This is a genomic window from Clostridium ihumii AP5, from assembly GCF_000612845.1.
Taxonomy (GTDB): Bacteria; Bacillota; Clostridia; order Clostridiales; family Clostridiaceae; genus Clostridium_J; species Clostridium_J ihumii.
Window position 1 is genome coordinate 57,672 of sequence record NZ_CCAT010000007.1, and the last position, 52,431, is coordinate 110,102.

At 28.1% G+C, this 52,431-nt stretch carries 49 protein-coding genes and 2 pseudogenes (1 of these 51 cut by a window edge); 1 reads left to right on the plus strand and 50 read right to left on the minus strand.

Annotated elements, in window-relative coordinates; all coding sequences use genetic code 11:
* The 42 genes and pseudogenes from BN346_RS01605 to BN346_RS01810 all read right to left on the minus strand — a co-directional run.
* Window positions 1-31, minus strand: the 5' end (the start) of a protein-coding gene (locus BN346_RS01605; RefSeq protein WP_051539855.1) for a C40 family peptidase. It extends 569 nt beyond the left edge of the window; only the first 31 of its 600 coding nucleotides appear in the window; it begins with the start codon at window positions 29-31; its stop codon lies off the left edge, out of view.
* Between the two features lie 208 nt (window positions 32-239).
* On the minus strand, window positions 240-617 hold the full coding sequence (locus BN346_RS01610) for a hypothetical protein (RefSeq protein ID WP_034438643.1): 378 nt from the start codon (window positions 615-617) through the stop codon (window positions 240-242).
* 111 nt (window positions 618-728) lie between these two features.
* The gene (locus tag BN346_RS01615) at window positions 729-1,709 is read right to left on the minus strand and encodes a tyrosine-type recombinase/integrase (RefSeq protein WP_034438645.1); all 981 of its coding nucleotides are present in this window, start codon (window positions 1,707-1,709) and stop codon (window positions 729-731) included.
* Between the two features lie 168 nt (window positions 1,710-1,877).
* Window positions 1,878-2,135: an HPr family phosphocarrier protein gene (locus BN346_RS01620; RefSeq protein WP_034438648.1), complete on the minus strand. Its 258-nt coding sequence runs from the start codon at window positions 2,133-2,135 to the stop codon at window positions 1,878-1,880.
* 16 nt (window positions 2,136-2,151) lie between these two features.
* Window positions 2,152-3,345: a pyridoxal phosphate-dependent aminotransferase gene (locus BN346_RS01625; protein WP_034438650.1), complete on the minus strand. Its 1,194-nt coding sequence runs from the start codon at window positions 3,343-3,345 to the stop codon at window positions 2,152-2,154.
* Between the two features lie 385 nt (window positions 3,346-3,730).
* A complete protein-coding gene (locus tag BN346_RS01630; RefSeq protein ID WP_034438652.1) occupies window positions 3,731-3,991 on the minus strand; it encodes a stage V sporulation protein S in 261 nt (86 codons plus the stop codon).
* Window positions 3,992-4,122: 131 nt separating this feature from the next.
* Window positions 4,123-5,673, minus strand: coding sequence for a ribonuclease Y (gene rny, locus BN346_RS01635; RefSeq protein WP_034438653.1), 1,551 nt, complete (start codon window positions 5,671-5,673; stop codon window positions 4,123-4,125).
* Between the two features lie 379 nt (window positions 5,674-6,052).
* A complete protein-coding gene (gene recA / locus BN346_RS01640) occupies window positions 6,053-7,093 on the minus strand; it encodes a recombinase RecA (RefSeq protein ID WP_034438655.1) in 1,041 nt (346 codons plus the stop codon).
* 277 nt (window positions 7,094-7,370) lie between these two features.
* Window positions 7,371-7,913 carry a CDP-diacylglycerol--glycerol-3-phosphate 3-phosphatidyltransferase gene (gene pgsA / locus BN346_RS01645; RefSeq protein WP_034438657.1) on the minus strand — a complete coding sequence of 181 codons (543 nt, stop codon included), beginning with the start codon at window positions 7,911-7,913 and terminating at the stop codon, window positions 7,371-7,373.
* Between the two features lie 149 nt (window positions 7,914-8,062).
* The gene (rimO, locus tag BN346_RS01650) at window positions 8,063-9,388 is read right to left on the minus strand and encodes a 30S ribosomal protein S12 methylthiotransferase RimO (RefSeq protein WP_034438660.1); all 1,326 of its coding nucleotides are present in this window, start codon (window positions 9,386-9,388) and stop codon (window positions 8,063-8,065) included.
* Window positions 9,389-9,492: 104 nt separating this feature from the next.
* Window positions 9,493-11,832 carry an FtsK/SpoIIIE family DNA translocase gene (locus tag BN346_RS01655; protein ID WP_034438663.1) on the minus strand — a complete coding sequence of 780 codons (2,340 nt, stop codon included), beginning with the start codon at window positions 11,830-11,832 and terminating at the stop codon, window positions 9,493-9,495.
* A 99-nt stretch (window positions 11,833-11,931) separates the two neighbouring features.
* Entirely contained in the window at window positions 11,932-12,678 is a 747-nt protein-coding gene (locus BN346_RS01660; protein ID WP_051539857.1) for a ClpP family protease, read from the minus strand.
* Window positions 12,679-12,772: 94 nt separating this feature from the next.
* Window positions 12,773-13,966, minus strand: coding sequence for an aspartate kinase (gene dapG / locus BN346_RS01665; protein ID WP_034438665.1), 1,194 nt, complete (start codon window positions 13,964-13,966; stop codon window positions 12,773-12,775).
* A 170-nt stretch (window positions 13,967-14,136) separates the two neighbouring features.
* The gene (locus BN346_RS01670) at window positions 14,137-14,412 is read right to left on the minus strand and encodes a YlmC/YmxH family sporulation protein (RefSeq protein WP_034438667.1); all 276 of its coding nucleotides are present in this window, start codon (window positions 14,410-14,412) and stop codon (window positions 14,137-14,139) included.
* A 96-nt stretch (window positions 14,413-14,508) separates the two neighbouring features.
* Window positions 14,509-15,780: a M16 family metallopeptidase gene (locus BN346_RS01675; protein WP_034438669.1), complete on the minus strand. Its 1,272-nt coding sequence runs from the start codon at window positions 15,778-15,780 to the stop codon at window positions 14,509-14,511.
* Between the two features lie 199 nt (window positions 15,781-15,979).
* A complete protein-coding gene (locus tag BN346_RS01680) occupies window positions 15,980-18,100 on the minus strand; it encodes a polyribonucleotide nucleotidyltransferase (RefSeq protein ID WP_034438671.1) in 2,121 nt (706 codons plus the stop codon).
* Between the two features lie 150 nt (window positions 18,101-18,250).
* Window positions 18,251-18,514, minus strand: a complete 264-nt coding sequence (rpsO, locus tag BN346_RS01685; protein WP_034438675.1) for a 30S ribosomal protein S15 — start codon at window positions 18,512-18,514, stop codon at window positions 18,251-18,253.
* Between the two features lie 124 nt (window positions 18,515-18,638).
* Window positions 18,639-19,586 (minus strand): bifunctional riboflavin kinase/FAD synthetase, encoded by a 948-nt coding sequence (locus tag BN346_RS01690; protein ID WP_034438678.1) that lies wholly within the window; start codon window positions 19,584-19,586, stop codon window positions 18,639-18,641.
* A gap of 12 nt (window positions 19,587-19,598) precedes the next feature.
* On the minus strand, window positions 19,599-20,486 hold the full coding sequence (gene truB, locus BN346_RS01695) for a tRNA pseudouridine(55) synthase TruB (RefSeq protein ID WP_034438680.1): 888 nt from the start codon (window positions 20,484-20,486) through the stop codon (window positions 19,599-19,601).
* 1 nt (window position 20,487) lies between these two features.
* Complete coding sequence (locus tag BN346_RS01700) at window positions 20,488-21,447, minus strand: DHH family phosphoesterase (RefSeq protein WP_034438682.1); 960 nt, start codon at window positions 21,445-21,447, stop codon at window positions 20,488-20,490.
* Window positions 21,448-21,453: 6 nt separating this feature from the next.
* Window positions 21,454-21,798 carry a 30S ribosome-binding factor RbfA gene (rbfA, locus tag BN346_RS01705; RefSeq protein ID WP_034438684.1) on the minus strand — a complete coding sequence of 115 codons (345 nt, stop codon included), beginning with the start codon at window positions 21,796-21,798 and terminating at the stop codon, window positions 21,454-21,456.
* Between the two features lie 17 nt (window positions 21,799-21,815).
* Window positions 21,816-23,582, minus strand: a pseudogene (gene infB, locus BN346_RS01710) (translation initiation factor IF-2); the annotation flags it as partial.
* Between the two features lie 104 nt (window positions 23,583-23,686).
* Window positions 23,687-23,885: pseudogene (locus BN346_RS22300) on the minus strand (translation initiation factor IF-2 N-terminal domain-containing protein); the annotation flags it as partial.
* A gap of 17 nt (window positions 23,886-23,902) precedes the next feature.
* Window positions 23,903-24,217, minus strand: coding sequence for a ribosomal L7Ae/L30e/S12e/Gadd45 family protein (locus BN346_RS01715; RefSeq protein ID WP_034438690.1), 315 nt, complete (start codon window positions 24,215-24,217; stop codon window positions 23,903-23,905).
* Entirely contained in the window at window positions 24,207-24,476 is a 270-nt protein-coding gene (rnpM, locus tag BN346_RS01720; RefSeq protein ID WP_034438692.1) for an RNase P modulator RnpM, read from the minus strand. Before rnpM ends, BN346_RS01715 begins: the two co-directional genes overlap by 11 nt.
* Window positions 24,477-24,486: 10 nt before the next feature.
* Window positions 24,487-25,599 carry a transcription termination factor NusA gene (gene nusA / locus BN346_RS01725; protein ID WP_034438694.1) on the minus strand — a complete coding sequence of 371 codons (1,113 nt, stop codon included), beginning with the start codon at window positions 25,597-25,599 and terminating at the stop codon, window positions 24,487-24,489.
* 14 nt (window positions 25,600-25,613) lie between these two features.
* Window positions 25,614-26,075, minus strand: coding sequence for a ribosome maturation factor RimP (gene rimP / locus BN346_RS01730; RefSeq protein ID WP_034438698.1), 462 nt, complete (start codon window positions 26,073-26,075; stop codon window positions 25,614-25,616).
* Between the two features lie 290 nt (window positions 26,076-26,365).
* The gene (locus BN346_RS01735) at window positions 26,366-30,712 is read right to left on the minus strand and encodes a PolC-type DNA polymerase III (protein WP_034438701.1); all 4,347 of its coding nucleotides are present in this window, start codon (window positions 30,710-30,712) and stop codon (window positions 26,366-26,368) included.
* An 18-nt stretch (window positions 30,713-30,730) separates the two neighbouring features.
* On the minus strand, window positions 30,731-31,780 hold the full coding sequence (ispG, locus tag BN346_RS01740) for a flavodoxin-dependent (E)-4-hydroxy-3-methylbut-2-enyl-diphosphate synthase (RefSeq protein ID WP_034438703.1): 1,050 nt from the start codon (window positions 31,778-31,780) through the stop codon (window positions 30,731-30,733).
* 12 nt (window positions 31,781-31,792) lie between these two features.
* A complete protein-coding gene (gene rseP, locus BN346_RS01745) occupies window positions 31,793-32,830 on the minus strand; it encodes an RIP metalloprotease RseP (RefSeq protein WP_034438706.1) in 1,038 nt (345 codons plus the stop codon).
* 14 nt (window positions 32,831-32,844) lie between these two features.
* Window positions 32,845-34,002: a 1-deoxy-D-xylulose-5-phosphate reductoisomerase gene (locus BN346_RS01750; protein ID WP_034438709.1), complete on the minus strand. Its 1,158-nt coding sequence runs from the start codon at window positions 34,000-34,002 to the stop codon at window positions 32,845-32,847.
* Window positions 34,003-34,181: 179 nt separating this feature from the next.
* Entirely contained in the window at window positions 34,182-35,198 is a 1,017-nt protein-coding gene (locus BN346_RS01755; protein ID WP_051539860.1) for an AI-2E family transporter, read from the minus strand.
* A gap of 2 nt (window positions 35,199-35,200) precedes the next feature.
* Window positions 35,201-35,971, minus strand: coding sequence for a phosphatidate cytidylyltransferase (locus BN346_RS01760; RefSeq protein WP_034438779.1), 771 nt, complete (start codon window positions 35,969-35,971; stop codon window positions 35,201-35,203).
* A 44-nt stretch (window positions 35,972-36,015) separates the two neighbouring features.
* Window positions 36,016-36,783 carry an isoprenyl transferase gene (locus BN346_RS01765; protein ID WP_034438711.1) on the minus strand — a complete coding sequence of 256 codons (768 nt, stop codon included), beginning with the start codon at window positions 36,781-36,783 and terminating at the stop codon, window positions 36,016-36,018.
* A gap of 208 nt (window positions 36,784-36,991) precedes the next feature.
* Window positions 36,992-37,549, minus strand: coding sequence for a ribosome recycling factor (gene frr, locus BN346_RS01770; RefSeq protein ID WP_034438713.1), 558 nt, complete (start codon window positions 37,547-37,549; stop codon window positions 36,992-36,994).
* Between the two features lie 17 nt (window positions 37,550-37,566).
* The gene (gene pyrH, locus BN346_RS01775) at window positions 37,567-38,292 is read right to left on the minus strand and encodes a UMP kinase (RefSeq protein WP_034438715.1); all 726 of its coding nucleotides are present in this window, start codon (window positions 38,290-38,292) and stop codon (window positions 37,567-37,569) included.
* Between the two features lie 97 nt (window positions 38,293-38,389).
* Window positions 38,390-39,307 (minus strand): translation elongation factor Ts, encoded by a 918-nt coding sequence (tsf, locus tag BN346_RS01780; protein ID WP_034438717.1) that lies wholly within the window; start codon window positions 39,305-39,307, stop codon window positions 38,390-38,392.
* A gap of 123 nt (window positions 39,308-39,430) precedes the next feature.
* Window positions 39,431-40,132, minus strand: a complete 702-nt coding sequence (gene rpsB, locus BN346_RS01785) for a 30S ribosomal protein S2 (protein ID WP_034438719.1) — start codon at window positions 40,130-40,132, stop codon at window positions 39,431-39,433.
* A gap of 284 nt (window positions 40,133-40,416) precedes the next feature.
* The gene (gene codY / locus BN346_RS01795) at window positions 40,417-41,190 is read right to left on the minus strand and encodes a GTP-sensing pleiotropic transcriptional regulator CodY (protein ID WP_034438723.1); all 774 of its coding nucleotides are present in this window, start codon (window positions 41,188-41,190) and stop codon (window positions 40,417-40,419) included.
* A 490-nt stretch (window positions 41,191-41,680) separates the two neighbouring features.
* On the minus strand, window positions 41,681-43,768 hold the full coding sequence (gene topA, locus BN346_RS01800; protein ID WP_034438725.1) for a type I DNA topoisomerase: 2,088 nt from the start codon (window positions 43,766-43,768) through the stop codon (window positions 41,681-41,683).
* Window positions 43,769-43,965: 197 nt separating this feature from the next.
* The gene (dprA, locus tag BN346_RS01805; RefSeq protein WP_034438728.1) at window positions 43,966-45,048 is read right to left on the minus strand and encodes a DNA-processing protein DprA; all 1,083 of its coding nucleotides are present in this window, start codon (window positions 45,046-45,048) and stop codon (window positions 43,966-43,968) included.
* Window positions 45,049-45,058: 10 nt separating this feature from the next.
* The gene (locus BN346_RS01810; RefSeq protein WP_034438729.1) at window positions 45,059-46,585 is read right to left on the minus strand and encodes a YifB family Mg chelatase-like AAA ATPase; all 1,527 of its coding nucleotides are present in this window, start codon (window positions 46,583-46,585) and stop codon (window positions 45,059-45,061) included.
* 137 nt (window positions 46,586-46,722) lie between these two features.
* On the opposite strand from BN346_RS01810, the gene BN346_RS01815 reads away from it, so the two are divergent.
* Entirely contained in the window at window positions 46,723-47,097 is a 375-nt protein-coding gene (locus BN346_RS01815; protein WP_034438731.1) for a YraN family protein, read from the plus strand.
* 50 nt (window positions 47,098-47,147) lie between these two features.
* On the opposite strand, the gene BN346_RS01820 is transcribed toward BN346_RS01815, so the two are convergent.
* The 8 genes from BN346_RS01820 to BN346_RS01855 all read right to left on the minus strand — a co-directional run.
* Complete coding sequence (locus tag BN346_RS01820; protein WP_034438733.1) at window positions 47,148-47,972, minus strand: ribonuclease HII; 825 nt, start codon at window positions 47,970-47,972, stop codon at window positions 47,148-47,150.
* 9 nt (window positions 47,973-47,981) lie between these two features.
* The gene (ylqF, locus tag BN346_RS01825) at window positions 47,982-48,854 is read right to left on the minus strand and encodes a ribosome biogenesis GTPase YlqF (protein WP_034438735.1); all 873 of its coding nucleotides are present in this window, start codon (window positions 48,852-48,854) and stop codon (window positions 47,982-47,984) included.
* A 131-nt stretch (window positions 48,855-48,985) separates the two neighbouring features.
* Window positions 48,986-49,330, minus strand: a complete 345-nt coding sequence (rplS, locus tag BN346_RS01830; protein ID WP_034438737.1) for a 50S ribosomal protein L19 — start codon at window positions 49,328-49,330, stop codon at window positions 48,986-48,988.
* A 107-nt stretch (window positions 49,331-49,437) separates the two neighbouring features.
* On the minus strand, window positions 49,438-50,169 hold the full coding sequence (gene trmD, locus BN346_RS01835) for a tRNA (guanosine(37)-N1)-methyltransferase TrmD (RefSeq protein ID WP_034438739.1): 732 nt from the start codon (window positions 50,167-50,169) through the stop codon (window positions 49,438-49,440).
* Window positions 50,169-50,663, minus strand: a complete 495-nt coding sequence (rimM, locus tag BN346_RS01840; RefSeq protein WP_034438742.1) for a ribosome maturation factor RimM — start codon at window positions 50,661-50,663, stop codon at window positions 50,169-50,171. The genes trmD and rimM overlap by 1 nt, the downstream gene beginning before the upstream one ends.
* A gap of 196 nt (window positions 50,664-50,859) precedes the next feature.
* On the minus strand, window positions 50,860-51,093 hold the full coding sequence (locus BN346_RS01845) for a KH domain-containing protein (protein ID WP_034438743.1): 234 nt from the start codon (window positions 51,091-51,093) through the stop codon (window positions 50,860-50,862).
* 30 nt (window positions 51,094-51,123) lie between these two features.
* Window positions 51,124-51,366 carry a 30S ribosomal protein S16 gene (rpsP, locus tag BN346_RS01850; RefSeq protein ID WP_034438745.1) on the minus strand — a complete coding sequence of 81 codons (243 nt, stop codon included), beginning with the start codon at window positions 51,364-51,366 and terminating at the stop codon, window positions 51,124-51,126.
* Between the two features lie 39 nt (window positions 51,367-51,405).
* The coding region (locus BN346_RS01855) for a signal recognition particle protein (protein ID WP_034438780.1) at window positions 51,406-52,431 on the minus strand (1,026 nt) is incomplete at its 5' end.

Genomic DNA, 52,431 nt, shown 5'->3' on the forward strand with positions numbered 1-52,431 from the left:
AATATCTTTCCATACTTTTCCTCAACTTCATATTTTACCTCCTAATATAAAATAAAACCATTTTATATTTCTAATTTAAAAACATTATAATTTATAAATAAAATCTAGTCAAATTCTATTTATTACTTTTTTTTTAATTTTTTCCGCAAAATACTAATTTGCAAATTTTTTTCCCTACTTAACTGCTACATTACTAAGCATCCAACATGAACTTGATTTATATATTTTTTCACAAAAATTTAACTATAAATTATACTTAGCCTTATAATTTTTTTTACTACTTCCCTAGATTTAAGATAATTTATACCACTACACTCTAAAAATGAAAATATTTCAGGATTATTCTTACTTATTCTATATTGAATTTTATCAACTTTTGAGAAATTCAAATTATCATCATAGTAATCATCAGAACTTTTAAATTCATTTTCAATAACTCCAGTTGATATTAACTTTGGTGCTCTTATATCATTTATAACAAAATTATTTATATCTATTTTTACAAGTCCATTAATATAATATAGTAACCATATATTTTCCATTTGATCTAATAATTTTCTCTTATCATTTATATAATATGGTACAAATTCTATTTGATTAAAATTATCTAATTTCATAACATATCCTCCATATTTAACATTTTAAACTTTATTTTCATATTTTAATGTTATGATTATAAAATTAAATTTATGATAATATGAAGTATTATTATTTAATCATTTCTCTTATTAAAATATATCTATTGAATCTCCTGCATTATCCTTTATTTTATCTATAGAGTGAATATATCTATTAGTTGTAGCTATATTCTTATGGCCTGCAAATTCTCTAACTTTTTCTATAGTTACTCCATTAGTTATAGCAATTGTTATAGCTGTATGCCTAGTTGAGTGAACTTTTAGCTTTTTATTTATTTTAGCATTAGAACATATTTTTTTTATTATATAATTAAAGCTACTTGGATCTAATGGATTATCTTCATTGCTATTTTTAGAATGCCCTAAAAATAAATATTTTTCTCCATCATTTTCAAAACTTCTATTTGTTTTTCCAATATATTCATTTATATATTGATATACTTCTGGCTGAATTTTCACTAAATCTTTTTTATTTCCTTTTCTTGTTATGTGAATTACATCATATTCCCCATATTTATCTATATCTTTTATTTTTATATTTGTTATTTCTGATTTTCTTAATGCAGTAGTAAGTGCTAATGCAATCATTGCTCTATTCCTTAAACCTATTATATTATCCACTTCTATACTACTAATTAATATCCTGCATTCTTCTTTTGTTAAAAATTCTGTTTCTTTATTGTTTACAACTGGTTTTTCTTCCTTTAATGATGCAAATGGATTATATTTTATAATTTCAGTATTAGTATAATTATCTTTAAACTTTAAAAGCCATTTATATAATGAACTAAGAGATGATATTTTTCTATTGATGGTAGCAGAGGACATACCTATATTAGATAGATATACTATATATTTTTCAGCATCAAATATGTTTACTCTACGTATATCTTCTAAAGATATATCTTCAATATAACTAACATTAAAAAAATCCTTAATATCTCTTTCATAACTAATAGACGTATTCTTACTTCTATTAGCTTTTATTTCTAGAAAAGCTCTTATAAAATGTTTATTATCTAAACCTCTATTTGGTAAATTGGGATTTTTATACAAGTCTATTTTATTCATTTTATCAACCTTTCTAATATAAATTTACAATTTAATCCTTGAAATTGTAAATTCTATATAAAATTCTAAATTTGCATTATATTTAATTCTTCTAATTCAAAATTAGTATAACATTTATATTTATTTTTTTAAATAAAAAAGCTGCTAATAAAATTAGCAGCTTTTTTATTATTCCAAGCTTTGTAATAACTCGCAAATTTCTTCTAATGCTTTATTTTCATCACTACCATTAGCTGTAATAATAACTTTTGAGTCCCTATTTACTCCTAATGATAATATTCCTATTAAACTTTTAGCATTAGCAGCTTTCCCATTATGTTCAATATCTACGTATGATTTAAATGACGAAGCTGTTCTAACTAACAATGTAGCTGGTCTGGCATGTAATCCTTGAGAGTTTTTTATGTCTATCTCTCTTGATACCACAAGCGTCACCTCTTAACTATTTTAAATTTTTAACAAAATTCTCTATTCTATCTAATCCTGCTTTTATATTTTCCATTGATGTAGCATAAGATAATCTTATAAAGTCATCTACACCAAAAGCAATTCCTGGTACAACTGCTACTTTTTCTGAAGATAATAATGCTTCTGAGAATGCTAGAGAATCTTTTATATTATTTCCTTCGAAAGTTTTTCCTAAAACTTTAGTTATATTTACCATTACATAAAAAGCACCTTCTGGTTTAACGCAAGATAAATTTTCAATAGAGTTAATTCTTTCTACCATGAAGTCTCTTCTATTTTTAAATTCTTTTATCATAGCTTCTACATCTGATTGATCTCCATTTAAAGCTTCCACTGCAGCATATTGAGTGATTGAGCATGGATTTGATGTAGTATGACTTTGTATATTAGACATAAGTTTTGCTATTGGTTCTGGTGCTGCAACATAACCAAGTCTCCAGCCTGTCATTGCATATGCTTTAGATACTCCATTTATAACTATTGTTCTATTATAAGCATCTTCTGAAAGACTAGCTATAGAGATATGTCCTTCTACTCCATATAATAGTTTTTCATATATTTCATCTGATATTATTAATAAATCATGTTCTTTTGCAAAACTTGCTATTTCTTCTAATTCATTTTTTGTATAAGCTGTTCCAGTTGGATTATTAGGACTATTTAATATTATTGCCTTAGTTTTTTCTGAAACTGCCTTTTTTAATGCTTCTAAAGTTAATTTAAAAGAATTAGACTCTTCTGTATCTACAAAAACTGGTTTTCCATCAGCTAATTGTACAAGTTCAGGATAACTTACCCAATATGGAGCTCCTATTAATACTTCATCTCCTGGATTTAATATTGCTTGGAAAGCATTTGCTAAACATTGTTTAGCTCCAGTAGAAATAACAATTTGAGATGTTTTATAAGTTAAATTATTATCATTTTTAAACTTATTAACTACAGCTTCTTTTAATTCTATTATTCCTGATGCTGCTGTATATCTTGTTAAACCTTTTTGAATAGCTGCAATTGCTGCATCTTGTATATTTTTTGGAGTATTAAAATCTGGCTCACCAGCTCCAAATCCTATTACATCTATACCTTCTGCTTTCATTTGTTTAGCTTTAGCAGTTATAGCTAAAGTTAATGATGGTGAAATTTGTAATGCTTTATTTGATAATTTCATAATTACAACCCCCGCTATTATATTTTATGTATAAAAAAATGAATTGTTTATTTCATTTTTTTTATTTTTGAAAGATAAACTTCATTCTTTTATAATATAACATTTATTGTAGTAAGTGTAAACAAGTTTTGCAGTCAATTAAGTTCATTTATATCCCAATATTCTTAATATCTTATATATTCCTGAAAAATATAGGAAATCGCTTACATTATCTATATTTTTGCTTAAGTTTAATGTATATATATTTTAAGCATTTATATTATATTAATACTATTTAATTTTTTCCATATAATTATAAAAGAATTTTACTTTTTTGTTTATATTTTTTTATTTTAATAAAATTAAAAAAAGGCATTTTATATGCCTTTTATCATAACAAGAAATATTATCTAGGCTGAACAATTAATCTTATAGCTGTTCTTTCTTCTCCGTCTATTTCTATATCTGTGAAAGCTGGAATACAAACTAAATCTATTCCACTTGGTGCCACAAATCCTCTTGCTATTGCAACCGATTTCACAGCTTGGTTAAGAGCCCCAGCACCTATTGCTTGAATTTCTGCTGCGCCTCTTTCTCTTAAGACTCCTGCTAAAGCCCCTGCTACTGAATTTGGATTTGATTTTGCTGAAACTTTTAATACTTCCATGATAAACCTCCTAGTAAATATATTATTCTGTATCTCTTTTATAATAATTCCACATAAATTAAAAAAATCCTCCTAAATTTTGAAAAAAAATTTAATTTTTCCAAAATTTAAGAAGATTATTTTTATCAAATTTATTTTGCATACTCAATTGCACGAGTTTCTCTGATTACATTTACTTTAATTTGACCTGGATATTCAAGTTCATCTTCTATTTTTTTCACTATATCCCTTGCCACTTCAATAGCTCCTGCATCATCAATTTCTTCTGGTTTAATCATAATTCTAACTTCTCTACCAGCCTGAATAGCATATGACTTTTCTACACCTTCATATGAATTTGCAATTTCTTCAAGCTTTTCTAGTCGTTTAATATAAGCTTCTAATGTTTCTCTTCTAGCACCTGGTCTTGCTGCTGAAATTGCATCAGCTGCTTGAACTAGTATAGCTTCTAATGATTGATATTCAACATCACCATGATGAGCCGCTATAGCATTTACTACTATTGGAGATTCGTGATACTTTTTAGCAAGTTCAGCTCCTATTAACGCATGTGGACCTTCTACTTCATGATCTACAGCTTTACCTATGTCATGTAACAATCCTGCTCTTTTAGCAATAGTTGGATCAATGCCTAATTCTGATGCCATTAAACCTGCTAAATATGCTACTTCAATGGAATGTTTTAAAACATTTTGACCATAGCTTGTTCTGTACTTCAGTCTTCCTAGTAATTTTAACACTTCTATATGTAGACCGTGTATTCCTGTTTCAAAGGTTGCTTGTTCTCCTTCTTCTCTAATATCATTTTCTACATCCTTTTTGGCCTTTTCAACCATTTCTTCTATTCTAGCCGGATGTATTCTTCCATCAACAATAAGCTTTTCTAAGGCTATTCTAGCAACTTCTCTTCTAATTGGATCAAATCCTGAAAGAATTACTGCCTCTGGAGTATCATCTATTATTAAATCAACACCAGTTAACGTTTCAAGGGCTCTTATATTTCTACCCTCTCTACCTATTATTCTTCCCTTCATTTCATCGTTTGGAAGGGAAACTACATGAACTGTAGATTCAGCAACATGATCTGCTGCACATCTTTGAATAGCATAAGTTATGATTTCTCTCGCCTTCTTATCAGCTTCCTCTTTTGCCTTTTGCTCAACTTCTTTAATCATTATAGCAGTTTCATGTCTTATTTCCTTTTTCACTTCATCCAATAACACTTGTTTAGCTTCTTCAGATGTAAGATTTGATAATCTTTCTAATTCTTGTCTTTCTTGTGTATACAACTCTTGTATGCTTTGTTCTAAGCTTTCAACTTCTTGTTGTTTTTTATTAATACCGTCTTCTTTTTTTTCTAATATAGAACTCTTTTTATCCAAAGATTCCTCTCTTTGAATTATTCTTCTTTCTAGTCTTTGAACTTCATTTCTTCTTTCCCTAGATTCCTTCTCAAAATCTGTTCTTAATCTATGAACTTCTTCTTTAGCTTCTAATATAGATTCCTTTTTTGTGGATTCGGCCTCTCTTTTAGCTTCTTCTACAATCCTTTTAGCCTCTTCCTCTGACTTAGAAATATTAGCTTGAGATATATTTTTTCTAGTATAAATAATAACAAAAGCTCCAATGAACATAGCAATTACTAATATTCCTATTCCTATTAGCAAACCTCCACTAATCATTGTATATAAACACCTCCTTATTCATTCTTTAGTATCTATTTACTTGAAAATGAAAGCTAGAAAAGGTGTCACATTTTATTCAATTGGTTGCAATTAATTTGGTTGCAATTAAATTATGCTAAACCAGTATTTGTATTTATTTTATATTACTTTCTATCCAATGTCAAGATATGTAGTATGTACTAAAACACCTGCATAGTTGAGATTTTCTTTTATTTTATATACAAATATTATTTATATGTATATAAAATTTTTTATTTTGCATTTTTTATTATTATTTTAATTATATCCATTTTTTAAAGTTGATATACTTTATTTTATATTTTAAAATATTTTAATTTATTATTTTATTAAAATAAAAAAATAGCAAGTAAACTTGCTATTTTTTATCTTTAATTTCTTTTTTTTCTATATTCTTAGTTTCTTTATATAATGGGAGATTATGCTTTTCTCTGATTTTATTTTCTATTTCTAATCTTATTTCTGGATTTTCTTTAAAATATGCTTTCGCATTTTCTCTTCCTTGTCCTAATCTTACATCACCATAAGAGAACCATGCTCCACTTTTTTGAACAATCTCTTCTTTAACTGCAATATCTAATACATCACCTTCTCTAGATATACCTTGACCATACATTATATCGAATTCCGCTTGTTTAAATGGTGGTGCTACTTTATTTTTAGTGATTTTAACTCTTGTTCTAGATCCTAAGAATTCATCACCTTGTTTTATAGTATCTACTTTTCTTACATCCATTCTTACTGATGAATAGAATTTAAGAGCTCTTCCGCCTGGAGTTGTTTCTGGATTTCCAAACATAATTCCAACTTTTTCTCTTAATTGATTGATAAAAATTGCAACACATTGAGATTTATTTATTGAACCTGTTAATTTTCTTAACGCTTGGGACATAAGTCTAGCTTGAAGACCAACATGTGAGTCTCCCATTTCACCTTCTATCTCTGCTTTTGGTACTAATGCTGCTACAGAGTCAACTACTACAATATCTACAGCACCTGATCTTACTAATGCTTCAACAATTTCTAACCCTTGTTCTCCTGTATCTGGTTGTGATACTAACAAATTATCTATGTCTACTCCTAATGCTTTTGCATAAACTGGATCTAATGCATGTTCAGCATCTACGAATGCAGCTACTCCACCAGCTTTTTGAGCTTCTGCTACAATATGTAATGCTACAGTTGTCTTACCAGAAGATTCTGGTCCAAATATTTCAATTACTCTACCTCTTGGAACCCCACCTATTCCAAGTCCTATATCTAATCCTAGACATCCTGTAGATATTGCATCTAAATTTAAACCACTATTTTCTCCCAATTTCATTATAGAACCCTTACCAAATTGTTTTTCAATTTGTGACATGGCAGATTCTAATGCTTTTAACTTTTCGCTATCCATACTTTTCATCCTTTCTACTATTAATTATTATATAAACAATTAATAAATTTATGACAGATTAATATTATTCCCAATATAAAATGAATGTATTAAATATTTTTTAGAGTCTTTTCATATAAAACTAAGAATTGAATGCTTATTTTTATATACTCTTTTTATTTACTATTTATATATTCATTATATAGATTATACTATATTTAAGATTTGAAACAACATTGAAATTTAATTTAAATAAAAACATTTTAAATTAAATTTTTTTATAATAAATACTAAGGCTTTATTTATTAGTATTTATTACACTTTTATTTTTCACAAAATAATCTATTCCAGATACTATAGTTATAACAACTGCTAAAATCATAAATATATCAGTCACTGTATTTAATATTGATACATTGACATTTAAAGTAATTAATCCAGCTATTATAGCAACCATTTGAACTACTGTTTTAGCTTTACCCCAATTACTTGCTGCTATAACAATCCCTTCTGAAGCCGCTATTGTTCTTAATCCCGAAACTGCAAATTCTCTTGCTATTATAACCATAGCCACCCATGAAGGTATCATTCCAAATTCAACCATTACAATTAATGCTGATGTAACTAAAAGTTTATCTGCTAAAGGATCCATAAATTTCCCAAAATTAGTTACTTGATTTCTGCTTCTTGCTATATAACCATCTAGTTTATCCGTGATTGATGCAACTATAAATATAATTGTTGCAATAAATATTCCCATTTTAGTACCTATTGCCATACACAACAAGAAAAATGGTACTAAAATCATTCTTATAACTGTAAGCTTATTTGCTAAATTCATACAACACAACTCCCATTTACTATTTTTAATAGTAAGGTATACTTACTTTTATTTAAATATATTTTATAGAATTTCTTAATCCTAACTTTATCTAGGTTTCAAAAGTCTATTTCAACCTTTTATATTTGTTTATAAAAAAAACATAAAATTTAATACAATACTTCACCTATTAAATCATATTCAAGCGCCTTTATAATTTTAACATTTACAAATTGACCTATTTTTAAGTCTTTACTTCCTTCTACAAATACTTCTCCATCTATTTCTGGAGCCATTTCATAGTTTCTTCCAATGTATACTTCTCCATCTTTATTCTCTATCAACACTTTATATGTTCTTCCAACTTTACTTCTATTCACACCTTTAGACACTTTTTGTTGAAGTTCCATAAGCTCATGATATCTAAGTTCCTTTACTTCTTCTTCTATTTGATTTGGCATATCAGCTGCAACTGTACCTTCTTCTTGTGAGTATGTGAATACTCCTAATTTATCAAATTTTATTTCCTCTATAAATTCTTTTAACTCCTCAAAATCTTCTTCTGTCTCACCTGGAAAACCAACTATAATAGCTGTTCTTAATACCACATTAGGAATATTTTCTCTTAGCTTTAATATGTTTTCTTTTATTATCCTTTTTCTTCCTTTTCTTCTCATAGATTTTAAAACATTGTCACTTATATGTTGTATTGGAATATCTATATATTTACATACTTTTTCATTTTCTTTAAATTCTTTTATTATGTCATCTGTAAGCTCTTCTGCATAACAATATAAAACTCTTATCCATTCAATACTTTTTATTTTTGATAGTTCTCTTAAAAGTATGTGCAATGTTTTCTCTTTATATAAATCAATTCCATAGCTAGTTGTATCTTGTGCAACTAATATTATTTCTTTATATCCATTAATTGCAAGTTCTTTAGCTTCCATTATTATATCTTCCATTTTTCTACTTCTGTATCTACCTCTTATTTTAGGTATAGCACAATAAGCACAAGCATTGTTACATCCTTCTGAAATTCTTAAATATGCTGTTTTATTTCCAGTTGTTACAACTCTTTTTCCTGTGTTTATATTAGAATCACTATAATTTGTATATGCTATTTTTTTATTTGTCTTTAAAACTTCTTCTATGCTTTCTGTAAGTTTATCATAATCATTAACACCTAAAATAATATCTAACTCAGGAATAAGTTCTAAAAGCTCACTACCATATCTCTGAGTTAAACATCCTGTTGCTATTAATACCTTACAATTATTTTCATCTTTGTATTTAGCCATACTAAGTATTGTATCTATTGATTCTTGCTTTGAACTTTCAATAAAGCCACATGTGTTTATAATTATAACATCTGCATTTTCAGGCTCATTAATTAATTCAAATTTCTCCTTTACTGTTGCAACTATAATTTCAGAATCTATTCTATTTTTATCACAACCTAAGTTTATTACTCCTATTTTTAATTTTTCCATTCGTTACCTCCTATTTAGAATGTAATATATTTATATTCCATCCTAATGATAATCTTATCCTATTATTGAAATTCTAATCTACTTTATGATATATATTTTAATCTTTAACTATTAAACTCCTCTTTGCTTATTAAGACTTGTCTAGGTTTGCTTCCATTTTTTCCAGATATTATTCCTCTCTCCTCCATTTCATCTATAATTCTTGCCGCTCTATTATATCCTATTTTTAATCTTCTCTGCAATAATGATGTAGATGCAGCATCTTCATCTATTACTATTCTTATAGCTTCATTTAATAATTCATCACATTCATTATCTCCATTAGAAGGTTTTGCACCTTCCTCGATTTCTTCTATTATTTCTTCTGAATATATATGTTCTTCGATTTGAGATTTTATAAACCCAACAACTCTTTCAACTTCTTCTTCAGATACAAATGCTCCTTGTATTCTTATTGGTTTTGATTCTCCTACTGGATAAAATAGCATGTCTCCCTTTCCTAAAAGTTTTTCAGCTCCTGAGGAATCTAATATAGTTCTAGAATCTATCTGACTTGAAACAGCAAAAGATATTCTTGATGGTATATTCGCTTTTATAACTCCAGTTATTACATCTACAGATGGCCTTTGAGTTGCTATAACAAGATGCATACCTGCCGCTCTCGCCATTTGTGCTAGTCTTCCAATATAATCTTCTATGTCATTTGGACATACCATCATTAAATCAGCAAGCTCATCTATTATTATAACAATCCATGGAAGTTTTTCTTCTACTATACCTTTAGTAGCCAGTTCATTATATCCTTCAATATTTCTAACATTATTATCTGCAAATATTTTATATCTTCTAGTCATTTCATTTACTGCCCAATTTAAAGCACCTGCAGCTTTTTTAGGTTCAGTTACAACTGGTATTAAAAGATGAGGTATCCCATTATATATATTTAATTCTACAACCTTTGGATCTATCAGTAATAATTTAACCTCATCAGGAGAATATTTATAAAGTAAACTCATAAGTAAAGTGTTAATACACACACTTTTTCCTGAACCGGTAGCCCCTGCTACAAGTAAGTGTGGCATTTTAGTAAGATCTGATACTATTGAATGTCCACCTATATCTTTGCCTAAACAAAAAGCTAAATTTTTATTAAAATTCATAAATTCATCTGACTCAATAACTTCCCTTAAGTATACTGCTGTAAGTTCTCTATTAGGAACCTCTATACCTACAGCTGCTTTTCCTGGAATAGGAGCTTCAATTCTAACTCCTGACGCGGCCAAGTTTAATGCTATGTCATCAGCTAAATTAACTATTTTACTTACTTTAACACCTGCACTTGGTTGCAATTCAAATCTTGTTACTGATGGACCTTTTGTAACTTGTGTAACTTTTGCTTCTACTCCAAAACTAGCAAGAGTTTCTTGAAGCTTACTTGCACTGTTTAATAATTCTTTTTTATCACCTTTTTTTAATTGGCTATTTTCATTTTTAGAAAGCAATTCCATGTTAGGCTTATCATAATTTATTATAGTATTTCTATTTACAATACCAATGTTTACTTCTGAAGCATCATCATCTTCTTTTTCAATTTTGTAACTACGTTTTTTTATGGCACTTAAATCACTTTGAACTGTATCTCCAAAAATAAAATCTGTATCTGTACTTTCTTTATTTTTATCATCTTTTAGAAATTCAACAATTTTAATTTTACTATCATCTTCTTTATTGCTAAGATCAAAAAATGGATTATCTAATGAAACTTCTTCTGTAACAGCAATACTTTCATTTACATTCATTGGTTCATCTATTTTTATTTCTTTACCTTCTTTATTTTTAGAATTACTTTTTAGGTCTTGTCCTTTTTTCTTGATGCTGTCTACAATATCTTTAAGTGTAATATCTTTTATCATTACAATAGATATTATATATAAAGATATAAATATTACATAGCTTCCTATGCTACCAAATAATTTATAAACCGGTAATATTATTAAATAACCTATTACCCCGCTATGTATAATATTTGATGAATTATAAATATTGCTCATACTTAATAAAATATCACCTTCAATATGGTAGTTAAATAATACTATCATTTGTATAAGTAATAATGTATTTGTTATAAATAACATTATTCCATAAAATTTTTTAGTAAACTTTATTTTTCCATTTCTATATATATAGTTAAATCCTATAAATATAAATAACAGTGGTAACACATATGCACCTAAGCCTAATATTCCAATTAATATATTATATATAAATATTCCCATGACACCTGTTAACGATGTTTTTTCAGAAATAACACTTGCTATAAGACTAAATAATGTTATGATTCCTAAAATAATTAATATAACACCTTTAAGCTCTGGTCTGATTTCTGTATTTTTTTTATCTTTTGTTGTTTTCTTTTTTACTTTAGTGTTTTTCTTTGCCACCATCTCACCTCCACATATTATTTCTATAAAAAACTCTTAGAACCTTCTTTAATATCTGTATATAAATAATTTTGTTTTATATTAAGCAATATAAAAATAGGTCTATATAGACCTATTTTTATCAATAAGTTCATTTAACTTATTAAGCGCTTGAGATATTCCTCCAACTTCATCTATAAGACCACATTGAACAGCTTGTTTTCCTATCAATATAGTCCCCATATCATTTAACAATTCATCAGTTCTAGCCATCATTTTGTTTAATTCATCTATAGATATCTTAGATGTTCTTACTATAAATTCTGTTATTCTCTCTTGCATCTTTCTAAAATATTCAAATGTTTGAGGTACTCCTATAATAAGTCCATTCATTCTAATAGGATGAATTATCATTGTTGCACTAGGTGATATATATGAATAATCTGATGATGTAGCTAATGGAACTCCTATTGAATGACCTCCACCTATAACTAATGATACAGTAGGTTTAGTTAAACTTCTTATCATTTCAGCTATAGCTAGACCAGCTTCTACATCTCCACCTACAGTATTAAGTACAACTAATATACCTTCAACATTTTTATCCCTTTCCATTGCTATAAGTTGTGGTATAACATGTTCATATTTAGTAGTTTTAGTTTGTGGCGCACCAATATTATGACCTTCTATCTGTCCAATTATAGGTAAAATTTGTATGCTAGAATCTCCGTCTTTAGCTACTTTTGACACACCTAATTCTTTAATATTTTGAACTTTTTCTGTTTGATTTGGATTGTTACTTTCAGGTTCTTTATTAGGTTCATTATTTACATTACCATCTAGTATATTGCCATTTTCATTATATATCATCTTTTTCCTCCTTAAGCAAACAAATTATATAAAATAATAATTATTTTATAATCTTATCTTTTAATAGTCTGTTCATTTAAAGATTCACTTATACTTAATGAGCTAAATTAAATTCTCCATGAAGTACATTTATAGCTATATCTGTATCTTTTTCTTCAACAAGACACCATATAGTCATATGAGAGTCTGCTGTTTGTAATACTTCTATATTCTGTTTTGTAAGAGCTTTTAAAATTCTTGCCATAACTCCAGGCACACCTTTCATTTTTGTTCCTATTATGGCTATTTTACTACAATTTTCAATATATGAGTAAGATAAATTTAATTTGCTAACTATATCTTTAAATTTTTCTAAATCATTATCTGCAATTGTAAATATTTTTTGTTTTGGAAATACACTTATAAGATCTATACTTATATTGTTTTGTGCTAATATATCTAATAAATTAACATATTCATCTGTTCCATTGTAATTTGCAGTTATTTGAACTCTACCTTTAACATGAGTTATTCCTGTTATAATTTTATTTGATTCTCCACACGTATCATTAGATATTATAGTTCCTATACAATCATTTAATGTATTTTTTATAACTAACGGTATATTGTATTTTTTAGATATTTCTACTGCTAATGGATGAATAACTTTAGCTCCTTGATCTGCAAATTGGAATACTTCTTCATATCCAATTTGTTTTATAAGCATTGCATCTGAAACTATTCGTGGATCAGCTGTCATTATACCATCAACATCAGTATATATATGCACTTCTTCTGCCTTTAATGCTGCTCCTAGTATTGCACCTGTTACATCACTACCGCCTCTTCCAAACGTAGTTAAAAAGCCATTATTTTCAACACCTTGAAAACCAGCTACAACTGGTACTTTTCCATCTTTAATTAAATCTAATATTCTATTAGTTTCTACATCTAATATTGATGCAGATCCATAATTACTATCAGTTTTTATACCTGCTAACCCTCCAGTTAATGGAATAGAATCTATTTCTTCTTTATAAAGCTCATTACACATAACAACTGTGCTTATTATTTCTCCGCATCCTAATAATACATCTGTAGCTAATAAATTAGATTTTTTAAAATCGTCACTTACTAACTGAAGTAATGTATCTGTTGCATAGTTATCACCTTTTCTTCCCATTGCTGATACAACAACAACAGGTGAATATCCTTCACTAATTGCATTCTTTACTTTTTTTACTACTAATTTTCTATTCTTTTCAGTTGAAACAGACGTTCCTCCAAATTTTTGAACTAGTATTTTCATTAATTACTCCCCCAAACTTAGTCATTTTATTATGTTCTAGGTTTCCAAACTTATATTACATATTGTTTTTTAAATTTGGATATATTTTAAAAACTAGTATGTGCTCACTTTTTTTAATTTAATAATCTTTTTAATAAAATTTAACTAAACGAGCTTATTTTTGAATTAGTTTATACACGATTAACTCTCAATGTTTCATCATCTATATCTATTATAATAGTTTTAGATCCTATTTTTTTCACATATTCCCAAGGTACTTCCATGAATCCATTACTTTTAAATAGGCTAAAACTTGATTTATTATCATTTAATAAAAGTAATTTTAATACTCCATTTTCATCTATTACTATATCATTGTTAGCTAATAAATTGTATTTATCACCATCATTTATATTTATAATTTCGTATTTTCCCATTTCACTTAGATATTTAATATTATCTTCCATAAAAACTCACCTCATATTATATTTCTTTATATAGAACAATTACACAGTAAATATTTTTTACCTATATAAAGAATAGTTATGAGTCACACTATATTTTTATGATAATAAAACATCTTTTATATTATAATCATTTTTTAACACATCTACATTCTTACCTACAAATGCAGAGTTTATAATTCCCTTTTTAAAAGTATTTTCCATTACTCTATCTATACTTTCCATATCTATTTTATCTATTTTCTTTATAACATCTTGAGGTGTATTAATTTTATTTAAAAACAGTACAGCCTTTCCATTACTAAACATTCTACTGCTAGTGCTTTCTAAACCTAATATATAATTTCCTTTTAGTTGCTCTTTAGTTTTATACAATTTTTCTTTACTTATTTTATATTTAACAAAATTTTTAGTCTCATTTTCTATAGCTTCTATAGCTTCTTTTGCATACTGTGGGTTTATCCCTGCATATATATTTATTAATCCATTATTTACATGTGATGACATATACATATATATTGAATAACATACAGCTAACTCTTCCCTTATTTTTTGAAATAGTATGGAAGAAGCTCCACCACCTAGTATGTTAGATAATAATATAGATGTATACAAATCATCATGTCCAAGAGCCATACCTTGGATTCCTAAATTTATATGTAATTGCTCTATATCTTTTTTTACAAAATAATTATTAGTTGTTATTTTAGGTGTAGAATATACTGTTATATTTTTATTTTCAGTTTTCCATTTTCCAAAATATTTCTCTAATAATTTTTCTATATTTTTCATATTAATATTTCCACATATAGATAAAACACAATTTTCTGGTATGTAATTCATTTTTAAATAATTTATTAATAAATTTCTATCAAAAGACTTAACAGTGTTTTCTGTACCTAGTATTGGAAGTGATAGTCCATCATTTTCCCATGCAGCTTTAGCATGTACATCCATCAATACATCTTCTGGATTATCTTTACTCATATTTATTTCTTCTATTACTACACCTTTTTCTTTTTCTATGTCTTCTTCACTAAATAAACTATTAAATAACATATCTGATAGTATTTCTAGACTTAATTCTAAATGTGTATCTAATGTTTTTATGTAATAACATGTTGATTCTTTTCCTGTGAAGGCATTTATTTGTCCTCCTACATCTTCAATTTGTTCTACTATTTCTTTTGATGTTCTATTGGAAGTTCCCTTAAATAGCATATGTTCTATGAAATGCGATACTCCATTATTATAAAAATTTTCTTTTCTTGAACCATTTTCAACCCATAATCCAATTGACACAGAATTGAAATGTTCTATGTTTTCAACTACAACTTTTAAACCATTATTTAAAGTAAATAAATTATACATCTCGATTCTCCTCATTGAAGATATATTATTAAAAATTTATTTCTAATATAATCTATATTGTTATAAAAATCAATAAAAAATTCTTTATAAATTTAAGTATTAACTAATTCTTATATTATATTACTACTTATTATAAATTTTAATTTTACAACTTAATAAATTATAAAAAAATAAAAAGGCATTATGCCCTTCTATTTGTTTACTTCTCAACGTTGTTGTCAGTTTCTTTATTATCTGTATCTTTTATTGCATCTTTTCTTGAAAGATTTATTCTTCCTTGTTGATCTATTTCAGTAACTTTTACTAAAATTTCGTCTCCAACTGATACTATATCTTCTACTTTGTTTACTCTTTCAACATCTAATTTAGATATGTGAACTAATCCTTCTTTTTTAGGCATTATTTCAACAAATGCTCCAAATGTAGTTATTTTAGTAACCTTACCTAAATAAATTTCTCCAACTTCTACTTCTTTAGTTATTTCTTTTATTATTCTTAAAGCTTCATTTGCGCTAACACTATCATTAGACATTATTACTACTTTACCATCATCACTAGTATCTATTTTAACACCAGTATCTGCTATGATTTGTTTTATTACTTTACCACCTGGTCCTATAATATCTCTAATTTTATCTGGTTTTACAGTCATAGTATACATTCTAGGTGCATAAGGTGACAATTCTTCTCTAGCTTCAGGTATACATGCTTTTATTTTGTATAATATAAACATTCTTGCATCTCTAGCTTTTTCTATAGATTGTCTTATGCAGTTTTCTGAAAGACCTTTTATTTTAGTATCAACTTGAATTGATGTAATTCCTTTTTCTGTACCTGCAACTTTAAAGTCCATGTCACCAAAGAAATCTTCTATTCCTTGTATATCTGTTAATACTTCTTCTTCACTTAAATCTTCACTTGTTATTAATCCCATTGCAATTCCTGCTGCTGGTCTCTTTATTGGAACACCTGCATCTAATAAGGCAAGAGTACTTCCACATACACTAGCTTGTGATGTAGATCCATTAGAACTTAATACCTCTGATACTAGTCTAATAGTATATGGGAATTCTTCTATTGATGGTATAAGTGGCTCTAAAGCTCTTTCTGCTAAAGCTCCATGACCAATTTCTCTTCTTCCTGGTCCTCTTAATGGTCTAACTTCTCCTACACTGTATGCTGGGAAATTATAGTGGTGCATATATCTTTTAGATTCTTCTTCACCTAATCCATCAATAATTTGAACATCACCTAAAGCTCCTAAAGTTGCAACAGTCATAACTTGAGTTAATCCTCTTGTGAAAAGTCCTGTTCCATGAGTTCTAGGAAGTATAGATGTTTCACAACCTATAGGTCTTATTTGATCAAATGCTCTTCCATCTGGTCTTCTTTGTTCTTTTAATAGCATATATCTTACTATTTCTTTTTGAATTCCATAGATAACTTCAGCTACATCAGCCATATTATCTTCATATTTTTCTCCAAAAGCTTCATTTATTTTTTCTTTAACTTCAGAAACTTTTGCATTTCGTTCATCCTTATCTGTTATATACATAGCTTCTTTTAACATATCAAAAGAAAATTCTCTAATTTCCTTTTCTAACTCTGCATCAACTTTATGAAGTTCTGGAGTTATTTTTTCTTTTCCAAATTTAGCCATAGCTTCTTCTTGGAATTTAACTATTTTTTGACATTCATTAAATCCAAATGATATTGCTTGAATCATAGTTTCTTCTGGTATTTCATCACCACCAGCTTCTATCATCATAACTCTATCTTTTGTTGCACAAACTGTTAACGATAATGAACTCTCTTCTCTTTCCTTAACTGTTGGATTTAATATAAATTCTCCATTTATAAGACCAACTGAAACTGTTCCTACTGGATCTACAAATGGTATACTTGATAAAGATAATGCCATTGATGCAGCATTCATTGCTAATATATCTGGAACATTATCTTGTTCTACAGAAACCACTGTACAAACAACCTGCACATCATTTCTATACCCCTTAGGAAATAATGGTCTAATTGGTCTGTCTATAGCTCTTCCATTTAGTATAGCTTTTTCTGAAGGTTTCCCTTCTCTTTTTATAAATCCTCCTGGGATTTTTCCTACTGCGTATAATCTCTCTTCATACTCAACACTTAGAGGGAAAAAGTCTATACCTTCTCTAGGTGATTCTGATGCATTTACATTAACAAGTACTACTGTTTCTCCATAACTCATGAATAAAGCACAGTTAGATAACATTCCTACTTTGCCGTTTTCAACTTTCATTTCTCTACCGGCTATAGTGGTTTTTAATGTATTAATCATATATTTTCCTCCTTTCAATCACTATTATTTGTATTTTTGTAAAATTTAATAACTTTATAATTAAATTTTACTTACAAATAAATTTGTATTTAAACACACAATTTAAATATTGTAATGCCTAAAATAATAGAGCGGCATAGCCGCTCTTAATTATTTTCTTATTCCTAACTCAGCTATTAGAGCACGGTATCTTTCGATATCTTGCTTCTTTAAGTAGTTTAAAAGACCTTTTCTTTGTCCAACCATCATTAGAAGACCTCTTCTTGAGTGGTGATCTTTTTTGTGAACTTTTAAGTGCTCAGTTAACTCTTTTATTCTGAAAGTTAATAAAGCAACTTGAACTTCTGGTGATCCTGTATCTCCTTCAGTTCTTGCAAATTTTTCCATTATTTCTTGTTTTCTAGCCTTATCCATGTGTAAAACACCTCCGATTGTAATATCCCCTTATTCCAAGTACGCCGTCGGCAATTCGATTAACTTAGCATAAGGTTCAAGAAGAATTATATCAAATAAACTCCTCTTTGTAAATTATTTATTTTTAGTTTATTGCTATTTCTATATTTTGATTTTTGACAAAATTTCTATCTTTATTCAATTGTTTCATTAAATTTTCTATATTTGAGAATTTTTGTTCTTCCCTTATCTTGTTAATAAAGTAAATTTCAACAAACTCTCCATAAATAGTATCATCAAAATCTAATATATTAGTTTCTACACTAAGTTTTTCTCCATTAACAGTAGGATTCATTCCTATATTAGTCATAGATTTATATATATCATTTTTATATTTAACTAAAGTATAATATACCCCTCTTTTAGGTAATATAAACTCCTTATTATATTCTAAGTTTATTGTTGGAAAACCCATAGTCCTACCTAACTGTCTGCCTTTAACTATAGTTCCTGACATTGTATATAAACTTCCTAACATATTATTAGCTCTTACTATATTACCTTCTGATATATATTTTCTAATTTTACTACTACTTATTATTTCGTTATCCATTTTTATTGGGGGAACTACATATAATTTGAAACCTAACTTATCACTATATTGTTGTAGTAATTTTATATCTCCCAAGTTTTTATAACCAAATCTAAAATTAAATCCTACTACTATTCCTTTTACATTATAACAATTGACTAACTTTTCAATAAATTCTTTAGGACTTATTTCCATAAAGTCCTTGTTAAAAGTCATAAAGTTTACTATATCTATACCCATTCTATTTAACACTTCAACTTTTTTATCATTATCCATTATAAGTTTAGGTGCTATCTCATTATTTATAACCGTTAGTGGATGATTATAAAAAGTACACACCATTGATTTACTTTCTAATCCTTGATTTGAAAATTTCTTAGATATTTCTATAGTTTTTTCTATTAAGCTTTGATGACCCTTATGTATTCCGTCAAAACTCCCTAATGCCACAACTGTATTTTCCCTTAATTTTTCTGAAAAATTATCCCTCATTATTTTCATACCTAAATACCTCTAAATTAAAATTTTAATTAATTTAAAGCCTACATCAGTTTTCTCACCTATAGCTATGAAGTTGTCTAACTCATCATAAACCCTATATAACTTAAACTTTTCTATATTTCCAGAAAAGTTTCTATCCATAACTACAACTCCATTTAGTAATAATTTCTTAAATTTATCATTTGCTATAACTTTAGGACATTCTAAGAAAGCCTGTTCCACAGGTATTACATTTTCTTCTATATTTTCCTTTGTTAAATCTTTTATATTTATAGAATTTTCTTTATTAAATTTTCCTGTAGATAATCTTTCCAAGCTTGTCATCATAGCTCCACAACCTAATTTTTCACCTATATCATAACATAAACTTCTAATATAAGTTCCTTTTGAGCAATTAACTTTAATTTTAACATAAGGTATATCTATTTCTAGAATATCTATATTATATATTTTTATCGGTCTTGCTTCTCTTTCAATTTCTATACCTTGTCTTGCTAATTCATAAAGTTTTTTACCATTAACTTTTAATGCAGAATACATTGGTGGAACTTGATTTATATTCCCTATAAATGAATTTACAACACCTTTAATTTCGACTTCGTTTACATTGACTTCTGAAGTTCTTATAGTCTTACCTTCTATATCATAAGTATCAGTAACCTCACCTAGCTTTAAAACTGCAACATATTCCTTTTCATCATCCATTATATAATCTATGATTTTAGTTGCTTTTCCTATACATACCGGCAAAACTCCACATGCTTCTGGGTCTAAAGTTCCACAATGTCCTACTTTTTTCTCACCAGCAATTTTTCTTACTTCTCTAACCACATCAAATGAAGTCATTTTTGTTGGTTTGTAAATATTTAATATACCAAAATTTACATTACTTGATTTCATATTATATCAACTCTTTTTCTAACATATCTATTAACTGTTTTTTACATTCCATAGAATTTTTCTCTATAAAACATCCTGCCGCTCTTATATGTCCACCACCATCGAACTTTTCTGCAACTTTTCTAACGTCCACTTTTTCTTTAGATCTAAGACTAACTTTTACTCCGCCTTCTGCTTCTTTTATTAAAACAGTAACATCTGCACTTGCAACTTTAGTTCCAAACATTAAAAGATCTGACGTATCTGTATTTTCCAAGTTTAGCTCTTCCAACATAGATTGCTCCAATATCATAAAAACAGCCTTGCTATTACATTCTAAAGTCATAGTTTCTATAACTTTTCCATAAAGCTTTATTCTATTAAATTCTTTATTATCAAATATTTTTCTATGTATTTCACTAAAATTAATGCCAGTATCTATTATTTTTCCTGCCACTTCATGAGTACTTTTAGTAGTATTGCTATGTCTAAAAGATCCAGTATCTGTAAGTAACGAAGTATATACACCTTCTGCCATATCATTGTCTATTAATATATTAAGTTTTTCAATAACTTTATATATAATTTCTCCTACAGCAGCAGCTTTTGTATCAACATAATTTAAATCTCCATACATCTCATTTGACATATGATGGTCTATATTTATTACTTCATAATTTCTATTTTGTAAATTTATATTTGCATTAATTCTTTTAACATCTCCACAATCCAAAACTATTAGTAATTCAGTTTCATTTGGAATTTCAAAATTTTCACCATTAACTTCATCAAATATTTTTATATAAGAAAATGTATTGGATAATTTTTCCTTGCTTAATATATTGCATTTTTTTCCCAATTTTCTTAATGCTAAAGTTAAAGCTGTAGCACTACCAATAGAATCTCCATCTGGTGATGAATGAAAAGTAATAGCAATGCTATTACTTTTCATAATTTTATTTATTACTTTATCTAAATCCATAATCATTTACTCCTTTATTTTATTAAATAATGATTGTAAATGCATAGCTTTATCTAAAGTTTCATCAAGTTGTATTATAACTTCCGGTACATGTCTTAATTTTACATTTTTACCTATTTCTCTTCTTATAAATCCAACTGAATTTTTTAGTATTAAAAGTGCATCAGATTTTTCTTTTTCACTTCCAAATATACTTACATAAATTTTGGCATAGCTTAAATCTCTACTTACATCTACATCAGTTACGCTAACCATAGCAGTTAATCTAGGATCTTTGATTTTATTTTGTATAGTATTACTTACATCCTTTTTTATTTCTTCATTTATTCTACCGCCTCTATAATTTGCCACGTAACTCACTCCTTAAACTATATTTGTTTTGGCTTAATTTCTTCCATAGTATAAGCTTCAATAATATCGCCTTCTTTTATGTCATTGAATTTTTCTATACTTATACCGCATTCAAAACCTGTTGCTGCTTCTTTAACATCATCTTTAAATCTCTTTAATGAAGCTAAAGCAGATTCAAATACAACAACACCATTTCTTATAACTCTAACACTTGCATTTCTTACTATTTTTCCTGTTAATACATAACAACCTGCAATTGTTCCTACATTTGATATTTTATATACCTGTCTAGCTTCTGCTGTTCCTAATACAACTTCTTTATATTCAGGATCAAGCATTCCAAGCATTGCAGATTTAATATCTTCAATAGCATCATAAATTATTCTATAAGTTTTTATTTCAACATTTTCTTTTTCACCAACTGCTACAGCATTATTATCTGGTCTTACATTAAATCCTATTATAATAGCATTTGATGCTGATGCTAAAGTAACATCTGTTTCTGTTATAGCACCAACTCCACCATGTATTACTCTTACTTTTACATTATCTGTAGATAATTTTTCTAAAGATTGTTTTACAGCTTCTGTTGAACCTTGAACGTCAGCTTTTACTATAACACTAAGTTCTTTAACTTTTCCTTCTTGGATTTGGCTATATAAGTTTTCCATAGAAACTTTATTTGAAGCTGTAAAGCTTTCTTCTCTTATTTTGCTTTTTCTACTTTCTGCCATGTTTCTAGCAGTTTTTTCATCTTTTACTACATTAAATCTATCTCCAGCTGCTGGAACTTCTGATAAACCTAATATTTCAACTGGTATAGATGGACCTGCTGATTTAATTTTCTTTCCTTTATCATCATTCATTGCTCTTATTCTTCCATAAGTAGTTCCAACTATGATTGAATCTCCTACATTTAAAGTTCCATTTTGAACAAGTAATGATGCAACTGGTCCTCTTCCTTTATCAAGCTTAGCTTCTATTACTGTACCTTTTGCTCTTCTATCTGGATTTGCTTCTAATTCTAACATTTCAGAAGTTATTACTATCATTTCTAATAATGTATCTAATCCTTCTTTAGTATGAGCTGATACAGGTACACATATAGTGTCTCCGCCCCAATCTTCTGCTATTAATCCATATTCAGTTAATTCTTGTTTAACTTTATCTGGGTTAGCTGCTGGTCTATCCATTTTATTTATAGCAACTATCATTGGAACTTCTGCTGCTTTACAGTGGTTTATTGCTTCTATAGTTTGTGGCATTATACCATCATCTGCTGCAACTACTAATACAACTAAATCTGTAATTTTAGCACCTCTAGCTCTCATTGCAGTAAAGGCTTCGTGTCCTGGAGTATCTAAAAATGTTATTTTTTCTCCATTTACATTTACTGTGTAAGCTCCTATATGTTGAGTTATTCCACCTGCTTCTGTAGCTGTTACTTTAGAATGCTTTATAGCATCTAGTACTGAAGTTTTACCATGGTCAACGTGACCCATTATTGTAACAACTGGTGGTCTTTTAACTTTATTATCATCTTCTGATTCGAAGCTTTCCATTTCAACTTCTTCACCTAGTTTGCCTTCTTCTTCTTCTTTTAAAACAGCAATTGTTCCGAATTTTTCTGCTACCTTTTCAGCTATATTAAAATCTATTTCTTGGTTCATGTTTGCCATTACACCAATGAACATTAATTGTTTGATTACTTCAACTGAAGATTTCTTTAATTTTTCAGCTAGATCCTTAACAATTATAGTTTTTTCCATTTCTATAACTTCTTCACTTGATTGTTCTACTGGATCATTCTTACCTTCTACAGTTCTATCTCTTCTATTTTTTGCTTTTTTCTTGACAACTACCTTATTAGCATTTTCATTTTCTATTTCTTCATAGTGTTTTACTATTTCTGAGCCATTAGATTTTTGATCTGCAAAAAGTTCTTTAATTAAATCTGCATCCTCTTCATCTATAACGCTCATGTGATTTTTAGCATCTACGCCAAACTCTTCGAAAAGAACTGTTATTAGTTCTTTACTTGAAACTTCTAATTCTTTAGCTAATTCATATATTCTTACTTTTGCCAAAGTATTCACCTCCAAATTTATATAACTTCACATTCATTCCATAAATTCAAAAGTCTATCACTCATATTTCTATCTTTTACACATAGTACATTAATCTCATTTCTTCCTAAAGCTTTTCCTAATTCCTCCTTAGGAATATCATCTATTATTTTAATGGATTTATCATCGCAATATTTAATAAATTTCTTTTTAGTATTATGTGCACATTCTTTAGATAATAAAAGCAGATAAACATTTTGTCTTTTTATTGTTTCTTCACATTTGTTGTATCCTTCAATAAGGTTACCTGATCTTTTTACAAGTCCTAAAAATTGATAAAATTTATTGTGCATTCTTTATTTCTTCCTTTAACTTCTCAATAATTTCTTCATCAATTTTCCCTTCAAGATTTCTCTCTAGTCTTCTTGCTTTAATTGATTTTTCTAAGCATTCGATACTCTTGCAAATATATGCACCTCTACCAGCTTTTTTACCTGTTAAGTCTATAGAAACTTCGCCTTCTTTACTTCTTACGACTCTTATAAGATCTTTCTTATTTTTCATTTCCATACAGCCAGTGCACATTCTTTGAGGTATTTTTTTTGCCTTCATTAAATATCACCTACTCTTGAACTTCATTAATATCTAAATTTCCAGAATTCACATCTTCTAAATTTAATTCATTAGCTTGTTCTGCTTGTGATTTACTTTTTATATCTATTTTCCATCCAGTTAATCTTGCCGCTAATCTTACATTTTGTCCCTCTTTACCAATTGCAAGTGATAATTGATTATCATCTACTACAACTTTTGCGCTCTTATTTTCTTCATCAACTTTAACATCTAGTATTTTTGCTGGACTTAATGCATTTGCTATATATTCAGCTGGTTCTTTGCTATATTTTATTATATCAATTTTTTCATTTTTAAGCTCATTTACTATATTTTGAACTCTTGTTCCTTTTGGTCCAACACAAGCACCCATAGCTTCTACATTCTCATCATTTGAGTACACAGCTATTTTTGTTCTTGATCCGGCTTCTCTTGCTATACTTTTTATTTCTACTATACCATTGTATATCTCTGGAACTTCTCTTTCAAATAATCTTTTTACTAAACCTGGATGAGTTCTTGAAACTATTATTTGTGGTCCTTTTGTACCATTTTTTACTTCAACTATATATAAGCTTAATTTTTCATTAAATTTATATATTTCACCTGGCATTTGTTCATTAGGTCCAAGTACTGTTTCTATTTTTCCTAAGTTTATGAATATATTATTTCTATCTCTTCTTATAACTGTAGCATTAATTATGTCGAATTCTTTTTCTTTGAACTCATCATATATTATACTTCTTTCAGCTTCTTTAATTCTTTGAATAACTACTTGCTTTGCTGATTGTGCTGCTATTCTACCAAAAGATCTTGGTGTTACTTCAATTTCAGCCATATCTCCTACAGCATATCTTGGGTTTATTTCTTTTGCTTCTTCTAAAGATATTTCACAAGCCTCATCATAAACTTCATCAACAACTTCTTTTTGAGCAAAAACATGAGTTTCCCCTGTTTCTCTGTTCATAGTAACTTTTACATTTTGGCTATTTACTGAAGAATTTGCATAGTTCTTTTTATATGCAGCTACTAGTGCGTCTTCTATTGTCGTAAATAATAAATCTTCACTTATTCCTTTTTCCTTCACAATTTCTCTAAGTGCATCTATAAACTCTTCATTCATTTTTAATTATCCTCCTACAACGCAGGGTTCAAAGTAACTTCTGATACTTTTTCTCTAGGAATAGAGATTTCCACATTTTCACTTTCTATAGTTATGTTTAAAGTATCAAAGCTTTTTAAAACACCCTCAATTTTCTTTTTTCCATTTAATAAGCTTTTTAAATTTACTTTTACATCATATCCTATATATTTCTTAAGATGTTTATCGTTAAATAATGTTCTGAATACACCTGGTGATTGTACCTCTAGTATGTATTCCTCACTTATTGGGTCTTCTACATCCAATAAATCACTTAACTCTCTGCTAACTTTTTCACAGTCTGACAGTGCTATTCCATTGTCATTATCTATATAAACTCTAAATATATATTCACCAGATTCTTTAATATATTCTAAATGATATAATTCACAATTGTTTTTTGTTACAATTGGTTCTGTTAATGTTTGAAGTTTATCAATTAAAACTTTATTCTCCATTTACTAACCTCCTTATTTAGTTTTTAGTTTATTGTAAAGTATACAATAAAACGCAACTAGTGAACGTTGCGTCTTTAACAAATAGAGAGTAGGCATAACCTACTCTCCCAAAACTTAATTCGTCATAATTTACTAAACTATAACTTAGTATATCATAGAACTAATATTTATTCAAGGGAATTTGCTTTACATATATGAATGAACTAAAGTTATATTTAACATTTAAATTTATCCCTTTATAGTTTTCCAAATTTACATTTAAAATTATACATACTTTTATTTTTTATAGCTTAAAATAAACTTAATTGATTTGTTTCTGGTAAATCCCCTAATGCTCCATGATTACTTAATGCTTCTATTACGGTTTTAGAAACCGAACTTCTATCTTTCATATCTTGCTTAGATATAAATTCTCCATTTTTTCTAGCTTCCATAATACTTTTAGCAGCATTTACTCCAACACCTTGCAATCCACTTAAAGGAATCCTTATAGATTCTCCTTCTATTAAAAATTTAGTTGCGTGAGACTTATATAAGTCTACTGGCAAAAATTTTATTCCCCTTTTGTACATCTCATAAGAAAGTTCTAGTATAGTAAGTAATCCTTTTTCTTTTGGTCCAACTTTATTACCAAGTTCACTTATTTCATCCATTTTTACCTTAATTGCATCTTCACCTTTTATAACAATATCTCCATCAAAGTCATCTGCTCTTACCGTAAAATACGTTGCATAATAAGCTTTAGGATAATATACTTTGTAATATGCTATTCTTACAGCCATCATTACATAAGCTGCAGCGTGTCCTTTAGGGAACATATATTTTATCTTTTTACAAGATCCTATATACCAATCCGGAACATTATTTTCCCTCATTATCTTTTCATGCTCTTCTGATAATCCCTTTCCTTTTCTAACTTTTTCCATTATATTGAAGGCAATTTTAGGTGGTAGCCCTTTATATATTAAATAAACCATTATATCGTCTCTTGTGGCGATACAATCTTTAAGTGTTGTATAACCTTCTTTTATATAATACTGAGCATTATTAAGCCAAACATCAGTACCATGAGATAATCCAGATATTCTAACTAAATCTGAAAAAGTTTTAGGTTTAGTATCTAAAAGCATTTGTCTTACAAATTTCGTCCCAAACTCTGGTATACCATAGCTTCCTACTTCACACCCTAATTCTTCTACTGTAACGCCTAATGCCTCTGGTGATGTAAATATGCTAAGTACTTTAGGATCTGAAAGTGGAATATCATGAGGATCTAATCCCGTTATATCTTGAAGCATTCTTAATACAGTGGGATCGTCATGACCTAATATATCTAGTTTTAAAAGTCTACCACTTATTGAGTGATAATCAAAGTGAGTAGTTATAATATCAGAATTAGGGTCATCTGCAGGATGCTGTATTGGACAAAAATTGTATATTTCATTATCATTTGGTACAACCATTATTCCTCCTGGATGTTGCCCTGTTGTTCTTTTTACTCCTGTACAACCTATTGTAAGTCTATCTATTTCTGCTGATGGAACATTTACTCCTCGTTCATCTAAATACTTCTTTACAAATCCATAAGCTGTTTTTTCTGCTATTGTTCCTATAGTTCCAGCTTTAAATGTATGACCCTCTCCAAATAAAACTTCTGTATATTTGTGTATATCACCTTGGTTATCTCCTGAGAAGTTAAGGTCAATATCTGGTTCTTTATCACCTTCAAACCCTAAGAATGTTTCAAATGGTATATCATGACCATCTCTTATATATGGTGTTCCACATTTTTCACAATTTTTTTCTGGTAAATCTACCCCAGACGCAACAGAACCATCCATAAAAAATTCACTATGTTTGCATTTTGGACACACATAATGAGGTGGAAGTCCATTAACTTCTGTAATATCAGTCATTGTTGCAACAAAAGAAGAACCAACTGATCCCCTTGATCCAACTAAATAACCATCTGATATTGATTTTGCAACAAGTTTGTGCGCTATAAGATATAAAACCGCATATCCATTATTTATTATAGAATTTAATTCTTTATCTAATCTCTGTTGTATAACTTCTGGCAATTTTTCTCCATATATTCTATGAACTTTTTCCATAGTCATATTTCTTATATCATCATCCGCACCCTCTATTTTAGGTGGAAATGTCTCATCGGGTATAGGCTTTACAAATTCCACTTCATCTGCTATTTTGTTTGGATTTACAATCACTACTTCTCTAGCCTTCTCTTCTCCTAAATAAGAAAATTCCTTTAACATTTCTGTTGTAGTTTTAAAATATAATGGAGGTTGATTATCTGCATCCGAAAACCCTTGACCAGCCATTAATATTCTTCTAAAAACCTCATCTTTTGGATCCAAAAAATGTACATCACCTGTAGCAACAACAGGTTTTCCATATTTATTAGCCAAATCACATATTTTCTTATTTATCTCTCTTAATTCATCTTCATCCTTTACATTACCTTTTTCGATTAGAAATTTATTGTTCCCTATAGGTTGTATTTCTAAATAATCATAAAAATTAACCAAATTCTCAAGTTCTTCAAAACTTTTCCCTTGTAAAACTTCTTTAAATACCTGACCTGCTTCACATGCAGACCCTATTATTAATCCTTCTCTATATTCCTGTATAAGACTTTTAGGCAATCTTGGTCGTCTATGAAAGTATTCAAGATTAGATTTGGATATAATTTTGTATAGATTCTTTATTCCTGCTTGATTTTTTGCTAACACTATAACATGGTATGTCATAGCTTTTTTTATATCAAAATTTCTTATATACTCAGCATTCAAAGTATTTACATCTTCTATGTTATATTCTTTTTTTAATTTTTCAAAACAGTGTAATGCTATTTCCGCCGTAGCTCTAGCATCATCTACAGCTCTATGATGATTTTCTAATGATATACCTATATGATTACAAATTGTATTTAACTTATACCTTTTTAAATCGGGAAATAAAAATTTAGATAATGGTATAGTATCCATTATAGCGCTTGTAAAGTTTAACCCCATTCTTTTACAATTTGCTTTTATAAAAGAAGTATCAAAAGGTGCATTATGAGCTGCTACCATAGAATCTCCAATAAAATTCATAAACTTTGGTAAAATTTCCTTTATTGTTTCTGCATTTCTTACCATTTCATTTGTTATACTAGTCAATTCTGTTATTTTATATGGTATATTCCTTTCAGGATTTACAAATTCATTAAAACTCTCAATCACTTCGCCATTTCTAATTTTAACTGCTCCAATTTCTATAATACTATCATTTTCACTAGAAAAACCTGTTGTTTCTAAGTCAAATACGACAATATCATCATTTAACCTTCTATCTTTACCACCAATTACAATAGGTTCTCCATCATCAACTAAGTAGCCTTCCATTCCATATATAATTTTTATGTCTTTTCCCTTTGATGCATTCATAGCTTCTGGAAATGCTTGTGCAACACCATGATCAGTTATAGCTATTGCTTTATGCCCCCATTTTGCAGCCATATTTATAAGACTAGTAGCTGATGACATTCCGTCCATAGAACTCATAGTAGTATGAGCATGAAGTTCTACTCTTTTTTCTTCATTACTATCATTTCTCTCAGTTTTAGGGATTTTATACATATGTTTTCCCATTATTACTATTTCCCTTGCATATGTATCATATATAACTTCACCACTTATTTTACAATGTAAACCAACCTTTAAGTTTTCCTGCATTTTTTCAATTTCTTGATTTTTAAGGAAACACTTAACTGTTATAGAGCTTGTATAATCTGTTATGCAAAAAGTTGGTATTATTCTTCCTGTTTTAGTTTCTATTATTTCAACTTTAAATACATCCCCCATAACAGAAACAAATCCCGATGTCTGATCTAATTCAATTATAGGTGTTATATCTCCTGTTATATGTCTACCTATAATTAGATTTTCATCATTTGCATCTTTAGTATTGTCATATTTTGTTTTCTTATATCCACCATTACTTCCACTATTATAGTTATTATTATTTGATTTTGGCTTAGGTGATGACTCTTTTGGAGTTGTCTGCACTGGCTTATTTTTCATAACTTCTTGAATTATATTTAAATTTTCTTTTTCTTTTTCTTCAAAATAATCCTGTTTAGTATTTTCATCATATTCTATATTAAAATTTGTTGTTAATCCATATACTCTTTTTAAAGTATTTTTCATAACTTGATCCATTTTTTTATTTTTTAAAACATCTAGTATAAATTTATTGTTTACATCTATTTTAATTTCATCATTTACAATTGATTTCCCACAATTTAAAAGTGCAGTTTTCACTGTAGGAGTCTTCATTGTTACATCATGCACAAAATCTACCCAATACATAGTTAATACTTCTTCTATGTTTGCATTTTTAATATCCACATACCATATAAATTCAATATCTTTAAACACATCCAAGATATTGAATAAAGTCTTTTCTACTTTATCTTTTATATCTTCATTTAATCTACTTTCACCTTTTAAATAAATTATCAATTTTTCGCTTTTTTTAAGGTACTGAATTCTCAGTACCTTAATATCATAGTCACAAATATCTTTATTCTCATCTAAATGACCTTTTAATAATTCAACTAGGCTTTTATTCATCTGTAATCCCTCCTAGTCTTATAATTTGTCTATCTCTTTCATAAGTTCAGATACAAGTTCTTCTTCTTTTACTTTTTTTATTATCTGACCTTTTTTAAATATTATTCCACAACCTTTTCCCCCAGCAATTCCAATATCCGCCTCTTTAGCTTCACCGGGTCCATTAACAACACATCCCATAACCGCTACTTTTATGTTTTTATTCACACTTGAAAGTTTTTCTTCTACCTCATTAGCTATATCTATTAAATTTATTTCAGTTCTTCCACAAGTTGGACAAGATACAAATTTAATACCATCATCTATATAACCTAAAGACTTTAAAATTTCCCTTCCAACTTTAACCTCTTCTTCAACATCACCAGTTATAGACACTCTTAAAGTATCACCTATTCCTTCTGAAAGAACACTTCCTATTCCTACACTTGATTTAACTGTGGCTTGAAATATTGTTCCTGCTTCAGTTACACCTAAATGTAGAGGATAGTCTACTTTACTTGACATAAGCCTGTAACTTTCTATCATTTCATTTACGTTTGAAGATTTTATCGAAATAACTATATCATGAAAATCTAAGCTTTCTAAAATTTTAACATGTTCTAGTGCACTTTCAACCAAAGCTTCTGGACAAGGTCTACCATACTTTTCTAATATTCCTTTTTCTAAAGAACCTGCATTCACACCAATTCTTATAGGAATGTTTTTTTCTTTTGCTATTTCAACTACTTTTTCAACTCTATCTCTACTTCCTATGTTGCCTGGATTGATTCTTAGTTTAGATATACCATTTTCCATAGCTTTTATTGCTAATCTATAATCAAAATGTATATCAGCAACAACAGGTATATTTACTCTTTTTACAATTTCTTTTATAGCTTCTGCTGCTTCCATATCTGGAACAGCGCACCTTACTATGTCACACCCTGCTTTCTCAAGTCTTAATATTTGATTAACAGTAGCTTCTATATCTCTTGTATCTGTATTTGTCATTGATTGAACCGCAATTTTAGAATCTCCACCTATATATATATTGCCAACTTTTATTTTTCTTGTGTCACGTCTTTTCATAATTGCTCCTTCCTAGAACTTAATAGGTCTAACTATATCCTTAACTAAAACCACTACCATAAGCGCCATTAACACCATAAATCCATAATAATTTAACTTTGCTATTTTTTCTTTATTAAATTCTCTTCTTGTTATTATTTGCAGTATTAGTATTAATGTCCATCCTCCATCTAATGCAGGGAATGGAATTATGTTGAATATAGCTAACTGCACACTTAAATACGCTGCTAAAAACATTAATGTAGTAAGCCCCTGTCTTGCTGCTTCACCAGAAATTCTAATTATAGTTATAGGACCACCTACATCATCCGCTGATAGCTGTCCTTTAAATAACTGTCCAAAAAAACCAAAAGTTTGTTTTGTAAGACTTACAGTTTCACCAAACCCATGTTTAACTGCTTCTAATATATTAGGTGTTTTTATACTACCATAAATGCCAACTAAATATTGTTTTTTACTTTCATCAAGTTCTGGTTTTATAGTAAATTCTTTTGTTTCATTTTCTCTTTTTACTTCTATATTAACTTCTTTGCCTTCACTTAGCATAATTCCTGTCACAAAATCTTCCCAAGAAACTACTTCATTTCCATTTACTTTTTTTATTTCATCTCCAGCCTTAATACCAACTTGTTGTGCTGGTGAATTATCAATTAATTGACTTACTATTGGAATTTTAATTCCCTCTACTCTTCCAACAATAGCAAAAAGTAAAATTGCAAGTACTATATTCATTATTGGACCTGCTAAAACTATAGATAATTTTTGCCATGATGACTTATTTGCATATGCTCTAGGATCCGAACTTGTAACTTCATCATCCTCTCCATACATTTTTACATATCCACCTATAGGTAATAAACAAATCTTATATTCAGTTTCTTTTCCTTTTATTCCAAATAATTTAGGTCCCATTCCTATTGAAAATTCATCTACTCGAACATCATTTATTTTAGCTAAAATAAAATGTCCAAATTCATGTACTATAACTAAAATTCCAAATGCAATTATAGCCATAAGTATATGTCCTATATTTTGAAAAACAGCTCCCATATCAATTCATCTCCCTACATATTAAATTTTTTTCTTACATAATTTCTAACTTTTTCATCTGTTGATATTATCTCTTCTAATGTTGGATTTTCTATATATTCTAATGTATTCATACATTCTCTTATTATATCTTCAATTTGAAGATATGATATTTTATTTTCTAAAAATAATTCTACTGCAATTTCATTTGCTCCATTCATTATAGCTGGTAAATTACCACCTTTTCTGCCTGCTATATAAGCAAGTTTTAAACATCCAAAAGTTTCTATATCAGGTTTTTCAAAAGTTAATTTACCTATTTCAGCAAAATTTAATTTTTCAACTACACACTTTTCTCTTTTAGGATAATTTAATGCATATTGTATAGGCAACTTCATATCAGTACTACCTAGTTGAGCAATAACACTACCATCTATGTACTCTACCATTGAATGTACTATACTTTGAGGATGTACTACAACCTCTATATCATCATAATTAGCATTAAATAAATGGTGTGCCTCTATTACTTCTAATCCTTTATTTACCAAAGTCGATGAGTCAATAGAAATTTTTTTCCCCATTGACCACTTAGGATGATTAAGTGCCTCCTCAGCTTCTATTTTAGAAAGTTGTTCCCTTTTTTTTCCTCTAAAAGGTCCCCCTGATGCTGTTAATATTATCTTATTAACACTTTCTTTATCATTTCCCTGTAAACTTTGAAAAATAGCTCCATGTTCTGAATCCACTGGTAATATTCTTATATTATTTTCCCTAGCTTCTCTCATAACTATATCACCAGCAACTACTAATGTTTCCTTATTTGCAAGGGCTATATCCTTTTTAGCTCTAATAGCATTTATTGTTGGAGTAAGTCCAATCATCCCTACAACAGAAGTAACAACCATCTCTATTTCGTCTAATGTCGCTATTTTGTTAAGCCCATCTAATCCTTTATATACTTCTATATCTAAGCTATTATCTTCACAATAATTTTTAACCTTTTCAAAAGATTTTTCATCCATCATAGCAACATATTTAGGATCAAATTCTTTAATAATATCTATTACTTTTTCGTAGCTTGTATTAGCAGACACCCCTACAATATTAAAATTTTCTTTTTCATTTCTTACAACATCTAATGTTTGTGTTCCAATTGACCCTGTAACACCTAATATACTTATATTTTTCAAAAAAATCGCTCCTTCTAATTTATAACTTCAATCTTCAAAGTTATAATAATATTAAGTTGAATTACCTCTATGTTATTTTGATTTTATCTTAATATGGAGGAAATTTAACTTTTACTTTTTCTTAAGTTTAAATTAGTTAACAAATATCTGTATTAAATAATTTATATTATACTTATCTATTATTTAATGTATTTATTCACACTATAAATTTTATCAAATTCACAACTATTTTTAAATATAAATTCATCACAAGTTACAACATATAATATTCCCATAACCATTCCAACTACTCCAAAATTTTTCATACCTATATACATAGATAAAATCATAGCTAATGGGGATATGTTCATTTTATAACTCATAAACTTTGTTTGAATAATTTGACTATTGAAAACTAATATTATATATAATATTACTAAAGCTAAAGATATTATTTTATTTCCCATACACCAATAGTATATAATAAGCGGTATAAAAACTATAACTGTACCAACATAGGGTACAAAATCTAAGACACCACAAATAACCCCTAAGCTTATAGGTTTTTTTATTCTGAGAATTACAAATCCAATAATTGTTATTATCATATTAATAAAAGCAGAGTAGAATAATACTCTAATTAAATTTTTTAAATCGCATATTTTTTTACATATCTTTATATAATTATCTTTGCCAATTATTCTGATAATGAAACACCCTATAGATTTTGTATCTGATAATATAAAATAAGCTGTTATATTTCCTATAAAATACGTAAAAATATGTCCTGTCGTATATATTGCACCCTTAGTAATAATCCCACTATTAATTACATAATATATTTTTTCTATAATAACATTCTTTAAAGTGTTCATATTTATATTGTTAAATGGTAAAAAGCTATTATATATTTCAATTAAATATTCTAATACTCCTTCTAATTGATTCTTAAAAAAAGTAATTCCAAATGTAAATACAAAATTTCCTAAAGCAAATAAAATAATAAAGAAAAGGCTGTTTATAAAAACTATACTAATTATAGCACTTGCCTTTTCTCCAAATGTATTGTTTCTCTTTAACATTCTATATAGCGGCAATGAAAGTAAGATTATAATTATTGTCACTATTATAGGTCTTATATACTTAGTAATTACAACAGTAAAAATTATAAATGATATTAATAATAATATACTATAAACAAGTTCTTTATATTTCACCCCTACATCCCCATAAAAATTGTTATATAATAGTATACTACTACCGATACAAAAAGTATGCTATCAAATCTATCTAATATTCCTCCATGTCCTGGTATAAGATTACTATAATCTTTTATTTCTGCATGTCTTTTTATAGATGATGCCACTAAATCTCCTATTTGTCCAAATACCCCACCTAAAATACCTATTATTACATAGTTATATAATGAAATTTCAACACCAAATTTAGAAATTACATAACCATATATAGTACATCCAATTACACTTCCTATCAATCCACCTATTGAACCTTCCAAAGTTTTATTAGGACTGACTTTAGGACTTATCTTATGTTTTCCTAAAAATCTACCAGTATAATAAGCAAAAGTATCACATACCCATGATGATATAAATACTATCCATATTAAATAATTTCCATTAACTTTTCGTTCTATAAGAACTAATAAACTAAAAAAAACTGTTACATATAAAAAGGGTAGAATAGTAACTGCTATATCTATAAAATTGTACTTAGTATTTATTATAGGTATTATCAACGAAACAAATACAAAGCCCACTATTATATAAGAAAATACTTCAAAATTAAATTTTTCTCCTAAAGTTACAAAATATATAATAGTCATTAAATACCCTATATACGGTACTGGATTTAATTTGCTACTTTTTGATGCATTATTAAACTCATAGATACCACATAAGGCTAAAATCATTACAAAATATTTTAACCAAATACCACCTATTAAGAAAAATATTAAAGCTGGTGCTATCATTGCAGCACCAATATATCTCTTATTTACCACTTTTATTCTCTCCTTTATTGTTTAACTTTGCCAAATCTTCTATCTCTGTTTTGATAGTCATATATAGCTTTTTCTAAATTTCTTTCACTAAAATCTGGCCACTTTATATTTGAATACCAAAATTCAGAATATGCACTTTGCCATAATAAATAATTACTAAGCCTTTGTTCTCCACTAGGTCTTATTATTAAATCTGGATCAGGCATTCCTTTTGTATATAAATTCATAGACATTAAATTTTCATTAATATCCTCTATATTAATGTCACCTTTACAAACTTTTTCACAAATTTTCTTTGTTGCATAAACTATTTCATTTCTTCCGCCATAGTTCAAAGCTATATTAAGAACTATTCCTTCATTGTTTTTTGTAAGTTCCTTCAAATCCTTTATTGCTTTCAAACTATTAGATGGTAATTTTGAAATGTCACCTATAGTATTAAATTTCACATTGTTTTTATGTAGGTTTTCACCTTCTTTTTGTGCGAATTCTATTATTAAATTCATAAGTGCATTAACTTCATCTTTAGGTCTATTCCAATTTTCTGTTGAAAATGCATATAAAGTTAAATATTTTACACCTAAATGTGCACTTCTATCTAATATTTTTTTTATTGTTTTCATACCTTCCCTATGTCCCATCATTCTTGGAAGACCTCTTTCTTTAGCCCATCTTCCATTTCCATCCATTATTATAGCTATATGTTTAGGCATTCTATCATAATCTAATTCTATAATTTCTTTATCATCATTATTTCTATTTCTTTTAATAAATTTAAACACTATTTTCTCTCCATTCCATAAAGTCATATATTTTCTTTTGTATTTGTTTATATTACTAATTTTATCAAATATTTTATAATAATTATACAATATAATAAACATTTTATATCTATTATATTGTAAAAGATTTTATATAATATACCTATTTTCATAATTTCATATTATTAATAAAACCTGCAAAACTGCAGGTTTTATTAATAATATGAAATTAAATTGACATAACGTCTTTTTCTTTATCAGCAATAATAGTATCAACTTGTTTTACAAATTTATCAGTTTCTTTTTGGATGTTTTCTTCTGCTTTTTTAACTTCATCCTCACTAATTTCCCCATCTTTTTTCAATGATTTTATTTTATCATTAGCATCTCTTCTTATTGATCTTATTGCAACTTTTGCATCTTCTCCAACTTTTTTTATGTTTTTAACAAGATTCTTTCTTGTTTCTTCTGTAAGTTCAGCTATTATTAATCTTATAACTGATCCATCACTTGTTGGATTTAACCCTAAATCAGACTTTAATATAGCTTTTTCTATATCTTTTAAAGAACTTTTATCCCATGGTTGAATTAAAAGCACTCTTGGTTCTGGTGCAGATACATTAGCCACTTGGTTTAAAGGTACCATACTTCCGTAGCACTCAACCTCTATTCTATCAAGCATTTTAGGGTTAGCTCTTCCAGCTTTCATTGTTGATAATTCATTTTTTAAAACTGATATTGTTTTGTTCATTTTTTCATCAGCGGTTTTAATTACTTCTTTCATCATATAAAAACTACCTCCAATTATTTTTTACAAATATCTCTAGATACTAGAGTACCAATTTTTTCACCTTTAATTGCCTTTATTATATTTTTAGGCTCATCTAAAGCAAAAACCAATATTGGAATATTATTGTCCATACATAATGATGTAGCCGTAGAATCCATAACTTGTAGTCCTTTTTCAAGTACATCAATATAATTTAAACTATCAAATTTAACAGCATCATCATATTTATGCGGATCCTTATCATATACTCCATCAACTTTTTTTGCTAATAATATTACTTCTGCCTCTATTTCAGCTGCTCTTAAAGCTGCTGTTGTATCAGTGGAGAAATATGGATTTCCAGTACCTGCTGCAAATATTACTACTCTTCCTTTTTCAAGGTGTCTCATTGCTCTTCTTCTTATATAAGGTTCAGCAATTTCTCTCATTTCAATAGCAGTTTGTACTCTTGTGTGAACACCTACACTTTCTAAAGAATCTTGAAGAGCTAGTGCATTTATACAAGTTGCTAACATCCCCATATAATCTGCAGTAGTTCTGTCCATATCTTCTCCATTTCTGCCTCTCCAGATATTTCCGCCACCTACTACAGCACCAACTTCTACACCCATATCTACTAATTCTTTTATTTGTAATGCTATTTTATTAGCCACATCAAAATCTATTCCGTATCCTTTTTCAGCAGCTAATGCCTCACCTGAAAGTTTAAGCATAACCCTTTTATATTTTGCAGCTTCCATATATATTTTACCTCCAAATTATTATTATTATATCAAAGATTTGTAAATTTATATGTCTATTTTAAAAAAAGAGAACACAGGGTTCTCTTTAATTTTATTATTTTCCTTGCATTTTTTTGATTTCTTCTGCAAAGTTTTCTTCTTTTTTCTCGATTCCTTCTCCTCTTTCGAATCTAGCGAATCTTGTTATTTTTATATCAGCTCCAGCTTTTTTAGATTCTTCTTGAAGGTATTTAGCTATTGTATAGTCTCCATTTTTTACCCAAATTTGGTCTACTAAACAAACTTCTTTTAAGTATTTTTTAGCTCTTCCTAAAACCATTTTTTCAACTATGTTTTCTGGTTTTCCTTCATTTAAAGCTTGAACTCTATAGATTTCTTTTTCTTTTTCTAAAGTTTCATGATCTACTTTGCTTTCATCTAAGAATAATGGATTAGCTGCTGCAACTTGCATAGCAACATCTTTTCCTACTACTTCTAAGAATTCTCCTTGTTTTTCACAAGCTAATTCAACCATAACAGCAATTCTTCCGCCACCATGGATATAACTTTGAAGCATTCCATTTTCTATTGAGAATCTTTCAAATCTTCTTATAGACATATTTTCACCAATTTTAGCAATTAATGCTGTTAATACGTCTTTAATTGTAGAATTTTCATCAGCTATGTATTTTTCTTCTACTAACTCTTCTACTGTAGTTACATTTGATAATGTAACTTGTTTAGCAACATTGTTTGCTAAAGCTGCAAACTCTTCATTCGCAGCAACGAAGTCAGTTTCACAGTTAACTTCTACTACTGCACCTTTTTTGTGATCTTCACTAATATAAGTTACTACTAGACCCTCAGCCGCAATTCTTCCAGCTTTTTTAGCTGCTGCCGCTAGACCCTTTTCTCTTAAAGTTTCTATAGCTTTATCCATGTCTCCATTTGTTTCATTTAAAGCCTTTTTGCAGTCCATCATTCCTGCACCAGTTCTTTCTCTAAGCTCTTTTACCATGCTTGCAGTTATCATTGATAAATTCCTCCTATTCTTAACTAATTTAAAAGGTAAATGAAAGACACCGCCTTCACTTACCTTAAAAATTTATATCCTATAACATTTTTTTAAATGTTAATTATTCAAGGTAAAATAAAATTACTCAGCTAATTGTTCACCTTGTCTTGCTTCGATTATAGCATCTGCTAATCTTTCAGTTATTAGTTTTACTGCTCTGATTGCATCATCGTTTCCTGGTATTACATAGTCAACTTCATCTGGATCACAGTTTGTGTCAACTATTGCTATAACTGGTATTCCTAATATTTTAGCTTCTGATATAGCATTTTTTTCTTTTCTTGGATCTACAACAAATAATGCTCCAATTTTGTTAGCATCCATGTTTCTGATTCCGCCTAAGTTCTTTTCAAGTTTTTCTCTTTCATTTTTTAATTGAGAAACTTCTTTCTTTGGTAGAACTTCGAATATTCCATCTTCTTCCATCTTATCTAATTCTTCTAGTCTTGCTATTCTAGTTTTGATAGTAGTGAAGTTTGTTAACATTCCACCTAACCATCTGTTGTTTACGAAGTGCATTCCAGATCTGATTGCTTCTTCTTGAATAGCTTCTTGAGCTTGTTTTTTAGTTCCAACGAAAAGAATATCTTTTCCTTCTTCTGATACAGATTTTAAGAAATCATATGCTTCATCGATTTTCTTTACTGTTTTTTGTAAATCTATTATATAGATTCCGTTTCTCTCAGTGAATATGTATGGAGCCATTTTAGGGTTCCATCTTCTTGTTTGGTGTCCAAAATGTACACCAGCTTCTAATAATTGTTTCATTGATATTACTGCCATTTTAAATTCCTCCTGGTTATTCCTCCATTGCTATCATTTTCCTAAAAAACCCTTTTAGAAAGGCACCTTTTTAGTGAATCAGCAATGTGTGTATTTCTTACCTGTGTTAGTATATCATAATCATTATAACTATTCAACATAAATTTAACACTTATAATAACTATTTTTTCAACTTTAAAATTTGTAATAACTTCATTAATATTATATCCAAATAAAATGCCCGTAAACATTTTGAGTAAATTCTTTATTTAAGTTAAAACTTGAAAAAAAATAGAGCATAAGCTCTATTTTAATTTATCTAGTTCTTCCATTAATTTATCATTAAGAATTTTTATATGTGTACCTTTCATTCCTAAAGATCTTGACTCAATAACTCCAGCACTTTCGAATTTTCTTAATGCATTAACTATAACTGATCTTGTTATTCCAACTTTATCAGCAATCTTAGATGCAACTAATAATCCTTCTGTTCCTTCTAATTCATTAAATATATGTTCTACAGCTTCTAATTCTGAATAAGAAAGTGTTCCTATTGCTAATTGAACTATAGCTTTCTTTCTTGCTTCTTCTTCTATTTGTTCATTTTTTGATCTTAGTATTTCTGAACCAACTATTGTAGCACTGTATTCAGCAATAACTAAATCTTCTTCTGTGAACTCTTTGTTAAATCTTGCTAAAACTAAAGTACCTAATCTTTCTCTGTTTCCATTTATAGGAACTATAGTTGTTAACTTTCCTTCAACTTCACATTCTTTTTCATTTTCAAATACGCAGAAACCTTTGCTTGAAAGATTTTCTCTTGTTTCATCTATAGTTAAAAGTTTTTCATTGTAATGATCTGGGAATCTCATATTTTTTATAACTTCTGTTTTAACTATTTCACATTCAAATCCACCAGCAAAGTTATATCCTAAAACCTTACCTCTTCTACTTATCACATATACGTTACACTCAAGTACCTCACTTAATAAGTTACATATTTCATCGAATACAACTGGTTCTGTTCCTGATTTTTGTAATATTTTATTTAATCTTCTAGTTTTATCTAATAATGACACTCTAGTTCTCCTCCTTCAATTTGCTATAATTTATTTTTTCTACATTTTCAACATATCATCCACTCTATATAAAGTTGTCATACTAAACAGTTCTTGCATTTTTTATGTAATTTAAAATTTTTAGAATTGTTTATTTCAGTTATATAATAACATATATATTTTTGCTTTTCAATATATTTTTACCTATTTCGACATGTTTCTTATTTTTTTATTATTTTTTTTGTATTTAAAGTATTTTACTCAGATATTGATTTTACTAGCATTTATTTTTCACTTAACATTTCGTTAATACTTTATTAATTATTTATACATCTTTTATACATACTTTGTCAACTTAAAGTGTTATCTTATTACATTTTTTTTTACTTAAAGTAAATTTTATTTTAATTATCGTAAAAGAAAAACATTAATTGAACACAAAATTTAATCAAGCAATACTATTAATATTGCTTGATTACTTGTGTGTTTTATATAAAAAAAACAATTACAACTATTGTTCTTTATTTAAGTACTTTTTATATTTACACTCTTTGTTAGAACACTCTAAATAATCGCCCTTTGCTTTGCTATATCTTTTTAACATTATTTCATTGCATTCAGGGCATTTTTCATTAGCAGGTTCAAACCAACTCACAAAGTCGCATTCTGGATATCCACTACATCCATAAAAAGTTCTTCCCTTTTTACTTCTTTTCTCTAAAATAGCTTTGCCACATTTAGGACAAGGTGCTTCTACTTCTCTAGATATAGGTTTTGTATTTTCACACTCCGGATATCCTGGACAAGCCAAGAAATCTCCAAATCTTCCATGTTTTATAACCATAAATCTTCCACACTTATCACAAACTATATCAGTAACTTCATCTTCTATAGTAATTTTGGCTATTTCTTTTTCTGCTATTTCAATAGATTCTTTTAATGGAGCAAAGAATTCTTCAACTATCTTTTTCCATTCAACAGTTCCTTCTTCTACTCTATCTAGTTTGTTTTCCATTTCTGCTGTAAATTCAATATTAACTATCTCTTTAAAATACTCACACATTAGGTTATTTACTATTTTTCCAAGCTCTGTAGGTTCTAATATTTTTTTATTTCTTTCAACATATTTTCTACTCAATAATGTGGATATTGTAGGTGCATAAGTACTAGGTCTACCTATTCCATTTTCCTCTAAATTTTTTACAAGTGAAGCTTCTGAAAATTTAGCTGGTGGTTGAGTAAAATGCTGCTTACCTTCTGTAAAATTACTACAAAGTTTATCTTTTTCTTCTATTTTAGGTATTTTTACAACCTTATCCTCATCTTCGTTATCATTTTTATAAAGTTTAGTAAATCCCTCAAATTTAGTAGTTGATCCTGTGGCTTTAAATAAATAATCAATATTTATTACTTCTACGGTAGTACTATCTAATAAACATGATGCCATCTGACTTGCCATAAACCTATTCCAGATTAAACTATATAACTTGTATTGAGGATCTTTTAAATTTTCCTTAGCAATTTCTGGCGTTATATTTATATTACTTGGTCTTATTGCTTCATGTGCATCTTGACTATTTTTCTTTCCTTTATATACTCTTTTTGTCTTTGGTACATATAAATCACCAAAGTTCTCTAGAATATATTGTTTTGCACTTTCTTGAGCTTCTTCTGATATTCTTACAGAATCCGTTCTCATATAAGTTATTAATCCTACTGTTCCAAATCCTTTTATTTCAATACCTTCATAAAGTTCCTGTGCTACTGACATTGTTTTTTTAGTTGAAAAATTAAGTTTTCTATATGCATCTTGTTGAAGAGTACTTGTCGTAAATGGTGGTAATGGATTTTTAGTCTTTTCTGTATTTTTAATAGTTTTTACTTCAAACTGACCTTTTTTAAGCTCTTCAATTATAAAGTCGCTTTCTTCTTTTGATGTTATTTCTATTTTTTGTTTGTTTTTACTATGAAGTTTTACTAAAAATTTTTCTTTTTTATTTTCCTTGTAGACTTCACTTTCAATAGTCCAATATTCCTTAGCCTCAAACTTATCTATTTCATTTTCTCTATCACAAATAATTTTTAATGCTACTGATTGAACTCTTCCTGCACTAAGTCCCCATTTAACTTTCTTCCATAATATAGGACTTATTTCATATCCAACCAATCTATCTAAAACTCTTCTTGCCTGTTGTGCATCAAATATGTTTTCATTAATTAACCTCGGTTCTTTTATAGCTGCTTTTACAGCATTTTTTGTTACTTCATTAAATTCTATTCTGCACTTTTCACTTTCATCAATTTTTAATATTTTTGCTAAATGCCATGATATCGCTTCACCCTCACGATCAGGGTCAGTTGCGAGATAAATTTTATCGCTTTTTTTAGCTTCTTTTTTCAATTTTTTTATTAAGTCGCCTTTTCCCCTAATTGTTATATATTTAGGTTCATAATTGTTATCTATATCAACACCTAATTGACTTTTAGGTAAATCTCTAACATGCCCCATTGAAGCTTCAACTACATAATTTTTTCCTAAATACTTCTTTATGGTCTTAGCTTTAGCTGGTGACTCAACTATAACTAGTTTTTGACCCATCGTATCCCCTCCAGTAACTTTCTCTTAATTTTGTATAACTTTTCGTCTTAATATTGTATTCAGATTTTAATATACTATTTTAAAAGTAATTTTTATTAAATGTTTTTCACTTGCTCTGAAACTTTAATCTTTAAATTTTCAACTACATATATATTGTATAATATCATTTTATATTACTAATGCAAAATCTACATTTACTATATACTCTTTTCTACCTTAACATAATAATTACCATTTAAACAATATATTTCTTTCCTTAGCTGCATTTCAAATAATAACCTATATAATTGTTTTATGTCAACATTAGTATTTCTACTAATATCATCAATATGCATTGGTTCTGTTGTCAAAATACTATATATTCTGTCAGTTTCTTCATTATAAGCTATAGATATTTTTTTATTTTTATGTCGAATTTTTTCCAGTCCCAAAACTTCAATTATATCATCAATCTTAGTAAAAACATGTGCTCCATCTTTTATTAATTTATTTGTTCCCTTATTTCCTTCTAAAAATACTGATGCCGGTACAGCCATTACATCCTTTCCTTGTTCTAACGCCCAATTAGCAGTTATTAACGAGCCACTTTTTTCCCCTGCTTCAATTACAACAATCAGATCTGAAATTCCACTTATAATTCTATTTCTTAATGGAAACCTAAATTTCTCCGGCCCTGCTAAAGGTTCATATTCTGATATTATACACCCATCTTTATCTAAAATATCATAATATAATTTTTCATTTTCTTTAGGATATATTATATTTATACCACATCCTAAAACTGCACAAGTATAAATATTATTCTTTATAGCACCTTTATGAGCTTCTCCATCTATACCTTTTGCAAGCCCACTTATTATTTGAACATCGTATTCTTTTAATTCATTTGAAATAATTTGTACAATATTTTTACCATAACAACTTGATTTTCTAGAACCTACAATTGCTATTTTTTTACTATTTTTGTTTAATGTAGTTATATTTCCTTTATAAAATAACCCATATGGTGGATTACTGATTTCCCTTAAATTTTCAGGATATTCCTTTGAATTTATTGTACAGAATTTAATATTACTTTCTTCACATATACTTTTTATTTTATTAAGGTTATACTCATCATAATACTTTAAAAACTTATTTACAATTCTATTATTAACATTTTTATTAAACATCATATAGTTATATACATCTTCTTCACTGCCAAGTTCACTTATAAGTTCTAATTTTATTTCTGTTGGAACTTGCGTTATTGTATACCAAAGCTTAAATTTATTATACATCCCTAACTCCTTAAATAATTTCATTGTTTATAAATTTTCTATAATTTAATGCTTCTATTATATGATGTTCTTCAATCTTCTCACTAGATTCTATATCTGCAATAGTTCTAGCAACTTTTAAAATTCTACTATAACCTCTTGTGCTTAAATGAAACTTTTCAAAAGCTAATTCTAATACTTTACTGGTTTTGTTGTCAATAGCACAATACTCTTTTATATGTTTTTGGGACATTTCTGCATTACATCTTATTTTTTCATTTTCAAACCTTTTACTTTGTATTTCTCTTGCATTTTCAACTCTTTTTCTAATTTCACTAGAACTCTCTTTTTTTATGTTGGAATTTATCTCTCCATATGATAATGGATTTACATATGTAAATATGTCTATTCTATCTAAAAGCGGACCAGAAAGTTTTCCAATATATCTTTTTATCTCATAATCACTACATCTACAAGGTTTTATATTTGTACCATAAAATCCACACGGACATGGATTTAGTGCTGCAACTAACATAAAACTACATGGATATTCAACAGTCCCTGAATTCCTTGTAATTTTTATTTTTCTATCTTCTAATGGTTGCCTTAATAATTGTATAATATTTTTTTTAAATTCTAAAATTTCATCTAAGAATAGAACACCATTATGAGCTAAAGATATTTCACCTGGCAAAAGATTTCTTCCTCCCCCACATAATGCAATCTCTGTAGTTGTATTATGTGGACTTCTGAATGGTCTTTCATCTATTAAACCACCTTTATAATTCGATGTTCCATATACACTATATATTTTAGTAACTTCCAACGACTCTTCATAAGTTAATTTAGGAAGTATAGAAACTATTCTTTGAGCTAGCATAGTTTTTCCTGATCCAGGTGCACCAAACATTAATATATTATGTCCACCGGCTGCTGATACTTCTAAAGCTCTTTTAGTAGCTTCCTGCCCTATCACATCTTCAAAATCTAAATTACTTTCACTATTTTCCTTTTTTTCTTCTACAGGAAAATAATATTTAGGCATATCCTTATAAATTAAAAACTTCACTGTTTGTTTTAAATTGCTTAAAGGATATACATTTATATCTTTTATCATTGAACAATCTTTGTAATTATTATAAGGTATTAAAAATTTATTAAAACCTTTCTTATGTCCTTCTATTACAATAGGTAATACACCTCTAACTTTCTTTAAATTTCCTGATAAAGATAATTCACCCATTATTAAATACTGATTTATGTCTTCAACTTCTATTTGTTCACTTTCAATTAGCAATCCTATTGCTATAGGTAAATCAAACATTGTCCCTTCTTTTTTCAAATCTGCTGGTGCTAGATTTATAGTTATTTTATTGTTGGGAAATTCATATCCAGAATTTATTATTGCTGCTCTCACTCTATCTTTTGCTTCTTTTACTGAAGTATCAGCCATTCCAACTATATTAAAAGAAGGTATTCCACGAGATATATCTATTTCTACTGATATAATAACACCTTCTACGCCTAAAAAACTAGCGCATGATAATTGTATAGCCATAATTTAATCATCCTCCTTACACTCAAGTTAATTGTTGACACTTATACAATAAAATAATCTATTTTTCAAATATAAGTTTATTTTATTGAATTTTGTCAAGTATTTAAAAAAAGATATTTTTAGAAAGGATGTATTTTATGAAATTTGATAATAAATCTATAGGCACTATTGGTGAAAATATTGCGGCAGAATATTTGAAAAATCATAATTATAAAATACTTGAAAGAAACTTTTCTTGTAAAATTGGCGAAATTGATATAATTGCAAAAAATGAAAATAATATTTGTTTTATAGAAGTAAAATCTAGAACTTCAGATTATTTTGGCATGCCAAGTGAAGCTGTTAATTACTATAAAGAGCAAAAAATATGTAAGGTAGCTCAATACTATATACTAAAAAAGGATTTGCATAAGTATAACTTAAGATTTGATGTAGTTGAAATAATTTTTAGTTCAACTACATCAAAACTCAACCTGATAAAAAATGCATTCATTATAGATGGTTATATATAACTTACATAAAAATAGATCATGATTTAAATATTTTAAATCATGATCTATTTTTATCTATTATTTTCTAATATATTTTTTAAAAAGCTTAATCTATGTATAGGTGTTAAACCAAATTCTTTTATAGCCCTTACATGCTCCTCAGTTCCATATCCTACATTTTTTTTAAAATTATATTGAGGATATTTTTCACCATATACTTCCATCAACTTATCTCTATAAACTTTAGCTATTATGGATGCACATGCAATATTAGCACTTTTAGTGTCACCTTTTATCAGATATTCATTTTTCATATCAAATTCTTTTATTAAGTAACCATCAGATAAAACTAAATCTGGTACTGTTTTAAGCCCCTTACATGCACGTCTAAAGACTTCATGATTGCAATACCCTATTCCATTTAAATCTATCTCTAAATTGTCCATAACAGCTATATTATATGCAATTGCTCTATTCTTAATCTCTTCACTAAGTTGTTCTCTCAAGTTGTGTGAAAGCTTTTTGGAGTCATTTATATATAATATTAAATCCTTATCCTTTGAATAATCTAAATCTATTATTACAGCTGCTGATACTATAGGACCTGCCAAAGGCCCCCTTCCTACTTCATCTACACCAGCTATATAATAGCCATTATATCCTTTGTCAAAATCATACATATTCTTAACTCTTAAAACTTCTTTATCATATTTTTCAACATTTTTTAAAAGCTTTTCTGATAATTTTTTTACATTTTTTCTTTCATCTTTAGAAAGTTGATGACTTAATTCTAAGTATCTTTTCTTATTATCACCTACAGAATTATTATTAATAAAATCATCTATATAAGTTTTAATATCAGAAAATTTCTTAGAATCTGATATAAAATTATTCATATGTAACACCTACTCTATATTTTCTGATATTTCTTGTGTTTCTGGCTTTTCTAATGATATATTGCCTAATTTTCCGCCTCTAAATTCATCAAGCAACATTGTTGATACTCTATTATAATCTATATTTCCTCCAGATATAACTGCCCCTCTTTTCTTGCCTATGTTATCCATATTTTCGAGTGCAGACTCACTTAACTCTGTAAGTTTGTATCTTTCTTTTAATCTTTCCGGATAATACTCTTGAAGTCTCTCTATTAGTTTTAAAGCTAATTCTTCAGTATCCATAATTTCATCTTTTATCGCACCAGTAAATGCTAAATTAAGTCCTACAGTTTCGTCTTCAAATTTAGGCCATAAAACTCCTGGTGTATCCATAAGTTCTATACCTATTTTAGTTTTTATCCATTGTTTACTTTTTGTAACACCAGGTCTATCTCCTGTTTTAGCAATATTATTCTTCGCTAATTTGTTTATAAATGTTGACTTTCCTACATTAGGTATCCCTACAACCATTACTCTCGTAACAATATTAACTAAACCTTTATTTCTTAATCTATCATGTTTTTCTTTTAAAATTTGATCTAATGCAGGTTTTATATTTTTAAGTCCATTTCCATTCAAACAATTTACAGTTAAAACTTTTGTATATTCATTAGATAAACTTTTTATCCATTCTTTTGTAACTTTGTCTTCACTTAAATCACTTTTATTTAGTAATATTATTCTAGGCTTTCCTTTACATATTTCTTCTATATCTGGATTTGCACTTGATTTTACTATTCTTGCATCTCTTATTTCTATTACAGCATCTACTAGCTTTAAACTTTCTTTTATTTGTCTTCTAGTCTTTGCCATATGCCCTGGAAACCAATTTATACTCATAAAAAACACCTTCTTTTTATATTATTTTATTTAATATTTAAACACTTATTAAAATTTTATCAAGTTTCAAATTCTTCTCTTAAAAAATTAAATAAAAAAAGGGACTTTATAGCCCCATTTTTTACAAATTACTAAATTAACTCTTTAACTTTAGCAGCTTTTCCTACTCTATTTCTTAAGTAGAATAATTTAGCTCTTCTTACTTTACCTCTTCTTACAACATCAACTTTTTCTATAACAGGTGAGTTAATTGGGAAAGTTTTTTCAACTCCTACTCCAGATGCAACTCTTCTTACAGTGAAAGTTTCTCTTGATCCACCATTTTGTATTTTAAGAACTGTTCCTTCAAAAACTTGGATTCTTTCCTTGTTTCCTTCGCTAATTCTTATGTGAACTTTAACAGTATCTCCAACGTTGAATTCTGGTAAATCTGTTCTTATTTGTTCTGCTTCAATTTCTCTTATTATGTCTAACATGTGTATTCCTCCTAAAATTTTTTTTTGACGTTCATAATCACACAATCTGCGACAGAGGACCGCCGGTACTAACACAAGCTTGATTGTATCATATTGCTTTAATTTTATCAATACTCTTTTTTATCTTTATAGTAATTTTCAAGTAATTTTTTATCTTCTTTTGTCAGTTGTATATCATTATATAAGTCTTTTCTTCGTTCTTTAGTAATTAGTAGAGATTTTAATCTTCTATATTTTCTTATATTATCATGATGTCCAGATAATAATATTTCAGGAACTTTGTTTCCACAAAAATCATAAGGCCTTGTATATTGTGGATATTCCAATACACCGTCGTAGAAAGATTCTTCCATAAAACTTTCATCACAAGAAAGCACTTTAGGAATCATTCTACTTATGCTATCTATAACAGGAATGCACGCCATTTCTCCACCAGTTAAAACAAAATCACCTAGTGATATCTCCATATCTATATAATCGTATACTCTTTCATCTATTCCTTCATAATGACCACATAAAAATATTAATTCTTTTTCTTTACTAAGTTGTTTTGCCATATCTTGATTAAAAGTTTTTCCACGTGGCCCTAAAAATATAACCTTACCACTATTTTTCTTTTTTACTTCTTTTATGCAATCAACTATAGGCTGTGGCATCATAACCATACCTGCACCACCACCATATGGATAATCATCAACTTTTTTATGTTTATTTAATGTATAATCCCTTATGTTTACTGTCTCAATTTTTAGAATATCATCATTTTGAGCTCTGCCTATTATGCTATGATTAAAAACATCAAACATTTCTGGGAAAAGAGTTAATATATGAATATTCATTATTCACTCCAAACATTAACAGGTTTTATAAGAACTTTATTTTCTTCTATATTAACCTCTAGAACAATATCTTTTAATGCAGGTATTAAAACTTCTTTTTTTCCACCTTTTACCCAATAAACATCATTGCTTCCTGTTTCTATAACATCGTAAATTTTTCCTAACTTTTCTCCATCTGTATCAAAAACTTCACAATCAAGTAAATCAGCAATATAATATGTATCTTCTTCTAAAATTCTTGCATCTTCTCTATGAATCTTTAAATATTTATTTCTATACTTTTCAGCATCATTCATAGACTCAATACCATCTATTTTTAATATAACTCTATCATTTTGTAGTTTGCAAGATGTTATTCTTCTCTCAACATTATCTATATACACTTTCTTCAGCGTTTTAAATTCTTCTAAACTATCTGTTAAAGAAAAAACTTTTACTTCACCTTTAACGCCATGTGGCTTAGTTATTTGTCCTATGCTCATAAACTCTTTCATTTTTAAGCCTCCTCACAACATATTATAACTAAATATATAATAAATTATATATTAATTATTATCAATATAAATATAAATTTATACACTATATTTTTAATTTCACTTTATGTTTTTTATTTAAAGTTTAATATGTATTCATATAAAATAGAATACTTTATTTTTATATTAAAATAAGAGTTAGGTCATATCCTAACTCTTATGATTCTATAATTTCTACAACAACTCTTTTATTTTCTTTTATAGCTGCTGCTTTTACAACAGTTCTAATAGCCTTAGCTATTCTTCCCTGTTTACCAATCACTTTTCCCATATCCGATTTATCAACTTTTAATTCTAAAATTATAGAATGTTCACTACAAACTTCATTGATTTCAACTGATTCTGGGTTGTCAACTAAAGACTTAGCTATTACCTCTAGTAATGTTTTCATGGAATGCGCCTCCATTCATTTCAACATCAATTATTTTATTCCTGCATTGTTGAAAAGTCTTTTTACTGTTTCAGTAGGTTGTGCACCATTTTTTACCCATTGGTTAGCTTTTTCTTCGTCGATTTTTACTGTAACTGGCTCTGTTGTAGGATTGTAGTATCCTATTTCATCTATAAATCTTCCATCTCTTGGAGATCTTGAATCAGCTACTATTATTCTGTAGAAAGGAGCTTTTTTAGCACCCATTCTTCTTAATCTTATTTTTACTGCCATTTTTAAATTCACCTCCTTTAAAGAATAAAATATTTTATGTTAAAAAGGTAATTTTCCAAATAACCCTTTTTTCATCTTCTTTTGCATACCTTTTTGCATGCCCTTCATATTTTTCATAGTCTTTTTCATTAGTTCATAATGTTTTAAAATTTTATTAACTTCTTGTATTGATGTACCAGATCCATTAGCTATTCTCTTTTTCCTTGATGGTGATGCTATAATTATGCTAGGCTTTCTTCTTTCTTCTAAAGTCATAGAATGAATTATAGACTCTATTTTAGACATTTCTTTTTCACCTTGAGATAAATCTAAATCTTTAAGTTCCTTTGCATTAGCTCCAGGCATCATTTCTAAAATTTTACCTAATGGTCCTAAATTTTTCATTTGCTCTAACATACTTAAAAAATCTTCGAAGTTAAATTCTTGATTTAACATTCTATTTCCAAGTTCTTGAGCTTTTTCTTCATCAATAGCTTCTTGAGCTTTTTCTATTAAAGAAAGTACATCTCCCATACCAAGTATTCTTGATGCCATTCTTTCTGGATAAAAAGTCTCTAAGTCAGACATTTTTTCACCCATACCAACAAATTTAATTGGCTTTTCAGTCATTGCTCTTATTGAAAGGGCAGCACCACCTCTGGTATCACCATCCAACTTTGTTAATATTACACCTGATAATTCTAATTTTGAATTAAAACTCTCAGCCACATTAACAGCATCTTGACCAGTCATAGAATCTACAACTAATAAAATCTCATTTGGATTTACATATTCTTTTATATCCTTTAATTCATCCATAAGTTCTTCATCTATGTGTAATCTACCAGCTGTATCTACTATAACTACATTACATCCTATGCTTTTAGCATGTTCTATAGATGCCTTAGCTATATCTACAGGACTTGTTTGATCTCCCATAGTAAACACTGGTATATCTATTGACTTTCCTACAACTTGCAATTGTTTTATAGCCGCTGGTCTATAAACATCACAAGCTACTAAAAGTGGTTTTTTATTATCTTTTCTAAGTTTAAGTGCTAGCTTTCCCGCCATAGTTGTTTTACC

Coding starts and splice junctions, on each gene's coding strand:
- BN346_RS01610 (WP_034438643.1), bottom strand. CDS start 617: ATGAAATTAGATAATTTTAATCAAATAGAATTTGTACCATATTATATA.
- BN346_RS01615 (WP_034438645.1), bottom strand. CDS start 1,709: ATGAATAAAATAGACTTGTATAAAAATCCCAATTTACCAAATAGAGGT.
- BN346_RS01625 (WP_034438650.1), bottom strand. CDS start 3,345: ATGAAATTATCAAATAAAGCATTACAAATTTCACCATCATTAACTTTA.
- BN346_RS01630 (WP_034438652.1), bottom strand. CDS start 3,991: ATGGAAGTATTAAAAGTTTCAGCAAAATCAAATCCAAATTCAGTAGCA.
- rny (WP_034438653.1), bottom strand. CDS start 5,673: ATGATTAGTGGAGGTTTGCTAATAGGAATAGGAATATTAGTAATTGCT.
- recA (WP_034438655.1), bottom strand. CDS start 7,093: ATGGATAGCGAAAAGTTAAAAGCATTAGAATCTGCCATGTCACAAATT.
- pgsA (WP_034438657.1), bottom strand. CDS start 7,913: ATGAATTTAGCAAATAAGCTTACAGTTATAAGAATGATTTTAGTACCA.
- rimO (WP_034438660.1), bottom strand. CDS start 9,388: ATGGAAAAATTAAAAATAGGAGTAATAAACTTAGGTTGTGATAAAAAT.
- BN346_RS01655 (WP_034438663.1), bottom strand. CDS start 11,832: ATGGTGGCAAAGAAAAACACTAAAGTAAAAAAGAAAACAACAAAAGAT.
- BN346_RS01660 (WP_051539857.1), bottom strand. CDS start 12,678: ATGATATATAATGAAAATGGCAATATACTAGATGGTAATGTAAATAAT.
- dapG (WP_034438665.1), bottom strand. CDS start 13,966: ATGAAAATACTAGTTCAAAAATTTGGAGGAACGTCTGTTTCAACTGAA.
- BN346_RS01670 (WP_034438667.1), bottom strand. CDS start 14,412: ATGGAAGATAATATTAAATATCTAAGTGAAATGGGAAAATACGAAATT.
- BN346_RS01675 (WP_034438669.1), bottom strand. CDS start 15,780: ATGTATAATTTATTTACTTTAAATAATGGTTTAAAAGTTGTAGTTGAA.
- BN346_RS01680 (WP_034438671.1), bottom strand. CDS start 18,100: ATGATTAATACATTAAAAACCACTATAGCCGGTAGAGAAATGAAAGTT.
- rpsO (WP_034438675.1), bottom strand. CDS start 18,514: ATGGATAAGGCTAGAAAACAAGAAATAATGGAAAAATTTGCAAGAACT.
- BN346_RS01690 (WP_034438678.1), bottom strand. CDS start 19,586: ATGAAAATAATGAGGGATAATTTTTCAGAAAAATTAAGGGAAAATACA.
- truB (WP_034438680.1), bottom strand. CDS start 20,486: ATGAAATCAAGTAATGTAAATTTTGGTATATTAAATATTTACAAACCA.
- BN346_RS01700 (WP_034438682.1), bottom strand. CDS start 21,447: ATGGATTTAGATAAAGTAATAAATAAAATTATGAAAAGTAATAGCATT.
- BN346_RS01715 (WP_034438690.1), bottom strand. CDS start 24,217: ATGCACAATAAATTTTATCAATTTTTAGGACTTGTAAAAAGATCAGGT.
- rnpM (WP_034438692.1), bottom strand. CDS start 24,476: ATGAAGGCAAAAAAAATACCTCAAAGAATGTGCACTGGCTGTATGGAA.
- nusA (WP_034438694.1), bottom strand. CDS start 25,599: ATGAATGAAGAGTTTATAGATGCACTTAGAGAAATTGTGAAGGAAAAA.
- rimP (WP_034438698.1), bottom strand. CDS start 26,075: ATGGAGAATAAAGTTTTAATTGATAAACTTCAAACATTAACAGAACCA.
- BN346_RS01735 (WP_034438701.1), bottom strand. CDS start 30,712: ATGAATAAAAGCCTAGTTGAATTATTAAAAGGTCATTTAGATGAGAAT.
- ispG (WP_034438703.1), bottom strand. CDS start 31,780: ATGAAAAGACGTGACACAAGAAAAATAAAAGTTGGCAATATATATATA.
- rseP (WP_034438706.1), bottom strand. CDS start 32,830: ATGGGAGCTGTTTTTCAAAATATAGGACATATACTTATGGCTATAATT.
- BN346_RS01760 (WP_034438779.1), bottom strand. CDS start 35,971: ATGATAGCACCAGCTTTAATATTTTTCTTAATAGGTGGTATTTGGTTA.
- frr (WP_034438713.1), bottom strand. CDS start 37,549: ATGATGAAAGAAGTAATTAAAACCGCTGATGAAAAAATGAACAAAACA.
- pyrH (WP_034438715.1), bottom strand. CDS start 38,292: ATGGAAGCTGCAAAATATAAAAGGGTTATGCTTAAACTTTCAGGTGAG.
- tsf (WP_034438717.1), bottom strand. CDS start 39,307: ATGATAACTGCAAGCATGGTAAAAGAGCTTAGAGAAAGAACTGGTGCA.
- rpsB (WP_034438719.1), bottom strand. CDS start 40,132: ATGGCAGTAATATCAATGAAACAATTATTAGAAGCTGGTGTACATTTT.
- topA (WP_034438725.1), bottom strand. CDS start 43,768: ATGGGTCAAAAACTAGTTATAGTTGAGTCACCAGCTAAAGCTAAGACC.
- dprA (WP_034438728.1), bottom strand. CDS start 45,048: ATGTATAATAAATTTAAGCTTTGGTATACAATAACGCAAGTTCCAACA.
- BN346_RS01810 (WP_034438729.1), bottom strand. CDS start 46,585: ATGGCTATACAATTATCATGCGCTAGTTTTTTAGGCGTAGAAGGTGTT.
- BN346_RS01815 (WP_034438731.1), top strand. CDS start 46,723: ATGAAATTTGATAATAAATCTATAGGCACTATTGGTGAAAATATTGCG.
- BN346_RS01820 (WP_034438733.1), bottom strand. CDS start 47,972: ATGAATAATTTTATATCAGATTCTAAGAAATTTTCTGATATTAAAACT.
- ylqF (WP_034438735.1), bottom strand. CDS start 48,854: ATGAGTATAAATTGGTTTCCAGGGCATATGGCAAAGACTAGAAGACAA.
- rplS (WP_034438737.1), bottom strand. CDS start 49,330: ATGTTAGACATAATAAGAGAAATTGAAGCAGAACAAATAAGAACAGAT.
- trmD (WP_034438739.1), bottom strand. CDS start 50,169: ATGAATATTCATATATTAACTCTTTTCCCAGAAATGTTTGATGTTTTT.
- rimM (WP_034438742.1), bottom strand. CDS start 50,663: ATGAAAGAGTTTATGAGCATAGGACAAATAACTAAGCCACATGGCGTT.
- BN346_RS01845 (WP_034438743.1), bottom strand. CDS start 51,093: ATGAAAACATTACTAGAGGTAATAGCTAAGTCTTTAGTTGACAACCCA.
- rpsP (WP_034438745.1), bottom strand. CDS start 51,366: ATGGCAGTAAAAATAAGATTAAGAAGAATGGGTGCTAAAAAAGCTCCT.